This is a genomic window from Rubellimicrobium rubrum, from assembly GCF_006152115.1.
Classification (GTDB): domain Bacteria; phylum Pseudomonadota; class Alphaproteobacteria; order Rhodobacterales; family Rhodobacteraceae; genus Rubellimicrobium; species Rubellimicrobium rubrum.
Genome location: NZ_VDFU01000030.1, coordinates 1 through 42585 on the forward strand (window position 1 = coordinate 1; position 42585 = coordinate 42585).

36 protein-coding genes and 1 pseudogene are annotated in these 42585 nt (G+C 65.7%); 12 read left to right on the forward strand and 25 right to left on the reverse strand.

All coding sequences use genetic code 11. The annotated features are described in order from the left end of the window. Window positions 1-757 precede the first annotated feature (757 nt). Window positions 758-1780 (forward strand): glycosyltransferase family 2 protein, encoded by a 1023-nt coding sequence (locus FHG66_RS17630; protein WP_176556326.1) that lies wholly within the window; start codon window positions 758-760, stop codon window positions 1778-1780. On the opposite strand, the gene FHG66_RS17635 is transcribed toward FHG66_RS17630, so the two are convergent. Beyond that, a complete protein-coding gene (locus tag FHG66_RS17635; RefSeq protein WP_139078368.1) occupies window positions 1777-3090 on the reverse strand; it encodes a glycosyltransferase family 4 protein in 1314 nt (437 codons plus the stop codon). The genes FHG66_RS17630 and FHG66_RS17635 overlap by 4 nt on opposite strands. 147 nt (window positions 3091-3237) lie before the next feature. On the opposite strand from FHG66_RS17635, the gene FHG66_RS17640 reads away from it, so the two are divergent. The 3 genes from FHG66_RS17640 to FHG66_RS17650 are packed head-to-tail and all read left to right on the forward strand — an operon-like array spanning window position 3238 to window position 6469. Beyond that, complete coding sequence (locus FHG66_RS17640) at window positions 3238-4491, forward strand: glycosyltransferase family 2 protein (protein WP_139078369.1); 1254 nt, start codon at window positions 3238-3240, stop codon at window positions 4489-4491. Continuing rightward, the gene (locus FHG66_RS17645) at window positions 4488-5717 is read left to right on the forward strand and encodes a glycosyltransferase family 2 protein (RefSeq protein ID WP_139078370.1); all 1230 of its coding nucleotides are present in this window, start codon (window positions 4488-4490) and stop codon (window positions 5715-5717) included. The genes FHG66_RS17640 and FHG66_RS17645 overlap by 4 nt, the downstream gene beginning before the upstream one ends. Next, a complete protein-coding gene (locus FHG66_RS17650; RefSeq protein ID WP_139078371.1) occupies window positions 5714-6469 on the forward strand; it encodes a class I SAM-dependent methyltransferase in 756 nt (251 codons plus the stop codon). The genes FHG66_RS17645 and FHG66_RS17650 overlap by 4 nt, the downstream gene beginning before the upstream one ends. A 15-nt stretch (window positions 6470-6484) precedes the next feature. On the opposite strand, the gene FHG66_RS17655 is transcribed toward FHG66_RS17650, so the two are convergent. After that, window positions 6485-8308, reverse strand: a complete 1824-nt coding sequence (locus tag FHG66_RS17655; RefSeq protein ID WP_139078372.1) for an ABC transporter ATP-binding protein — start codon at window positions 8306-8308, stop codon at window positions 6485-6487. A 443-nt stretch (window positions 8309-8751) separates the two neighbouring features. Between FHG66_RS17655 and FHG66_RS17660 the strand changes: the two genes are divergently transcribed. Beyond that, complete coding sequence (locus FHG66_RS17660; RefSeq protein ID WP_246082668.1) at window positions 8752-10095, forward strand: alpha/beta hydrolase family protein; 1344 nt, start codon at window positions 8752-8754, stop codon at window positions 10093-10095. Between the two features lie 136 nt (window positions 10096-10231). On the opposite strand, the gene FHG66_RS17665 is transcribed toward FHG66_RS17660, so the two are convergent. The 13 genes from FHG66_RS17665 to FHG66_RS17730 form a co-directional block, all read right to left on the reverse strand. Next, window positions 10232-11317, reverse strand: a complete 1086-nt coding sequence (locus tag FHG66_RS17665; protein ID WP_139078373.1) for an ABC transporter ATP-binding protein — start codon at window positions 11315-11317, stop codon at window positions 10232-10234. A gap of 4 nt (window positions 11318-11321) precedes the next feature. Further along, the gene (locus FHG66_RS17670; protein WP_139078374.1) at window positions 11322-12311 is read right to left on the reverse strand and encodes a glycoside hydrolase family protein; all 990 of its coding nucleotides are present in this window, start codon (window positions 12309-12311) and stop codon (window positions 11322-11324) included. A gap of 11 nt (window positions 12312-12322) precedes the next feature. Then, entirely contained in the window at window positions 12323-13201 is an 879-nt protein-coding gene (locus FHG66_RS17675; RefSeq protein WP_139078375.1) for a carbohydrate ABC transporter permease, read from the reverse strand. After that, complete coding sequence (locus FHG66_RS17680; RefSeq protein WP_139078376.1) at window positions 13201-14271, reverse strand: carbohydrate ABC transporter permease; 1071 nt, start codon at window positions 14269-14271, stop codon at window positions 13201-13203. Before FHG66_RS17680 ends, FHG66_RS17675 begins: the two co-directional genes overlap by 1 nt. Before the next feature lie 78 nt (window positions 14272-14349). Next, a complete protein-coding gene (locus FHG66_RS17685) occupies window positions 14350-15606 on the reverse strand; it encodes an extracellular solute-binding protein (protein WP_139078377.1) in 1257 nt (418 codons plus the stop codon). 13 nt (window positions 15607-15619) lie between these two features. Next, complete coding sequence (locus tag FHG66_RS17690) at window positions 15620-16690, reverse strand: LacI family DNA-binding transcriptional regulator (RefSeq protein ID WP_139078378.1); 1071 nt, start codon at window positions 16688-16690, stop codon at window positions 15620-15622. Window positions 16691-17040: 350 nt separating this feature from the next. Then, window positions 17041-18549, reverse strand: coding sequence for a tripartite tricarboxylate transporter permease (locus tag FHG66_RS17695; protein ID WP_139078379.1), 1509 nt, complete (start codon window positions 18547-18549; stop codon window positions 17041-17043). Between the two features lie 8 nt (window positions 18550-18557). Further along, window positions 18558-19022 (reverse strand): tripartite tricarboxylate transporter TctB family protein, encoded by a 465-nt coding sequence (locus tag FHG66_RS17700; RefSeq protein WP_139078380.1) that lies wholly within the window; start codon window positions 19020-19022, stop codon window positions 18558-18560. A gap of 83 nt (window positions 19023-19105) precedes the next feature. After that, window positions 19106-20083, reverse strand: coding sequence for a tripartite tricarboxylate transporter substrate-binding protein (locus FHG66_RS17705; protein WP_139078381.1), 978 nt, complete (start codon window positions 20081-20083; stop codon window positions 19106-19108). Window positions 20084-20287: 204 nt separating this feature from the next. Then, window positions 20288-21643 carry a sigma-54-dependent transcriptional regulator gene (locus tag FHG66_RS17710; protein ID WP_139078382.1) on the reverse strand — a complete coding sequence of 452 codons (1356 nt, stop codon included), beginning with the start codon at window positions 21641-21643 and terminating at the stop codon, window positions 20288-20290. Further along, window positions 21640-23499, reverse strand: a complete 1860-nt coding sequence (locus FHG66_RS17715; protein WP_176556327.1) for a sensor histidine kinase — start codon at window positions 23497-23499, stop codon at window positions 21640-21642. The genes FHG66_RS17710 and FHG66_RS17715 overlap by 4 nt, the downstream gene beginning before the upstream one ends. 321 nt (window positions 23500-23820) lie before the next feature. Then, window positions 23821-24216 carry a P-type ATPase actuator domain-containing protein gene (locus tag FHG66_RS22690; protein WP_176556328.1) on the reverse strand — a complete coding sequence of 132 codons (396 nt, stop codon included), beginning with the start codon at window positions 24214-24216 and terminating at the stop codon, window positions 23821-23823. Window positions 24217-24415: 199 nt separating this feature from the next. After that, complete coding sequence (locus FHG66_RS17730) at window positions 24416-25111, reverse strand: HAD family hydrolase (RefSeq protein WP_139078385.1); 696 nt, start codon at window positions 25109-25111, stop codon at window positions 24416-24418. Window positions 25112-25511: 400 nt separating this feature from the next. Between FHG66_RS17730 and FHG66_RS17735 the strand changes: the two genes are divergently transcribed. From FHG66_RS17735 to FHG66_RS17760, 6 genes are all read left to right on the forward strand, one after another. Further along, a complete protein-coding gene (locus FHG66_RS17735) occupies window positions 25512-27650 on the forward strand; it encodes a putative bifunctional diguanylate cyclase/phosphodiesterase (protein WP_176556329.1) in 2139 nt (712 codons plus the stop codon). 345 nt (window positions 27651-27995) lie between these two features. Beyond that, window positions 27996-29054: an SIS domain-containing protein gene (locus tag FHG66_RS17740; RefSeq protein WP_246082669.1), complete on the forward strand. Its 1059-nt coding sequence runs from the start codon at window positions 27996-27998 to the stop codon at window positions 29052-29054. Between the two features lie 317 nt (window positions 29055-29371). Next, on the forward strand, window positions 29372-29773 hold the full coding sequence (locus tag FHG66_RS17745; protein WP_139078387.1) for a hypothetical protein: 402 nt from the start codon (window positions 29372-29374) through the stop codon (window positions 29771-29773). Window positions 29774-30382: 609 nt separating this feature from the next. Then, on the forward strand, window positions 30383-31561 hold the full coding sequence (locus FHG66_RS17750) for a pre-peptidase C-terminal domain-containing protein (protein ID WP_139078388.1): 1179 nt from the start codon (window positions 30383-30385) through the stop codon (window positions 31559-31561). 269 nt (window positions 31562-31830) lie between these two features. Further along, window positions 31831-32568: an ABC transporter ATP-binding protein gene (locus FHG66_RS22005; RefSeq protein ID WP_139078389.1), complete on the forward strand. Its 738-nt coding sequence runs from the start codon at window positions 31831-31833 to the stop codon at window positions 32566-32568. After that, window positions 32565-33353 carry an ABC transporter permease gene (locus FHG66_RS17760; protein ID WP_218013901.1) on the forward strand — a complete coding sequence of 263 codons (789 nt, stop codon included), beginning with the start codon at window positions 32565-32567 and terminating at the stop codon, window positions 33351-33353. Before FHG66_RS22005 ends, FHG66_RS17760 begins: the two co-directional genes overlap by 4 nt. Here FHG66_RS17760 and FHG66_RS17765 read toward each other — a convergent pair. The 5 genes from FHG66_RS17765 to FHG66_RS17785 all read right to left on the reverse strand — a co-directional run bounded on the left by FHG66_RS17765 (window position 33350) and on the right by FHG66_RS17785 (window position 37415). After that, window positions 33350-33940 carry an ABC transporter ATP-binding protein gene (locus FHG66_RS17765; protein ID WP_139078391.1) on the reverse strand — a complete coding sequence of 197 codons (591 nt, stop codon included), beginning with the start codon at window positions 33938-33940 and terminating at the stop codon, window positions 33350-33352. The two genes, FHG66_RS17760 and FHG66_RS17765, sit on opposite strands and share 4 nt — an antisense overlap. After that, complete coding sequence (locus FHG66_RS17770) at window positions 33937-34686, reverse strand: ABC transporter permease (protein WP_139078402.1); 750 nt, start codon at window positions 34684-34686, stop codon at window positions 33937-33939. Before FHG66_RS17770 ends, FHG66_RS17765 begins: the two co-directional genes overlap by 4 nt. Window positions 34687-34795: 109 nt before the next feature. Further along, entirely contained in the window at window positions 34796-35248 is a 453-nt protein-coding gene (locus FHG66_RS17775) for a cupredoxin domain-containing protein (protein ID WP_139078392.1), read from the reverse strand. A gap of 14 nt (window positions 35249-35262) precedes the next feature. Beyond that, on the reverse strand, window positions 35263-36225 hold the full coding sequence (locus tag FHG66_RS17780; RefSeq protein ID WP_218013902.1) for a YVTN family beta-propeller repeat protein: 963 nt from the start codon (window positions 36223-36225) through the stop codon (window positions 35263-35265). Beyond that, complete coding sequence (locus FHG66_RS17785; RefSeq protein ID WP_139078394.1) at window positions 36225-37415, reverse strand: ABC transporter substrate-binding protein; 1191 nt, start codon at window positions 37413-37415, stop codon at window positions 36225-36227. The genes FHG66_RS17780 and FHG66_RS17785 overlap by 1 nt, the downstream gene beginning before the upstream one ends. Before the next feature lie 67 nt (window positions 37416-37482). On the opposite strand from FHG66_RS17785, the gene FHG66_RS17790 reads away from it, so the two are divergent. Continuing rightward, window positions 37483-37992, forward strand: a complete 510-nt coding sequence (locus FHG66_RS17790; RefSeq protein ID WP_139078395.1) for a DUF3280 domain-containing protein — start codon at window positions 37483-37485, stop codon at window positions 37990-37992. 14 nt (window positions 37993-38006) lie between these two features. Here the strand turns inward: FHG66_RS17790 and FHG66_RS17795 are convergent, their stop codons facing one another. The 5 genes and pseudogenes from FHG66_RS17795 to FHG66_RS17815 form a co-directional block, all read right to left on the reverse strand. Beyond that, window positions 38007-38546, reverse strand: a complete 540-nt coding sequence (locus FHG66_RS17795) for a PQQ-dependent catabolism-associated CXXCW motif protein (protein WP_139078396.1) — start codon at window positions 38544-38546, stop codon at window positions 38007-38009. A gap of 4 nt (window positions 38547-38550) precedes the next feature. Further along, window positions 38551-39411, reverse strand: coding sequence for a substrate-binding domain-containing protein (locus tag FHG66_RS17800; RefSeq protein ID WP_139078397.1), 861 nt, complete (start codon window positions 39409-39411; stop codon window positions 38551-38553). Further along, entirely contained in the window at window positions 39371-39907 is a 537-nt protein-coding gene (locus FHG66_RS17805) for a c-type cytochrome, methanol metabolism-related (RefSeq protein WP_139078398.1), read from the reverse strand. The genes FHG66_RS17800 and FHG66_RS17805 overlap by 41 nt, the downstream gene beginning before the upstream one ends. A gap of 79 nt (window positions 39908-39986) precedes the next feature. Further along, window positions 39987-41771: a methanol/ethanol family PQQ-dependent dehydrogenase gene (locus FHG66_RS17810; protein WP_139078399.1), complete on the reverse strand. Its 1785-nt coding sequence runs from the start codon at window positions 41769-41771 to the stop codon at window positions 39987-39989. A gap of 610 nt (window positions 41772-42381) precedes the next feature. After that, window positions 42382-42585: pseudogene (locus FHG66_RS17815) on the reverse strand (S-(hydroxymethyl)glutathione dehydrogenase); the annotation flags it as partial.

The window sequence follows — 42585 nt, forward strand, 5'->3', positions numbered from 1 at the left end:
CCCAGTCGTAGCGCCCAAGCCGGTCATGCACTAAGTCTGAACCCGGACCACCCGATTGGGGCAGGCCAGATTGTACGGCACAGGGCGGAGCACATCGCCGGAGTCGCGCGAGAATCCTGCTGAGGTAGCTGCTGTCTGGGTGTCGGTCCGGCCCCTATCGCGCCGGAGACAAAGACAACCAGCGCAACCTGCGCTCTGGAAACTTAACCTGCAGAGGATGTAAGTTCCAGTTCTTGTATACCTCCTGCCGTCACACGCCGTTCTCGGCTCAAGACGACAGTTGAAGGTGTGCTACAGCCGTGCTAACTCCCCTATTGGATAACCCGTAACAGTTTGATTTATAGGGGCCAATGAGCTGTCCACCAAGTCCATCATCGGTGCGACAGACAGGCGTGCGGCGGCCCTGAGGTCGATTTCCCTTGGCCCATCATAGTGTCCCGCTCTTGCGATCGGCCGATCATGTGCAGGTTTTTGGGTCGTTCGGGGCCAATCTTGAGGGGTGCGGCTAAGATCTAGAACTTTCGGAGCCCGATACATGCCCGGGCCGCTGCCCGTATCATGTCAGTGTCGAAGTTCAAATGCCGAAACCTTTACCAAAGGACGGCCTAGCAGGGCGATCGTCCACGTGGGACATGCTGATTCCGCGCTGAGCAGTGGCAATCCTGGCCTGCCTAAAAGACCAGTTGCACCAGAACGACCCAGCGCCCCAAGGTCAGATCGTGATTGCCGCTTGAATGATGTGTGAATGGTCGCCCCCATGAACGGGCATTCAGTGCCCGACCCTCTTCCGCTCGTCGCGGTTGTCATCCCTGCCTACAACGCCGCCAGCACGATCGATGCGACCCTGCGCAGCGCTCGGGGTCAGAACTATGCTCATCTTGAGATCATCGTCATTGATGACGGGTCCACGGACGAGACTGCCGAAATCGTTGATGGACACAGGCGCGAGGACCAGCGGGTCAGGTTGGTCCTGCAGGAGCAGCAGGGTGTCGCCGCGGCGCGAAACCGCGGTACGTCCGAGACCAGGGCCGACTTCATCGCGATGCTTGACGCAGATGACCTGTGGCACCCGGAGAAGATCAAGCGGCAAATGCGAGCCATTGCCGAGGCTGGCGAGGCGTGCGGGCTTGTGTACACCTTTTCGGCCACCATCGACGAGAATGATGAGGTGATCGACTGTGGCGACATGGCCGGCAGGCGCGCCTACCAAGGCTTTGTTCTCGGAGACCTTCTTCTGAACAACTTCATCGCCAACGGAAGCTCTCCGCTCCTACGCAAAAGCGCCATGACAGAGGTCGGCGGCTACGACCCCGACCTCCGGGCTCAGGGAGCCGAAGGTTGCGAGGATTTGAAGCTTTACTTGGCGATCGCGGAAGATCGCACATTCGCGGCCGTACCGTTGCCCCTGACCGGCTACCGTGTGACTAAAACGTCTATGTCGAGCAACGTCGCGCGGATGATCCGTTCCCACCGCATCGTGACGGAGCCTTACCGCGAGAGCTACCCCGACCAGGTCCGACTGGGGAGAGTTTACCTCGCGCTCTATTATGCCGGGCGGGAGTTCGCGGCGGGCAACTACTCGACATGGGTCTGGGCGCTGCGTGAGGCTGCCAGAACGGACTTCGGCGCGACCGTGAGAACCGTTGCTCGAACGCTCCTTCGGCATGTCGCGCCGCCCAAGAGGAACAGGGGTGCGAGGGCAGGCTTGGCGAAGCGGGTGTTGTTCCCGGCTGCTCGCGTTGCAGAGCCTCGGGCGGTGCAAGGACGACTGGCCGATTAAGGGGGCGCCTGGCCGAGCTGCCCCACCGGGCCAGCGCCCATCAACGTCGCGAGGCGCAGCCCCACGACATCAAGCGAGGCAAAGGCCGCGACGCGTGGCCTCGCCTGGGCGGACAAGCGCGCGCGGAGGTCCGAATCGGCGATCAGGCGCCAAAGCCCTTGGCTTAGCCCCCCTGCGTCCCCCTTTGCGACCACCAGACCACCTAGTGCTTCCTGACGCCCAAGGATATCGACCACGCCCGGCGCGTCCGCCGCGACCACCGGAAGACCGCAGGCCATGGCCTCCAAGGGCGCGACGGGCGAGCCCTCGTGGCGGGACGGCAGGACGTAAAGATCAGCCGCCGAGAGTTCCCGCCGCATCTCGGCACGATCGGTCACGTAGCGCCTGACCCAGCGCAGGCCCGGAACCGGTTCGCTCTCGAGGAGCGACGCGAGCCGCGCATCATCCTGCCCCGAGCCGATCAGGTGTAAGCGCAGATCGCGGGGTCCAGCCCGCGCAACGACGTCGCGCCAAGCGGCGATGAGCAGGTCCAAGCCCTTGCGGTGGAGATCGATTCGTCCGTGGCAGATCACGACGGTGGCGTCGGCTGGCAGGCCGAGGGCCCGCCGGCTAGCCTCCCGGGACTCAGGGAACCAGAGGTCGAGGTCGAGGGGGTTCGGTATGGCATGGACCTGGCCGGCCTCGAGTTCGTAGTCCCGGTGCAGCCGCGCGGCTTCCGGCGCCGAGGCGACGATCAACCCGGCGGCGGAGCGCAGGGTGCGCCGTCTCACGGCCCGCTCGATCCGAGAGCCAGGTGGCGGCGCGCCCTGGAAGCTCGCGAAGACCGGCATCCCGAGCCGGCGCCCGATGCGGACGAGCCTGTCGAAGCGGGGGTTCTCGTACTCCTGCGCCAGAATCGCCATGCAGCCCGCCGCTTGAAGGACGCTCGATACGCCAGGCCCGGGCGTCGCCGCGTAGCGGACCAAATCCTGCACGGACCGGCCGCCCCTGAAGCGTGGCCGCCCGGGGTCGTCCGTGTCCCCCGGCCAGCGACGCAGTGCCCTGTACATCGAGGGAGCCGGCAGCAGGATCGTCTCGGTGCCGGTGTGCGGGTTCGTGCGACGCTCGATCCTGTCGATCCGCCGCGACAAGGCCACGATGACAGTGTCGACGCCTTGGCGACGCAGCGCCTCGGCGTAGCCGAACAGCCAACCGCCGGACATCGTCTCGGCGAAATGGACGTGGTCGATGCCGATCGGGGCGAGAAAGTCCTCCAGGACGCCGCCCCAGGGGAACATCGCGATCCGGTTCCGACGCGCGGCTTGTATCACTGCACCTCCGAGCCACAAATACCGGCCCAGATGGCCAATGTCGTCAACGAGGCCGCCAATGCGGAAGCCAGCCTTGACATGGCCTTCCGTATCATGCCGATGCCCGGTGGGGCGAAGCCATCATGTCAGCACCTGGGGTGAAAAGGAATGGCGTTCGGCCTGCGAAACCTGGAGATCGACGACTTGCCAGACCGGCTGCCCTTCGCTGGGGCGGACGGGATGGGTCTTGTCCTGCGAGACCGAGGCCGCCTGGTAGGCTTCGAGCTGGTCGACCGGCCACGGGGGGCCGAGTGGCTCGATCCTTCGGCTTATATTGGAGACGAGGTCCGCGAAGCCGCGGCGGTCGAACGGCGGCGAGCGGCGGCCCCCCTGCCGCCTGGGCCGGCCCCCTCGATCAGCATCGCCATCTGTTCCAAGGACCGGTACGACTGGGTGGACCGGCTCCTGCGCTCGCTAGAGCCATTCTGCGCGATGGAGCCGGGCGCCCCCGAGGTGCTTGTGATCGATAATGCCTCGACGGATCCGAGGCTGCGCGACGTGTGCATGACGCGCGCGTGGGTGCGCTACGTGCAAGAGCCGCTGGTTGGCCTCGACTTCGCCCGCAACCGCGCGCTCCGCGAGGCGACAGGGGAAGTTGTCGCGTTCCTGGACGACGACGTGGTGATCGATCGCGATTGGCTCTGGGCGCTTCGTCGTGCCTGGGCGGAGAACCCCGACGCGGGCTGCGTGACGGGCTTGGTTCTGCCCATGGTCCTGGATACGGAGGCACAGATCCTCTTTGAGCGGCGCGGCGGCTTTCGACGGGGTTTTCGGCCGATCCGTTACGGGCCCGACCGCTTTGGCGACGTGCACTACCCCTTCGGAGCCGGCCGTTTTGGAGCGGGGGCCAACATGAGTCTTCGCCGCGGCCTGGTCCTGGGCCTGGGCGGCTTTGACGAGGCGCTCGACACGGGACGGCCACTGCCGGGTGGCGGCGACCTCGACATCTTTTTCCGGGTGCTCAGGTCAGGGGCCATGCTGGTCTACGATCCGCAGGTGGCCGTGCATCACGAACATCGCCGTGAGCTGGCGGTACTCAAGCGCCAGTACTACACCTGGGGCCTCGGCCACGCCGCCTTTATCGCGAAGTCGATGAACGTCGACCCGACGACGCGGCGCCGCTTCCATGGCCTGCTGTTGTGGTGGTTCAATTATCAACTCCGCCGCATGCGCGGCCGGCTCCGGCGCAAGGATCCCACGCCCATGCCGATGATCTTGGCCGAGGTCTGGGGAGGTCTCGTTGGCCTCTGCGGAGAGTACGGCCGTTCAAGGCTCCGCATCGCTGCGATCAAAGCGGCTGCAGCGAAGGGTTCGGGGAACCTGCGCCCGGGCAGCGATGGTGCCTCAGGTGCGGCTCCATGACGCTCGGGGCAGCTCAGCTTGCGCCTTGCGGAATCCGGCACCTGCTGCTGGACGCTTCGCACCCGACCCTGGAAGCGACGGGGCCGGAGAACGGGCTTTACCTGATCGTCTGGGCGGATGGTCGCCCGGTCGGCCACCGCGTCCTTGTACGCTCCGAACTGCCAGTGCCCGCCCCGGCGCTTGCCGTGATGATCGCGGATATCGCGGGCGCGCATTTGGCCACGCCCGCCCCCCAGGCAAGCCGCCGGGGCAGTCAAGGCCTTTCCGTCTCAGTGGTGGTCTGCACCCGTGAGCGGCCAGAGGATTTGCGCCGCTGCCTCGCCTCCCTTGCCCTTTGCGAGCCACAGCCTGCAGAGATAATCGTAGTCGACAATGCGCCCTCGACGGACTCTACCGCGGCGGTCGTCCGCGAGTTCCCCGGCGTCCGCTATCTGCTCGAGCCCGAGCCCGGCCTGAGCTACGCCCGCAACGCGGGAGCCCGCGTCGCGTCGGGCGACGTGGTCGCCTACACCGATGACGATGTGGAGGTGCGGCCGGACTGGGTCGGATCTCTTGTCCTTCCCTTCGCCGACCCTTCCGTGGCCTGCGTGACCGGCATCGTAGTACCCGCAGACCTCAGCAGCGAGGCGGCTTGCCTCTTCGAGTTCGGGATCGGCGCCTTCGGGCGCGAACTCGCCGTCCGCCGCTTCGGGACGAGCTTCCTGCGTCGGAGGTGGTGGCAGTCGCCGGACGTTTGGCAGATCGGCGCCGGCGCGAACATGGCGATCCGCCGGTCCGCGTTCGCTCTGGTTGGCCTCTTCGATACCCGACTCGGGGCGGGCGCCTCTGGCTGCAGCGAGGACAGCGAGCTCTGGTTCCGCCTTCTCCGCGCAGGCCTCGTGTGCCACTATGATCCCGGCACCGTGGTTTTTCACCACCACAGGAACGACCACGGCTCTCTTTATCGCCAGATAAGGGACTACACGCGCGGCCACGTTGTCGCTCTCTTTGTGCAGTTCGGGCAGGACCGGCAGCTTTGTCATCTTGTGCGCGCCTTTGCGATCATGCCTTGGTACTACTTGAAAGGCGGGCTGAGGGCTTTCCGACACGGCGACCGTGACACGTTCACCGTCATGGTTCAGCAGCTTAAGGGATGCTTGGCCGGGCCCATCTACGCCCTTCGGCTTCTGCGCCCCTACAGCAAGCCCCATCTCGTGTTGGGCAATGACATCGGGAAGGTCCCATGACAGCAACCGTCGCATACAAGCTCCCACTCGGGCAGTTCCTCGCCAGGAACCCGTTTCCCGAGCCGCTGACCGATGGATTGTTCTACCGCGACAAGATGCGTGCGTTGCACCGGATCGCGCCGGACGTGCCAGTGGTCGACCTCCTCGAGGTCGGGGGCGGCCAAAGCGGCGTGTCGGCTATGCTCTACCCCCAGGCCAAGGTGGTCAACATCGACATGGACGCCTCGTTGGCAGAGGCTCCCTGCAACAAGGACCCGCGCGTCACCTTCGTGCATGGGGACGCGACGGCCCTTCCGTTCCCGGACGCGTCCTTCGACCTCCTGACCATGTTCGACCTCCTTGAGCACGTCCCCGATGACGCGGCCGTGGCGCGCGAGGCGTTGAGGGTGGTCCGCCCGGGCGGCTGGATTCTGGTGAGCACCCCCGACCGGGAGCGCTGGCGCTATCCCTACTACCGGATCTTCCGCCCGATCTGCCCTCCGGAGGAGGATCTGTTTGCGGAGTGGGGGCATGTCCGCCGTGGCTACACGCAGACCGAACTCGATGCTCTCTTCGGGCAGCCTGCGGACAAGACCTGCGCCTTCATCAACCCGCTGCTGGCCTTGAGCCACGACGTCAGCTTCAGCCGCCTATCCCGCCGCCGGCGTCGGCTGCTCCATGCGCTCCTCGCGCCAGCATCGGTGGTCGGCTGGTTCACGCATCGGATGAGCACGCCCGGCACCGAAATCGCTGCGGCTTGGCGGCGCCCCTGAGCAGGACCGACTCGGTCAGCTGGGATCCGGCGTCTCAGCCTCGTCGAGGTAAAGGTGCGCGTAGACGCCGCCGCGCGCAGCAAGCGCGGCAGGGCTTCCTTCTTCCACCACGCGCCCCCCATCCAGGACGACCACGTTGTCGGCGACCTCGATGGACTCGCGCCGATGCGCGATGACAACAACGACACGCGCTTTAGGTCCGCTAGTCATGGCATCCCGGAGCGCCCGCTCGGTCGGCCGGTCGAGCGCGTTGGTGGCCTCGTCCAGAATCAGGACGTCGGGCTTGCGCACGATCGCGCGCGCCAGCGCGATCCGCTGCCTTTGACCTTGCGAGAGCCGGACGCCGCTATCGCCGATCATGGTGTCATAGCCCTGCGGCAAAGCGTCGATGAAGCTGTCAGCCTGGGCAATGCGCGCGGCCTCGCGGATCTCGTCAAAGCTCACGTCGATGTCGCCATAGCCAATGTTGTCCCGGATGGTCGCGTTGAACAGGAAGGCGTTCTGCTCGACAAAAGCGATGCGCCGATTCCAACCTATGGGATCGAGGCTTGAGAGCGGCTGGCCATCCACGAGGATGCGCCCCTCCGAGGGTTCGATGAAGCGAAGAAGCAGCGCCGCCAGCGTCGACTTGCCGGCCCCGGAATAGCCTGCAACAGCGGTCACCTCACCCGCGCGGAAGCGGCACGAGATGTCGTGGAGGGCCGGCTGCTCGGTGTTGGGATATCGGGCCGAAACCCCTTCCAGCGTGAGCTCGCCACGCACCCCGGGGAAGGTGCGCCACTGCCCGTGCCGCTTCGCGCCACTTGCCCCAAAGGCCTTTTCCACCGATGAAACCGAGCCCTCCAGGCCTTTCAAGCTTGTCCACGCGTTGAGCAGCCCCATGACGCGCGGCTGCATGCGGAACGCAATGGCGAAGAAGCCAACCAGCGTGGCCAGCGAGTCGCCCCGGAGCATAGCCAGTCCCAGGATCGTGGCCACCATGGCTATGGTGACGACCTGGGTGATCGGCCCGACGATCGCGGACAGGTTTCGGAGCCGGGTAAAGACGTGGCGAACGTCTTGCGAGCGTTGGCCGAACTGCTCGCGCTCGTGGTCCTCCTGCCCGAAACCCCGGATGACCCGAAGTCCTCCGAACGCGTCCCAGATATAGGCCATCAGGCGTTCGTTGGCAGCGACGGCCTTGATGCCCAGCTCCCGCACGGCTTGAGCCGTCGCATAGAGCACGAGCCCCATGGCCCCGGTCATCCCAAGGAGGACAAATGTGTAGAAGGGCGCAAGCAAGAGCAGGAGAACCAGAAAGACCGAGAAAGCGATGAACTGAACCGTACCCCCGATGACGATGAAGAGGGCGTCGCACACCTTCCATGTCTCGGACGCGAGGTTGTTGATGAAACTGCCGGACGGCAAAGCCTCGATCTGGGAGAGCGGGCGGTCGAGCGCCGTCTCGAAGACGCGCCTGCGCAGGCTGTCGGCAAAGCGCATCGCCAGAGCGTTCGAGAGCACTTGGTTCACGTAGCTCACGATGATCCCGACCAGGGAAAAGCCGACCACCAGCAATACGACCAGCGTTCCACTTAGCTCCATGAAGGATCCGAGTGACTTTAGCAGGGGTCCGATCACGGGGATCGTAAAGTCAATGCCTTCGCCCATCGCGATCCGGGCCAGGGGGATCATGAAAGACAGTCCGACGGCCTCGAAGATTGCGGAGGCGAGCCCTAGCAGGCCCACGCTCAGGATCACGGGCCGCTCCTCGCGTGCCAAGCCCATAACTCGCGCGGCGATGCCGAACACGTTGGCCTGCGGGCTCGCGTCTTTACGCGACAAAGTCTCATTAGTCATGCGACGCGATGCTGTTCCTGCTCGGGGTCGGCCATGATCGGACGACGCTCAGGACCGTTATACCAGCGCCATGGCGGGTTGAAGCGCCATGCGATCCCGGCGCCGTCACCGTCACGGATGGTAGCCCGAGATGGTCGTTGTGCCTTGAAACGGTGTCCAGTGCCCTGCTCCAATCGGGTGATCCGATTGAAATCTTGGTCAATGCCTACCGAAGAGATCATCCACGCGGAACATCCTGATTCCCCAGTGGCCAGCAGCTAACCCACTGTCCAGACACTCTGACGCATCAGATGTCGTCCTATTTGGGTCTCTAACCTGCATTAGGTATTTTCAGCCATCGCACTCTCGACACCACCCGAGCTCGGTCTGTCCTTGTTTGGGCTTGCCCTGTTGCGGCCTTGCTGCATCTCACTCCGTGCCGCGCAGGTCAGGGGAGAGGGCCTATGAAGCGTCTTGCGATCATCGCCGCCGCGATGTTGTTCCCTGGGCCACTCGTCGCGCAGACTACAGAGACCGTCTCCGACAGCCTCGGCCAGGAAGACCTCGGGACCCTCAACCGGATCGACCTCATCCGGCCCGATGCTCCGGAACTTGCCAAGTACGGTTCCCATCCGGTCGGCGTCCGGACGTTCAGCTTTACCGATCAGGGCCGGATCGACATCGTCAACACGACCGAGGAAGGCGAACCCCCGACCTACGACCGCGACCTCACCGTCGAGGTCTGGTATCCGGCGGCTCCGGGCACCGAGCCTGGCGGCACCTATCGGGCGTTGCTTCGGGACGGGACGACCGAGGTGACACTCAGCGGCCAGGCCGCGCGGGATGCCGCGCCAGCTGCGGGCGAGTTCCCCCTCGTCATCATCTCGCACGGATATCCAGGCAACCGGTTCCTCATGAGCCACCTGGGGGAGAACCTGGCCCCGAAGGGCTATGTCGTGGCTTCGATTGACCACCCCGACTCCACCTACGACGATCAGACCGCCTTCCCCTCGACCCTGGTGAACCGGCCTGTGGATCAGCGCTTGGTACTGGATGCGATGGCTGCCCTCGAGGGGGACTTGGGCCCGCTCGTCGATGACAGCCGGACCGGCGTGATCGGCTATTCCATGGGTGGCTACGGCGCGCTCATCTTCGCCGGTGGGGGCGTCACCCAAGGCGCGGTCACGCGCACCGACCCAGAGGGCCTTCGGGTGCCGCAGGACCTTCTTGCGCGCAACCAGGCTGGAACCGAAACGCACGAGGCCCTGGTCGATCCGCGCGTGCAGGCTGTGGTGGCGATCGGACCCTGGGGACGCAACCGGGACTTCTGGGATGCCGAGGGGCTCGCCGGGATCGAGAAGCCCCTGCTCCTCATTGCTGGCAGTGCGGACGACGTGTCGGAGTACGACTCGATCCGTCGGATCTTTGATGAGACGACCGGCACGGACCGCCATCTGCTCACCTTCGAACATGCGAACCACAACGCCGCCGCCCCGATCCCCGCGCCCGCCGAGGCTTGGCGCACTCCGCTTGGCCAGGAGGGTGCCGTGTTCGATCACTACGCCGACGCGGTCTGGGACACGGTGCGGATGAACAACATTGCCCAGCACTTTGCCACTGCGTTCCTCGACCTGCATCTCAAGGGCGACACGGCCAGGTCCGGGTATCTCAGTCTGGTAGAGGTTGCTGAGGAGGGCGTGTGGTCTACGGCTGACGACGGTACGCCGAACGCCGACCACAGCTACTGGCGCGGCTTTCCCGAGCGTACCGCTATCGGGCTCAGGCTCGAGACGCGCACCGCTGAGTAAGGCGGTTGGTGACTTCCAGCCTCCTGCCTCCATCGTCCGAAGAAGGCCGGTTCTCCGTCCCACAGTTTGCGACGCCTTGGTCGTTTGACCCTTGTCCTGAGCCAGGGAAATCCAGTGCCGACGGCGTCGCCACTCCCTATACTGGAAACAAGTGGGCTTCCTCGGGCTTGAAGGCCAGCGTGACCTCTGCTCCGATGGGATAGACCTCGTCGCGCGCCAGGGCGGCTATGACCCGGCTGCGATCCGACAGCGTCGTTTCGACCACCGTTTCCGCGCCCAATCGCTCGGTCAGGGCCACCGTGCCATGCAGACGTCCCGCGTTGGGGGGCGTGGCCGAGCCGTCGCCAATCACCGGAGTGAGGTACTGAGGACGCACCCCAAGCCGCGCTCGGCCGCCAGGCGTGTAGGTCCCGACCTTGGGCATGACCTCCACCGGTTCGAGCGCGGAGTTGGCCACCAGAACCCGGCTGCCCTGCACGCCCCGGATCTCCACGTCGAGGAAGTTCATCGACGGCGACCCAAGGAAGCCCGCGACGAAGAGGTTCGCGGGATTATGGTAGAGTTCCATGGGCGAGCCAACCTGCATGACCTCCCCCCCCTTGAGCACCACGATCTTGTCGGCCAGCGTCATCGCCTCGACCTGATCATGGGTGACATAGATCATGGTGGCCTTAAGTTGCTGGTGGAGCTTGCCGATCTCGAGCCGCATATCCATGCGCAAGGCCGCGTCGAGGTTCGAGAGCGGCTCGTCGAAGAGGAACACCTCGGGCTTGCGGACGATCGCCCGCCCGATCGCCACCCGCTGCCGCTGTCCGCCCGAAAGCTGGGCGGGCGTACGATCGAGGAGGTGCTCCATTTGCAGGATGCGCGCGGCCTCGGCGACCTTGGTCTCCTTCTCGGCCTTGGAGGCGCCCGCGATGGTCAGGCCGAAGGCCACGTTCTCGCGCACGGTCATGTGCGGAAAGATGGCGTAGCTTTGGAACACCATGGCGATCCGCCGCTCCTTGGGAGGCAGGTCGTTGACCACCCGCCCGCCGATGCGGAGCTCTCCGCTGGAGATGTCCTCGAGCCCGGCGATCATTCGCAGCAGCGTGGACTTGCCGCACCCCGAGGGCCCGACAAAGACGCAGAACTCGCCGTCTGCGATGTCGATGTCCACGCCCTTGATGACCTCGGACGAGCCGAAGCTCTTGCGGACCTGACGCAGGCTGATCTCGGCCATGGATTTACTCCCTCGCAGGTGAACTGGGAACAACGCGGAGCAAGCCGTCGGGCCCAAGCTCCACGGGATCAGGGTCGGTGATGAATCCACCGAAGTCGGCCTTGCCCCGGTCTGCGAACCCCAGGATCCTGAGCCCTTCCGGTGTTTCCACCACCCGCGCGGCGTAACGCTGGCATGGCTCGTCCATATCAAGGAGCGGTAGGGGAGCGACCTGCCAGGGACCGCGCGGACCAGTCCCGATCAGGTAATGGCTGCCGGTCGCAGGGGTACCCAGCAGCTCGCAAGCCGCCTCGCCCCAGTGCTGGGACGACGTGCAGAAGAGACAGAACCAGCGCCCGTCCCGTTCGAAGACCTGAGGCACCTCGAGCTGGCCAAAGGCGCCAGTGAACACCGGCGGCTGGAGCGTCCAGTTCGCGAGATCCGGAGACGTGGCAAAGCCGATCGCTCCGCCTCCGTTGGCCTCCGCGATGCCCGGCGCACGGGCAGTGAAGTACATGAGCCACCCCTGCCCCTCCGGGTCGCGCATCACCCAGGGATCGCGCATGGCGCGGTCGTGCCAAAAGCCGGCCATGTGCTCCTTTTCGTAGTGGTCCGCAGCCGGTCCCGTGAGGTCGAGCGCGAGACCGTCGCCCACCCGGCTCCAGTTGTGCAGATCCACCGAGGTGGCATGGCCGACGCGCTGGTACAGGCCCGCTTCGGCCTTGGACGTGCCAGTATAGAACAAGTGCCAGAAACCGTCGTCGCCCCGCACCACCGATCCCGTCCAGGTGGTGTAGTCGTCCCAGGCCGGTCCCGTGGCAGGCTGGAACGTCGTCCCGAGATGCCGCCAATCGACGAGGTCGGTCGAGGTCGCGTGACCCTGCGTCACGTTGAAGTGGCGCAGGTCGGGGTCGCCCAAGGACCGGTCGGCCTGGAGGAAGTAGCCGTGCCAGCGCTCGCCGTCGTGGACGTACCACGAATCCCAGAGCCACTTGCCGTCGATTGCGATCACCATGGAAGTCTCCGTCAGCCCTTCACGCCGGTCGATGCGATCGACGCAATGAAGGAACGTTGCATATAGAGGTAGAAGGCCAGCACCGGCACGGTGATCATGGACAGGTAGGCCATGATCTCGCCCCAGGCGCGGTTCAGCTGGAAGAAGTACTGAAGGCCGACCATCACCGGGCGGCGGCCCTCCTCCTGCACCACCATGAGGGGCCACAGGTACTGGTTGTACATGACCAGAAACTTGAGGATCGCCGCTGTGGCGAGCACCGGCCCTGCCAGCGGCATCACGACCTTGCGGTAGATCTGCCAGTTGGACGCACCCTCGACCCGCGCCGCCTCCGCGAGGTCGCCGGGCAGGTCCTTGAAGTACTGCACGAACAAGAAGATCGTCAGCCCGTCAGCGATGAAGGGCACGATCTGGACCCGGTAGGTGTTAAGCCAGCCCAAGCTGAAGCCGTCGAGACCGATCCAAGGAAGCTTGGAGACGACGAGCAGCAGCGGGATCGCGATCGTCTCGAAGGGCACGATCAGTGTAGCTAGAATGACGCCCAGCACCAGATCCCGGCCGCTCCAGCGCAGGAACACGAAGGCGAAGGCCGCCATCGAGCAGACAAAGAGCGAGAGCGCCACCGTCACCCCGGTCACCAGCACCGAGTTCAGGATAAAGGTGCCCACAGGCGCGCGGTCAAACGCGGCGTAGTAGTTCTGCAGGCTGAGGTCGCCCACGGGCAAAAAGGCCCGCAGCGACGCCGTATCCCGCAGGAGTTGGTCATCAGGCTTGAGGCTCGACACCAGCATGAAGACCAGCGGGAAGGCAAAGATGACCGCGATGAGCGTCAGCACCACGTATCGGGTGGCCAGCTGAAGTCCCCGGTTGGATGGATCGATGACGGACATCAGCGGCGCTCCCTCGTGAGCCAGCGTTGCAGGAGGCTGATCGACAGCACGAGCACGAACAGGAACACGGAGATCGTCGAGCCGCTGGAGATGTCCTGCCTGCCGTAGCCCCGCTCGACCGCCTGGAAGACGATGGTCTGCGTGCTGTCGAGCGGGCCGCCGTTGGTCATGACGTCGATCTGGGCAAAGAGCGCAAAGGCCTGCATCGTGATGACGATCAGGATCAGCACCGCTGTGTTCCTGAGACCCGGCCAGGTGATGTAGCGGAACGTCTGCCAGCGCGAGGCGCCCTCGATCGCCCCGGCCTCATACAGCGTGGGCGAGATCGTCTGGAGGCCCGAAAGCCAGATCACCATGTGGAAGCCCACCGCCTGCCAGACCGACATGGCGATGACCGAACCCAGCGCGGTCCTCGGGTTGCCGAGCCAGTCGGGACCGTCGAAGGCCCCGAAGGTGAGACTGGCCAGCAGATTGTTGAGCAGCCCCTCCTCTGCGTAGATGAACCGCCACAGCAGCGAGACCACGACGATCGAGACCACAACCGGCATGAAGTAGATCGCCCGGAACAGGTTGATGCCTCGGAGCCGCTGGTTGATGAGAAGTGCCAGAACCAAGGCAAGCCCCGCCTGCACCGGCGCCACCACGGCCACGAAGATCAGCGTGTTGACGATGGCCCGCATGAACACGACATCGCTGGCCAGCACGTAGGTTCGCCCTTCCCCACGGTCGAAGAAGAACCACTCGCTCATCCCGGCAAGGTGGGGGTAGTCCGGGTTATTCCGGGTGAAGCTGCGCAGGCGCGGGTATTCCGGTGCGCCGTTCTCGTCGGTCACCACGTTGCCCGCATCGTCGCGCTCGGGCTCAAGGTGCAGCACGCCCACTCCCAGGAGCGCCCGGTAGTTGGACAGGCCCACCCATTCGGTGGGGTTGGGCGAGACGAGCCGCTGGTTGGTGAAGCTGAGCGCGAAGGCCAGCACGAAGGGCAGGATCACGAAAAGAACGATGAGGCCGAACCCCGGCAGGGCCATGAGCCAGCCCGCTCGGTTCGAGGTGGACAAGCGAGAGGCCATGGACCGCTCCGATCACGAACAAGGGTCAGGTCGGGCCCTGGGCCGGACCGGAACGGATCCGGCCCAGGGATCGGATGGTCACTGCTGGCCGTAGCCCTGGTTGCTCTGGACGTCGGCCTCGATCTCGTCGACGGCGGTGTCGAGCGAGTCCGCCACGTCCGCGCCGTTCGCGATATCGGTCAGCGCCTTGGCGAACACCTTGGCCGCAACGGGATAGCCGGGGAACACCGGCCGCAGACGCGCCTGATCTTCGGACAGGTCATAGAACACCGCCATGGGCCCGCCCTCGGCGTAGTTCTCGGTCATGGCGGCCGCCGTTGGCGTCGGCGGGATGAGCCCGATGCCGTTCGAAAAGTCGCGGAGGTACTCGTCCTTCAGCGCGAACTCGATGAAGGCTGCGCCCCCCTCGGGATGTTCGGTCGTCCCGGACACCGCGAACTGCCAGGAGGCCGCTCCGATGAAGTTGCCGTTGCCGAAATCAGGCGCGGGCAGAAACACCACGTCGTCGAAGGCTTCGAGGAACGGCAGCGCGAGCCAGTTGCCGTTCCAGGTAAAGGCGTACTGGCCCTCCTGGAAGCCCGACGCGTGGTCGGCCGGGTCTTGGGACGGTCCGGGCGCGTAGCCTTCGGTGAACATGCCCTGCCACCACTCGCCGAAGGCCAGCGCGGCCTCGCCGTTCAGGACGCCCTCGGCAGTCTGGTAGCCGCTCTCCGCGTCGATCAGATCGCCGCCAAAGGACCACAGGAAAGGCAGGAACGCATAGGGGTACCATTCGCTCTGGTCGGACATCCCGAGGTCGATGGCGTACTCGTAATCCCCCGAAGCCTTGGCGGCTTCCATGGCTCCCATGAATTCCTCCTGCGTCCAGGGCTCCTCGAGCGTGGGCGTGCGGAGCCCCAGGGCGTCGAGCGTGGACTGCCGCGTGATGAGCGCGACTGCAGCGTCCCACAGACCGACCGAGTAGAGCTGGTCGTTCCAGACTCCCTTGGTGCCGGGCAGGAACGCCTCGATCCGAGTGGGTTCGATGGGTAGCGGCTGAAGGTAGCCTGCCCAGGCCCAGTTGGGCATGATCGGGCCATCGACGTCGAGGATGTCGGGAAGATCACCGGCCAGGGCCGCCGCGACGACCGCGTCATTGTACGCGTTCTGCGGGAAGCTCTCGATGGAAACCACCCAGTCGGACTGGCTGGCGTTGAAGTCGGCGATGATGCGGTTGACGATCTCGCTTTCGACCTGGTTGCCGGCACCATGGTACCACATGGTGAGCTCGGTCTGGGCCATGGCGCCCGTGGCCCAGAGCATGGCCAGCGCCGAGGCTGCGGTGAGACGTGTCATAGGTCTTCCTCCCTTAAAGGCTGATCGATTGAAGAGTGGCCGCGCGTCGTTCCACGACCGAGTCCCGCCAGAGAACCGGCCCCGTCACCAGGGTCGGGGCAGGCTCCTCGCGGCCTTGGCCGGCGATGAGAGACATGAGCCGGTCTGCGGCCTTCATCCCCATGGCGGCATAGGGCAGCTCGACCGTGGTCAGCGGCGGATAGAGGGTCTCGGCGATGATCCGATGGTTGTCGTAGCCGGCCACCGACATGTCGTCGGGCACGCGAACCCCGCGCGACCGAAGGATGCCGTAGACGCGCATCGCCATCGCGTCGTTGCCGCAGCAGAGCACCGTCGGCGGCTCGGGAAGGCGCAGCAGGTCATCGATGGCGTCCCAGAGGAGCTGCATCTCCCCCTCCTCATCCGACTGGTAGCCGATACGCACGATCGCGGGATCGAAGGGCAGCCCGGCCTCTGCCAACGCATCCTGGTAGCCTGCGGTGCGAAGCGGCGTGGCCTCCATGTCAGCACGAAGGGTGAGGTATGCGATGCGACGGTGCCCGGCGGCCACAAGCCGCCGGACCAGCGCGTGCTGTCCCTGCCGGTCGTCGGGCAGCACGGCCGGACTTTGCGCGTCGTCGAAACAGTTTACGAGCACCAAGGGCGTCGCATCCGGAACCTGCGGCAACCGGATTTGCTGATGATACTCCGCGACATAGATCAGCCCTTCGGCCCGATGCTCCAGAAAGGTCCGAACCAGATGCGGAACGCGGTCGGCCCGCCCGCCCGTGTCGGCGATCATGAGAGTCATGTCCCGGCTCGCCATGACGCGCTGGATGCCTTGGACGATGAGAAGGTCAGGCAGGCCAAAGGGTCTGGCAGACTCCTGCGCGCCGGTGATCGCGCCGGTGATCAGGCCGACCAAGCCGGAGCGGTTGGATCGCATCGTCCGCGCGGCGTTCGATGGCACATAGCCCAGCTTGGCCATGGCGTCCTGTACGGCCTCTCGGGTCCGGGCCCCGACCGGACCATCCCCGTTCAGCACGCGGCTCACCGTCTTGGCCGAGACGTCGGCCAGTCGGGCGACGTCGTAGATGGTTGCCATGGAGCCTCCTCCCAGAGACGCCGGTCGCCGTCCCATTCAGGATGACACCGATGACATGACACCGATGACATGACCAGCCGCTGAAAGCAAGTGTTCCCAGTTCGGCATAGACGGACGGCTTGGACCGGCATGCTGGCTTGGAGGCTGGTTGCCCGGATAGGCCCTAGGGGAGGGGTCTGGATTACGTCCCTGGCAGGCAGACCACAGGGGTAAGTTAGAGCAGGATGGTTGCAGCCACTGCACCGACCGTATCCCGCACCTTCGTGCGGATCGGTGCTTACGACCTCACGGGCGGGTCGGGGCCATCCTGAGTGGCCCCGACCCGCCCTGGCCTGCGGTGATGCGTCGGGTCAGTCTCCTTCGACAAAGACCTCCTCGCGCTTCCGCCGCACGCGGGGCATCAGCATGATCACCACGACCGCAAGGGTCAGGACCAGAAGCCCCGCCGAGATCGGGCGCGTCAGGAACACCATGGGATCGCCGCGTCCGAGGATCATCGCGCGCCTCAGGTTCTCTTCGAGGAGTGGGCCCAGGACGAAGCCCAGCAGCAGCGGCGCCGGCTCGCAGCGGAGCTTGAGAAAGACATAGCCCAGCAGTCCAAACCCTGCGACCGCGAAGAGGTCGAAGGCGTTTCCCTTGACCGAGTAGACCCCGATGGAGCTGAACGCGATGATGATCGGGAACAGCACATGGTACGGCACCTTGAGGAGCTTCACCCAGATCCCGATCAGGGGCAGGTTCAGCACGATCAGCATGAGGTTGCCGATCCACATGGAGGCTATGATGCCCCAGAACAGCGCGGGCTGTTCGGTGGCGACGTTCGGGCCGGGCACGATCCCCTGGATGATCATGGCCCCCACCATCAGCGCCATGACCGGGTTGGCCGGGATGCCCAGCGTCAGAAGTGGGATGAACGACGTCTGGGCACCGGCGTTGTTGGCGGACTCGGGGCCCGCGACGCCGGCGATGGCTCCTTGGCCGAACTCCTCGGGCCGCTTCGACAAACGCTTCTCGATGGTGTAGGAGCCGAAGGCCGCAAGGACCGCGCCGCCGCCCGGCAGTATGCCCAAGGCCGAGCCCAGCGCCGTTCCCCGCAGCATGGGCCCGACCATGGCCTTCAGATCCTCGCGCGAGGGGAACAGGCCCCCCAGCTTCTGGCCCAGAACCTCGCGGTCGCCCTGCCCGCCTTCGAGGTTGCGCAGGATCTCGGCGATGCCGAAGACGCCCACGGCGAGCGCGACGAAGCTCAACCCATCGGCCAACTCGGGCAGTCCCAGGGTGAAGCGGGGTGCGCCTGTGTAGATGTCTGTGCCCACCAGTCCCAGCAGCAGGCCCAGCACGACCATGGCCAGCGCCTTGAGGAAGGAGCCATGCGCCAGCGCCACGGCGCAGACGAGCCCCAAGACCATGAGGGAAAAGTACTCGGCCGCCCCGAACTGCAACGCCACGGCTGTCAGCGGCGGGGCGAAGATCGCCACGAGCAGAGTGGCCACCGTGCCGGCGAAGAACGATCCCAGCGCAGCCACGGCCAGCGCGGTGCCGGCCTTGCCCCGTCGCGCCATCTGGTAGCCGTCGATGGCGGTCACCGCCGACGAGCTTTCGCCCGGCATGTTGATGAGGATGGCAGTGGTCGAGCCGCCATACTGGGCCCCGTAGTAGATCCCGGCCAGCATGATGAGGGACGACACCGGCTCGAGCTGGAAGGTGATGGGCAGGAGCATGGCGATGGTGGCCGTGGCCCCGATGCCGGGCAGGACGCCGATCAGCGTGCCCAGAATGACTCCGATCAGGCAGAATCCCAGGTTGAGCGGCGTGGCGGCCGTCGCAAAGCCAAGCGCCAGGTTCGAGAACAGGTCCATCGTGGCCCTCAGAAGGAAAGCCAGGGGCCGAAGCGCCGGAACGGCAGGCCCAAGGCATAGGAAAACACCAGCGTGGAAAAGAGCGTGATCGCGACGGCAAGCCCAAGGACCTGCCAGGATTTCAGGCGGGGGGACGCCAAACTTGCCAGCAGGGTCGCGAGAAAGATGGCCGGTACGAAGCCCAGGCCCCGGACCGTCAGGCCGAACAGGATGGGCGCGGACAACAGGAAGGCCATGCCGCGCCATGCCAGCGGGCCGATCCCCTCGACGCCTCGGGACCGCAGGCCCGCCACGACGATGAGCACACCCAAAAGCGTCAGGACTGCGGCGAGAACCAGTGGGGCGTATCCCGGCCCCATGCGGAGCGCTGTGCCTCGTTCGAGCCCTAGCGTCGAGACGCCGAAGGCGAGACCGAGGACGGTGAAGACGACCCCCGCGGCAAGGTCGGTCGGATCAAAGGAACGGTCGCGCATCGAACGGCCCCGTCTATCATGAATTGAAGTCAGCAACGGCTGGCCCGGCTTCCGCGAGGGGAGCCGGGCCGCTGCGGTTGGGCTCAGTCGGCGTAGACGCCCGCTTCCTCGATGATCGGCCGCCAGCGCTCGATCTCGGCGCTGAGCTTCGCGCTGAGCGCCTCCGGGGTGCCGTCCTCGACCGGCGAGGGCGCTGTGCCCAGTTCGGCCAGGCGCGTGGACAGTTCAGGATCGGCCAGAACGGTCTGGAGCGAGGTGGACAGGCGGTCGACAGCCTCTTGAGGGGTGCCTGCCGGCGCGTAGATGCCATGCCAGACCGAGACCTCGATCCCCGGCAAGCCTGCCTCGGCCGCGGTGGGCAGGTCGGGGAAGAGATCGAGCCTTTCCGGCGTCGTCACGGCATAGGCCTTGATGGTGCCGCCTTGGATCTGCTCGGTGGTGTTGGTGGTCTGGTCGCACATGATGTCGATCTGTCCACCCACCAACTCCGTCATGGCCGGGCCTGTGCCGCGGTACGGCACCGTCACGATCGGCGCCTCGAGCGCTTGCATGAGGAGCATGCCGCACAGGTGCGAAGCCGCGCCGATGCCTGCGTTCGCCATGGTGATCGTGTCGGCGTTCTCTTTCACGTAGGTCACGAACGACGCCATGTCGGCGGGTTCGAAGTCCGCGCGGGCTACGACGGTCATGGGCACCTCGGTCACGAGGCCCACCGGCGCGAAGGCTTCGAGCGCGTTGTAGGGGAGTTCCCGATAAAGGGACTCGGAGGTGGCCATACCGATATGATGAAGAAGGATGGTGTAGCCATCGGCCTCGGCTTCCGCGACCTGCGCCGCCCCCAAGGTGCCGCCGGCGCCGCCGACGTTTTCGACGATGATCTGCTGGCCCAGATCCGCGGACATCTTTTCGGCCACGAGGCGCGCGACGGTGTCGGTGGGGCCGCCTGCTGCGAAGGGCACGACCATGGTGACCTGGCGGTCGGGATAGCCTTGCGCGACGGCGGCGCTGGCAAGCAGGATGGCGGCAGCCGTCAGGCTCCCGATGCGGGATAGCGATGCCATGGGGTCTCTCCTCCCTGGAGTGTGGATGACCCGCGCTCGACCCTCCTCAAGGCGAGCGCGGTTGCGGGGATGGGGCCTGAAAAACGCTCGCTCGGCAAAGGCTCTGTACGGCATCGGACGGAAAAGTCCGGCCGTTCGCGTCGTCATGGGTGGAAACGGTGACAAGCAGGCCAGGCCGTGGGTGGGAACCCACCCATGGGCGGCTCAGCCTTCGAAGGGCTCCGGGTCGGACAGCAGGTGCCGATCGAGCCCGTGCTTCTGCATCTTTTCGTAGAGGGTCTTCCGGCTGACGCCCAGGCTCTCGTAGACGGGCTTGAGCCGGCCCCCGTTCGCCGCGATCGCCGCCGCGATGACGCTCCGTTCGAAGGTGGCCACGCGATCTGCCAGCCGCCCGGGTGCGGCTCCACCATCGCCTGTCCCCATCCAGTCTAGGCCAAGCGCCCAGCGCTCCGCGGCGTTCCGCAGTTCGCGCACGTTGCCGGGCCATGGCTGCGCGGTGAGGTCGGCGAGCAGTTCAGGGGGAGGCGCCCGGTCGGGACGGCCGTGCCGGGCCGCCGCCTCACGCACGAGTTGCAGGAACAGGAGCGGAATGTCCTCGCGCCGCTCGGACAAGGGTGGGATCATCAGGTGCGCCACCGCGAGCCGCCAGTACAGGTCCTCCCGGAACTGCCCCCTGGCCACGAGGTCCGCGAGATCGACCTTCGATGTCGCTATGAACCGCACGTCCAGCGGCGTCACCTCGTTCGAGCCCAAACGCGTCACGACGCGGTCCTGAAGCACGCGAAGCAGGCGAGGCTGCAGGTCCAGCGGCATGGACCCGATCTCGTCCAAAAGGACCGTGCCGCCGCGAGCATGCTCGAACCGGCCGAAGCGAGGCCGCAGGGCACCTGGAAAGGCCCCTGCCTCATGTCCGAAGAGCTCGCTTTCCACCATCTGCGCTGGCAGGGCGGCGCAGTTGACCGCGACAAAGGGTCGGCTGGCCCGAGGCGACAGATCGTGGAGCGCGCGGGCTACGACCTCCTTGCCGGACCCCGTGGGTCCGATGATCAGTGCATCCGCCTCGCTGGGCCCGAGCGCGCGCAACTGGCGGCGCAGCTCGATGACCACGCTGCTACGGCCGGGAAGCCGCACCTCCACGTCGTCCTGCTGCCCCGCCACCGCGCGCAGCCGCCGGTTCTCCATCACCAGGGCGCGGTGCTCCATGGCCCGCCTCAGCGTGACCACGAGATCCTGCATGGCGAAGGGTTTCTCGATGAAGTCGTAGGCCCCGCGCCGCATGGCGTCGACGGCCAGCTGCACCTCGGCATGCCCCGTCACGAGGATCACCGGCAGCTCGGGGTCGATCTCGCGAAGCCGGGCCAGGAGTGTCATCCCGTCCATGCCGGGCATTCGGATGTCGGTCATGACCACGCCGTTCAGACCGGGGCGGGCATGGGCCAGCACATCTTCAGCTGCGGCAAAGGTCCGGCAGGACAACCCGGCCAAGTCCAGCGCCTGCGCTGTCGAGAGCCGAATGCTTTCATCATCGTCGACGAACAGCACCAGGGGAGCAGCGCTCATTCGGCCGCCATCCCGGCCGGAACGGCGGCCGGATAAAGACTGAGCGTGAACGCCGCCCCGCCGAGGGATCCGGCAGCCACCGAAAGATCGCCTCCGAAGTCCTTCGCAATATTGTATGATATCGACAAGCCCAATCCCAGGCCGGCTCCGACGCCCTTGGTCGTGAAGAACGGATCGAAGATTTGCTCCGCCAGCGCCGGCTGCACACCGGGGCCGCTGTCGCTGACCGTCAGGCAGAGGCGCGCGCCCTCCTCAAAGGCTGAGATACGGACCCGGCGGTCGGCTTGCCCTTCGACCGCGTCCGCGGCGTTGGCCAGAAGATTGACGATCACCTGCTGGAGCCGGACCGGTCCTGCCCGGGCAGGGGAAACGCCGGCCAGAAGATCGACCGTGACCTCGACCCCCGCCGCCGTCAGACGGGGCCCGACGATGACCAGCGCCTCGGCCACCGCATCGTTCAGGTCCACAGCGCGAAGCGGGCTCTGTGGCTTGCGGGCCACCTCGCGCAGGTGCCGGGCGATCGCGGCCATCCGGTCTACGAGCGACAGGATCTGCACGACGTTCCCCTTGGCGCGCTCGGGCTCGCCACGCTCGATCAAGATGGCTGCGCTGTCGGCGTAGTTGCGCACGGCTGCAAGGGGCTGGTTGATCTCGTGACTGAGGGCAGCCGAGATCCGGCCCAGGGCGGCAAGCTTCCCGGCCTGCACCAGATCGGCCTGCGTGCGCCGCAGTTCGGCTTCCGCGAGGCGGCGTTCGGCGACTTCGGCAGCGATCAGGCGGTTGGCCTGCTCCAACTCGGCCGTACGCTCCTCGACGCGCCGTTCCAATTCGATCTTGGCAGCTTCCCGTAGAGCAAGCCGCTCGCCCTCGCGCTGGCGGCGCTGTGAGAGGATCAGCGCTCCAAGGCCCAGCGCGCCGAGCAGGGCGATAAGAAGACCCGTCGCCATCCGGGCCTGAGCACGCAGTGGTGCAGTGTCGAGGAGCACGTGCAGCGTCCATTCGGCGGCTGGCATGGAACGCCGCACCTCCACATGCTCGCTTCCCCGGTCATTTTCGTCCCGAATCGTCAGGATGCCGACGCCGCCCACCGTCGAGCGTCCTGCCTCGATCTCGTGGGGCCGCACCTCGGCATAGCGGCGCGATGCCTGGCTCCGAGCTGTCTGCTGGGGTGTCAGCGGCTCGAAGGCTGAATAGAGCCAGTCCCGCTCGCTGGACAGGAAGACAATGCCCTCCGGATCGATCACGAGCACCTCTTCGACGCCCTTGGCCCATTCGGCTTCGAGCTCGTCGAGGCCGACCTTGACGGCCAGGACCCCGGCGATCCGCCCTGCATGGTCGCGGATCGGGCCGGCGAAGTAGTAGCCCCGCACACCGGAGGTGGTGCCGATGCCGAAGAACCGCCCCGTCCGACCCTGCATAGCCTCCACGAAGTAGGGTCGGTAGGCGAAGTTCCGGCCCACGAAGCTGTCAGGCTTGTCGAAGTTGCTGGCGGCCAGCGTGGTGCCGTCAGGCGCGATCACATAGATCTCGGACGACCCCAGGATGGCGTTCCTGTCCGCGAGCCAACGGTTCGCCATCTGCGTCCTTTGCTCGATGTCGCCGCCTTCGCTGTAAGAGACCAGTTGGCGGAGCCGGTCGTCATCGCCCAACAGGCGCGGGACGATCTCGTAGCGGCGCAGCCACCCACCCAGCGCGCTTGCGGTGAGTTCGAGCGTTGCCTCGGCGCGCACGCGGCCTTCGCCCAGATAGTAGCGGAGCGTGACATGACCAACGGCCACGGCAACCGATACCAGCAACGCCACGGCGGCCACGGCGGCTGCAGCGCGCCGGGCACGGCCAGATGCAGTTCTTTGCAAGATCCGGTGTCTCCTCCACCGTCCCGTAAAATAGGCCGCACGGAGCCGCCCGCCAGCGCGCTTTCGATCCAGTCTTCGCGCAGCAGGCCGTAGGTTACCACAACGATCAGACAGAATCCGACGGCCAGAAGGCCGAGCCATCCAATCAGCCGCGCCGTGGTCCGCTGCAGGAGCGTCGCTTCGGGCGCAATGGCCGCAAAGGACGTACCGATGCGCCCCAGACGCGTGCCCGCCCCTGTCCGCAGCACGCCTGCGACGCCCTGCCCCCTCGTGATCAGGCTGCCGGAGAACAGCCAGGGAGTTCCCTCGCCGCCCGGCTCCTCATCGGCGATGGCCTCCTCGGGGCCGCTTCGTCACAGCCACAGCCTCGCCCGTGAGCGCGGACTCGTCGACGGTCAGGGCATCCCCGGACAGCAGGACGCTGTCGGCGGGCAGACGTTCCCCTTCCCCAACGAGGATCACCTCTCCCGGTACCAGGTCGCGCGAGGGAACCTTCCTCTCGGCGCCGTCGCGGATGACCCGAGCCATGGGCTCGGCCAGGTGGCGCAACCGCACGAGGTCTCGTTCGGTTCTGGCCTCCTGGGCCACGACGAGCGTGACCGAGACCGCCGCGCCCAAGCACAAGAACAGCGCCGCGCCTAGGTCGCCAGGCACGAGGTAAAGTGCCGCCGCGCTGATCAAGAGCAGGACCATCGGCTCGCGCAACGTGGCGGTCACGAGTCTCGCCAAGCCGCGGCGCGGAGCAGCAGGCATCACGTCGGCGCCGATCCACCTCCGCGGCGCTCAGGCCCTTTGCCGGATCGCAATGCTCCATGATCGCGCCCTTGGAGGTGTGCGGGCCGGAATGCCTGCCCAAGTTCGCCAGCTTTCACCTGCCGGAACGGGAAGTCTAATCGAACAAGGCCGCAGGACCCTGTCAGCCCTGGGCAGCGATCCAGTCCGGCAGATCGGCGATCGTTTCCAGAACCGCGTCCGCCATAGGCGCAAGGGTCGCGCGATCAGCGAGCCCGGTCAGGACCGCGACCCCGGACATCCCGGCCGCGCGGGCTGCCATCAGGTCATGAAGGCTGTCACCGACCATCACGCACTCCGCAGGATCGAGCCGGGTCGCATGGGCAAAGGCGAGCAGTTGCCCCGCGTCGGGCTTCGCCCCCCAGCCGCTGTCATGGCAGGCGATGAAATCGAACGCGCCTTCGACTCCGGCCGCGCGCAGATGGGCCCGTGCGGAGACTTCAGCGTCGTTGGTCGCGATCCCGAGCGCCAGCCCCATCTTGGCCAGTCGGTCCAGAAGGTCCGCAAGAGGAGCGGCCTCGACCTGCGGAGCCTGGGCCGCTCGGGCGTCCATTCGCTGGATCAGCTCGGCCTTGCCAGTGCCCGGCAGGTGAGGAAGCAGCGCGTCGGCCAGGACGTCGGTGGTCGCCGCGATGACGGTGTCGGATCGGAAACGCTTCGTGCGCAAATCATAGCCCAGAACCTGGGCCAGGCGCTCGACAAGCAGCGGGTCGCCATTGGCTTCGACGTGGAGCATGCCAAGGCTCCAGGCTCCCCAAGTCGCCTGGAAATCGAACAACGTCCCATCCTTGTCGAACACGATGCCTTTGATCCGAGGCATGCCGCCCACTCCCGGTCGCCGCACGACCTGTTTGCCCCATCCAGCGTTCGTTTGTTACTCGTTTGAGCGACAGGCAGGCCATTCCTCTTCCACTTGTCACCCCCGATCTCAATCACAACCATGGCGGACCTGCATCAGGGCGAGGTTCAGGGCTTGGCAACGGCCACCTCGGGCGTGCGAACTTGGTCCGCTTGGACCTAAGTACGCCTGAGGCAGGTCCGCCGACCGCTCCGATCAAGGATTCCAGCCCTCAGCGGACCGCTTGGTTTACGCTTCGTTAATCATTTTGTCATGTCATGGTGGCCGGCCGTTCCCCGTGTCCCGAGGAAGCGTCCTTGTTATGGGCCGGGTCGGTTGCGACCCAAGTCGAGGAGTGGGTGCTCTGAACGGCAGGAAGAGCATGCATCGACTGCCCACTCGGATCGTCGCCCTGATGATCGGGACGCTTCTGGTCGTCCTGATAGCCGTGAGCGGGTCGATGATCTGGATGAGCCGGACGCTCGATGCCCAGGCCCGTGACCAGTCACTGGCGCAAGTCCGCACAGCGCGCGCCAACCTGCTGACCCAGGTGCGTCTGACGACGCTCGACTACACGAAGTGGGAAACCGCCGTCGATGCCGTCCGGGCCAAGGACAGCGACTGGCTTTACCTGAACATCGGAGCCGCCGCGACGGTAGGCCAGGTGGTCCAGCTCGTCCTGATCTGGGGCGGACCGTTCGCCAGTGACATCGGCTGGACCGACGACGGGGTGGAGGCGGGACGAACCTCTCTCCTCGACCCCGCCACACTGGGTCTCATCGAGCACCGTGTCGGGGCAACCCCCATCCGCAGCTTCGAGAGCGCGGACTTCTTCGTCTGGCACAGCGGAGGCGTTTTCGCCCTTGGCGCCGCGCGCTTCGAGGTGGTGAAAGGCGAGAACGGAGTCAGGATCCCCGACCGGCAAGCCGCAAGGCTGGCCATGGGGCGACGCATCACTCCTCAGTCCCTTGCGACCATCGAGGACAACTACCTCCTGACCGGCCTCGAGATCGTCCATGCGGCGCCCGAGGGTCGGCCGAACCTGCCCCTCCTGGGCGGCGACGGTCGGCCGGTGGCCTACCTGACCTGGGACGCGCCGACGCCCGGGACGGCCCTGCTGGGCCGGATGCTTCCATGGCTTGGACTGCTCGCAATGACGGTGCTGGCCATGGCGGGTGTCGGCATCGTGCTCGTCCGGCGGACGGCTCAGCACCTCGTGACGGCCGAGCGGAGCGCCTCGACGGCCGCGCGGACGGACGCGATGACCGGGCTACCCAACCGCGCGGCCTTCAACGAGGCCCTGGCCCGGCCGGCCCGCGCGGGCGAGCGGGCGATCCTCTTTCTCGACGTCAATGACTTCAAGCGCATCAACGACAGCATCGGCCATGCTGCCGGCGACCACATCGTGGTCCATGTCGCCAGGCGCCTGGCCAAGCTTTCCAGCCCCGAACGGTTCCTTGCCCGGATCGCCGGGGACGAGTACGTCTTCGTAGTCACGGGGCCGAGCGCAGAGTTTAGGGTCCGGTGGCTGGCCCATGCGGCCGAACAGGTGCTGGCCAATCCGTTCAAGGTGCAAGGGCATCAAGTCCAGGTCACGATGGCCATGGGCTATGCGGTTCAGGCCGTGGACGACATGACCGGGGCCGACCTCGTCCGGCAGGCAGACCTCGCCATGTACGAAGCCAAAAGCCATAAGGGGTCCGGGCCCGTTGCCTTCGGTGCGGTCATCGAGCAGGCCTCCCGGGATGCAGCTGTCATCGAGCAGAACCTCCGGCGCGCCCTCGAGCATGGAACCGAGATCACCGTCGCCTACCAGCCGATCGTCGGCCCGGACGGCCGCCTGGTCAGGGCCGAGGCCCTGGCACGCTGGACATCGGCCCAGTTGGGCCCGATCACGCCCGACAGATTCGTGGCGGTGGCCGAGCAGGCGGGCCTGATGGTGCAGCTTGGGCGCCGGCTGTTCCAGATCATCTGCGACGACCTCGTGGCCTACCCCGACCTTCATGTCAGCATCAACATTTCTCCGCTTCAACTGATGGCCCCCGACTTCATTCCGATGATCACGGAAGAGTTGCGGGACCGTGGCATCGCCGCCTCGCGGATCGAGATCGAGCTGACCGAGTCCGTCGTGGTGGACGACCCCCGCCTTGCGGCCGACCGGCTGGCGGAGCTTCATGCCACAGGCTTCTCGACCGCGCTGGACGATTTCGGGACGGGATATTCTTCAATAGGCTATCTGGGGCAGCTCCGGTTCGACACCCTCAAGATCGACCGATCCTTCGTGTCCAAGATCCGCAGCTCCCAGGAAGGCGTCGAGATCGTGCGCGGCATGATCATCATGGCCCGCGGCCTGCGCATGAAGGTGGTCTGCGAAGGAATCGAAGCCGCGGAGGAGCTGGAGCTGCTGAGGGCGATGGGCTGCGACTTCGCCCAGGGCTTCCATCTGGGGCGGCCTGCCCCGGTCCAGGTCTTGGTCAATACTTGGCTCTGCTCCACCAGCCCTCAGGCTGCCGTTGCATAGAGCGTCCCGAGGTTGTCCCGCAGCGCTGTCGGGGAACCTTTTCCGGGAAGTACCGGCCGCATCCCGAAAGATGCTCAGTATGGCCCGTTTGTGTCCGAAGAGATCGGCGGGTTTTGAAAGTCAGGGCGAGGGTTAACCAACCCTTAACCTTCTCGGTCGTAACCAGTTGTTAATCATGCGCAGGGAGTTGCAGCCCTGCCCATGAGCCGACGGCGTGCCTTGGGCCAGCGGCACCAGACAGGACATCGAGGCCGAGGGCGCTGGCCCCCCGATCCGTCCCGAAGGGTTTGAAGCCTTGGACCGCCCCGGCCCTGAGCCGGACCAAACCATCGATAGGACAGTGACATGCGGCCCCTCCACGAATCCGACTTCACGGCTGACGCCGAACCCCTGCTGAACTTCGACGAGGCGGGTTTCCTGTCGATCCAAGCCGGGGCCCTGGCCTTGGCGCCCCAGATCGACGCCGCTATCGGCGCGGCCTTGGCAGCCGGAGCGTCCAACATCCATTTCCTGGGAACTGGCGGCGCAGCCATCGTGATGCGCCCGGCCGTGCAGTTGCTTCGGCTCCGGTCTTCCTTTCCCGTGTTCGACGATCCCACCGCTGAACTTCTGGTCTCGGGATCACGGAACCTGACACCCGGATCCATCGTGGTCATCCCATCACAGTCCGGAACCACGAGGGAGAGCGTGGAGATCCTCGAACTGGCCCACAGCAGGGGCGCCACTGTCGTCACGCTTGTCGGTAACCGCGACACGCCGCTGGGCCAAGGTGGCGATCATGTCCTGGTGAACGCCACGACAGACGCGACCTCGTCCGAGAACTACTACCTTCAGGGCCTGCTGGTGGCGCTTTCGGTGCTGCGCCATCGACAGGAGATCGATGACTATGAGGCGCTTCTGTCTGGCCTGCGGACCCTTCCTCAGGAACTCGTGAACATGAAGCGCATCATGGAGCCTCGGGCCGTCGACTACGCCCGAGCCCTGGCCTCGCGGGACTACCACATCCTCACCGCCGCGGGGTCGGCCTGGCCCGAAGCCTGCTCCTACGGCATGTGCGTGTTGGAGGAGATGCAATGGATCCGGGTGCGGCCTGTGCATGCCTCGGACTTCTTCCACGGCACCTTCGAGCTTCTCGAACCGGGGGTGAGCGTCGTCCTCCTGAAGGGTGAAGATGCCACGCGGCCACTGGCCGAGCGGGTCGAACGCTTTGTCGCCAGCATCGGCGGCGGCCTTTCGGTCATCGACACACGCGACTTCCCATCGATCGGCCTGTCCGACGACCTACGCGCCCTGCTCACGCCGGTGATCCTGACCACTGTCCTCGAACGGGTCAGCGCGCAACTGGAAGTGATCCGCAACCACCCGCTGTCGACCAGGCGCTACTTCCGCCGGGTCTCCTACTGAGCGGATCATCGATCGGGGTTAGGGGCTGAATGGTCGCCGCAGTCGGAACGGTACGGCCGGATCTGCACAGATCATGGACCGGCCTATCGTCGAAGCATGACCAGGGTGTCAGTCCTTGCAGGCGAATGAGGCCGGAAGGTCGGGCGCAACCTTTGGGCCGGTTGTCGCAATCCTCGATGAAACGGCGGCAAACACGGAAAGACTCTGTTAAAGCTGAGTCAATGACTTCCTATCGCGAGCTTGCCGCGGGCCCGGGGCAGCGACTACCCCTGAGGGGGCGGCCGGACAGATCGGCCGCCCATCGGTGGAGGCCCAAGATGCTCGGAGCAACTGTCCTGGCGACTGAGAGGAAGCTGTCGATCCGCTGGCCCGGCGCCGTCATCTGTGGCTTTCTCATGGTGGTATCCTCCGCAGCCTGGCTCGCTGGCGGAGCCCCGAATCCCCTGGCGCGGTCCACCCCGCCCGAACCCTTGATCCAGGACATCCTTGAGGCGGCCGCGCTCGAGGGAACCTATGCCTACGACCCGGTCAGCGAGGCCGCCAACATGCCGCCGCGCGAGATGCTCGAAGGGCCTTACGTCATGGTGACCACCGCGCGCCACCGGCAGGCAAAGCCCCAGACGCTGCTTCTGGCGCCGACAAGCGGCGAATGCGTCCGGTTCGCGCGGGTCATCGCGGAACTTCACGGTCATTTGGCCTTCTGCGAACAGGCCTTCTGAATACTGACATGCCGGCTGACGATTCTGTGCAAGGCATGAGCTTGGCTGATTGATCCAGCCGGACATGCCGGTCGCCACAGAGAAAACCAAAGCCAGTCAGGACGGCCCATGACACCCCAGCCCGGGGTTCCAGGGCCGGGAACGATCCGCTTCAGAAACAGTAGTCGTCAATCCGGTTTCATCAAGCTGCGCTGTGACGCTGCAAGTCTCATGCTGAGGGTCAACAAAAACTGGCAAGCTACTCATTATATGAAGTTTCATTCTGAACCAAGTTGGCGGGCTCAGGTTCAAGGTCGGCTTTGACTGGTGCTATCGCTTGACCCGTTGGCGCCATGGTCGTCGGTTCACCTTATCAGGCATGGCCCCGCTCCTTGGTCGGTTTGGCGAGGGCTTCGATGCCCCAAACGCATGGCGGGTCGGGCACGAAACTGCATCGACCTTGCATCCTGTCGCGGCCCAGAGAGATCTCGGCCAGCAACTGGGCCCAGCCATTCACAAAGCCCTGTTATCGGGTAGCGGACCGCCGACTTTGGGAGACTTGATCCCGCTTTTTCATCTCGCGACGGACGTCCCCACCTCTCGTGCGGACATCCGTCACGGAGATCGACCATGCCGACCACCTTCAGCTTCGACGCAAGCAGCCTGCTGTCAGCAGGCACCCTGGAGCGTGCCGATTTCAGCACGGGCTCCTATCCCGGCCTTGACTACCCGACCTACTTCTCGGCCGTCGCGCCCGCGCAGTCCATCGCCACCTCGGGCGGGGTGGACGTCTTCGCCATGACGCTGATCTCTGGCCACACCTACAAGTTCGACATCGACGGCGGCGCCACGGATCTGGAGTTCGACATCATCGATCAGTCGGGCCAGCGTGTCGGCGGCGCAGACGACTACAACGGCGGCACCGATCCGTTCCTGAGCTTCACCGCAACGCAGACAGGCACCTATTTCATCGCCATCCATCACGCCGCGAACGATTACGTGGACGGCTCTTTTCAGTTCGAGGGCTCGGCAAGCCCGACAGGTCGCTACCAGTTCTCGGTGTCCACCCAGAGCCTCCCTAGCTACAGCTACACTCTCACGAGTTTTACCGATTCCAAAAGCTTCTCTGCCAATTCGCAGACCGTCCGAGCAGTGAGCGGGAACGACTCCATTTGGCTCAATGGCGGGGACGACATCGGCTTGGGCGGGGACGGCGCAGACACGCTCTATGGTGGCGACGGCATGGATGAGCTGTCTGGGGGCACCGGAGCCGACCGGCTGGATGGCGGATTGGGCGACGATGTCCTGCGCGGAGGAGCCGATACCGACCGGCTTTATGGCGGCACCGAAAGGGACGGCCTGTCCGGGGGCGCGGCCAACGACGTCCTGTTCGGGGGCACGGGGGACGACACGCTCTGGGGTGAGGCCGGAGCCGATACCCTGTTCGGCGATCAAGGCCATGACTTCCTGCGCGGCGGCGACGGCCTTGACGTGCTCTATGGCGGTGCAGGAGCGGACACCTTCCACTTTCTTCGCGGCGAAGCGCCGGCCAGTGTGTACGCGGCCGAGGATCGCATCGAGGATTTCCAGATCGGGGACCGGGTTGACCTGAGCGATCTGGCTTGGGGCGTGCTGACCTGGCGCGGCTCGTCGGCCTTCAGCGCCGCGAACCAGGTTCGAATCGTCGAGTTGAAGAGCGGTTACACCGACATCAGGGTGAACCTCGACTCCGACCCGGCCGCCGAGTTCGAGGTGCTGCTGAAGACCGCCGGCACCTTCGATCTTCTCAGTCAGGATTTCATTCTCTGAGGGGAAGGCGTGCTTCGGTCCTTTGCCGCGATCTGATCCTACGGGGTGACGGGCACCCGGCAGGGGCCGCCCGTCAGGCTTGGCGCGTTAGCGCCTGCGACGCTCGACGACGCTCGGCGATCCGGGGCTGCGCAGCGATCCGGTCCTGCGGCTGTCTGGCCAGCCGCGCGGACGAGGCCCCACACTAAGACGTCATCGCCCCGAACCCTGCGCCCCCGCTTGCCACCTGCGTCTGGCCGGGCAATCGTGCACGCGACAGGAGGACGAGCATGGCAACCAACAGCGCGGCGGCTGGCCTTTCATTGCAAGGCGTAACCTACCGCTATGGACCGCGCGTCGCCTTGGACGAGGTTTCGTTCGAGGTGGGCGGCGGCCGGTTCTGCGCGCTCCTGGGCCCGAACGGGGCAGGCAAGTCGACCCTGTTCGCGCTTCTCACCGGGCTCCTCGCCCCGCCGCCGGGATCGGTCCGCGTGGCCGGTCACGACATCCGTACGCATCCTACGCGGGCTCTGGCGTGCCTGGGCGTCGTGTTCCAGTCGGCCACGCTGGACCTTGACCTGACCGTGGAGCAGAACCTGCGCTACTTCGCGGCCCTGCATGGCTTGGCGGGACGGGAAGCGGGGCTCCGCATCTCGGCTGCACTGGAGCGGCTCGGTATGGCCGAGCGCGCCCGCGAACCGGCTCGGGCGCTCAACGGGGGCCACAGGCGCCGGACCGAGATCGCGCGCGCCCTCCTCCATGGGCCGCAGGTGCTGCTGCTCGACGAGCCCACGGTGGGACTCGATGCGGCGGCCCGCGCCGGGATTACCGCGCATGTGCACGCCTTGGCCCGCGAAGACGGGCTGACCGTGCTATGGGCCACCCATCTCGTGGACGAGGTGGCGCCCGAGGACGACCTGATCATCCTCCACCAGGGACGTGTGCTGCGGCAGGCCACGGCCGCCGAGGTGGCGCAGGGCGCGTCCCTGTCCGAGGTCTTCCTGGGGCTGACAGGAGCCGAAGCGTGAAGGGTCCCCTGCTGGCGCTGCGCGCCATCGTGGCCCGGGAGGCCCTGCGGTTCGTCCATCAGCGCGAGCGCTTCTTGGCGGCCCTAGTTCGTCCTCTTGTGTGGCTGCTGGTCTTTGCGGCAGGATTTCGCGCCGCGCTTGGGCTTTCCATCACGCCCCCCTACAGCACCTACATCGAGTACGAGACCTATATCGTGCCAGGGTTGTGTGGGATGATCCTGCTCTTCAACGGCATGCAGTCGTCGCTGAGCCTCGTCTACGACCGCGAGATGGGGTCCATGCGGTTGCTGCTCACGGCGCCGCTGCCACGCTGGTGGCTACTTCTCTGCAAGCTGCTGGCCGGCACCCTTGTCGGCGTGCTGCAGGCTTACGCTTTTCTCGCTCTGGCCTGGGTCTGGGGCGTGCGCCTGCCGCCCTTGGGCTATCTGGCCGCCCTGCCCGCCCTTGTGGCAGCCGGGCTCATGCTCGGGGCGCTGGGGCTGGCGCTGTCGTCCCGCATCCGCCAGCTGGAGAACTTCGCGGGTGTGATGAACTTCGTGATATTCCCGATGTTCTTCCTCAGCTCCGCCCTTTACCCGCTGTGGCGCATGCAGGAGGCAGGGCGAGTCCTGCACACCTTGTGCGCCCTCAACCCCTTCACCCATGCCGTCGAGCTCGTACGTTTCGCGCTCTACCTCCAGTCCAATCCGGCTGCGCTGCTGTGGACCACGCTGGCGACCTTAGTGCTCCTCGCTCTCGCGCTGCGGGGCTATGATCCAGCGCGCGGCGTGGTGCGGAAAGGCTAGGCCAGTGTCGCCGGAGAGCCTTGCAGGCGGCAGATCCGGTCGCCCAGCCGCTGCGCCTCGGCCAAGACATGGGTGACGAGCAGGACCGAGGGCCGTGTTTCCGCGATCAGGCTTTCGGTCAGGGCAATCATTTCCTCGGACAGGGCCGGATCCAGCGAAACGAAGGGTTCGTCGAGGATCAGAAGTTCGGGCCGGCCGACGAAGGCCCGCGCCAGCGCCACGCGCCGCTGCTGGCCCAAGGACAGCTGACCCGGATACAGGTCAGCTTTGCCGCCAAGCCCAACCCGACCCAGCATCGCGCCAGCGGCTTCGTCGGAAAGGCCAGGATGGGTGAGGGTGAGATTGGCCAGGACGCTGCGCCAACGGAGCAGCGTCGGCTCCTGAAAGACAATGGCGATGTTGTCGGGACGCTCGACCTCCCCATTGAAGACCCGATCGACGCCCGCGACGATGCGCAGCAACGTGCTCTTGCCGACGCCGGACGGACCCAGGACGGCCACCCGCTCTCCGGGGGCGAGCTCAAGATGGACATCCCGGAGGATCTCGGTCCCGCCGAGCGCCTTACGGCGGACATGGATGCGGATCATGCCGTGCGCCAGCGGCGGACCCGCGCTTCCCAGGGCTGAAGAACAGCCGCCTCGACCAGCAGCATCACCGTGACGAAGGACAGCGCATAGATCAGCACCATGCCCACGTCGAACAGCTGGAAATACAGATGAATCTTGAAGCCGATCCCGTTCGACCGCCCCAAGAACTCGACCACGAGGACGATCTTCCAGATCACCGCCACTCCACCACGGGCGGCGGCGGCGATGTACGGGGCCAATTGCGGCAGGACGACATGGCGAAGCTGCGACAGGCGCGACATCCGATACACCCGCGCCATCGCCGACAGTTCGGGGTCGAGGGCGCGCGCGCCTTCACGGATGACGATGACCACGTTGGGTATCTTGTTGAGCGTCACCGCGACGATGGCGGCCGTCTCGTTGAGGCCGATCCAGAGATAGCACAGCACGATCAGCACGAGCGCCGGAAGGTTCAGGAACACGACCAGCCATGGATCGAGCCACAGGTCGAGCTTGCGGCTGGTTCCCATAAGATAGCCGAGGGCGACGCCGATCGACATCGCCAGGACAAAGGCCCAGGCCACGCGGATCAGCGTCCATGACAGGTGCCGGAAAAGCTCGCCCGACCCGATCTCTTGCGCCAGTGGGCCGAGAAGGGACCACGGGGTGGGCAAGACGTTCGGATCGGCGGTCAAGGCCGCCGCTACAGTCCAGAGCCCGATGATGGACGCGAGCGACACGAATCGTGCCGCGGCTTTTCCCTGCAGGTCAGCCAAGGCCGCCTGCCTTGGCCACCACGCCCGCGAACGCTCTCTCCCTCGGTCCCTGCACAGTCGTCAAACGCGCCCTCCCCGTGACGGCATGCCGTTCGCCCTGTCAGCGGATGGCGAACTCGACCCTCTGGGTTTCGCCGCTGCTGCCCGGGATCTCAAGATGATAGCTGCCCGGCCTGATCGCGACAAAGGACAGCCGTGCGCTTCCGGCGTCATCGAACTCCAGGCTGTCCACCGCCATCGGACGGACTTCGATGTCATTGATGACGATCTCGTTGATCCAGATCGAGCGGAAGAAGTCGGCGCCGGCGATCGCCAGTTCGGCCGACCCGTCCGACGTGATCTCCAGTTCGTAGTAGGCCCCCGACTGGAGTTCCACCGGCTGCGTGCCGTCGTACAGCGGCTGCCCTGACGACAGGGTGATCGCGACAGGCTCCCCCCGATTGCAGTTCGCAAGCAGGCCCGCGAAGCCGAAGTCCTCGCACAGCGGTGCGGCCTGCACGGGCGCCGTCGCAAGAAGTCCGATCACAGGCGCCAACAATCCCATGGAGCGCATCAACTGTCCTTTCGTCATTGCGGCGTCACCACCACGCCCCAGGGCTGCTGCCCGACCGGGACGGACTGGACCACCTCGCCTGCGGCCACGTCGATGATGGACACGTCGTTCGAGTTGCCGTTCGTGGTGATCAGGAACTTCTCGTCCGGCGTGAAGGCCAGTTGCCAGACCCGCTGGCCCACGAGCAGGTAGTCCAGCACCTCCCAGGTCTTGCCATCGACCACGGCCACCCGGTTCGAAGGACCAAGGGCCACGAAGACGCGGCTGCCGTCCTGTGTCACCCGCACGCCAACGGGCTGGAGGAGCTCGGGCAGGATTCCCGTGACCTCGAAGGTGATCTTGTGGAGAACCTCGCCGCTTGCCGGATCGACCACGCTGACCGTGCCGCCGATCTCGGCGCTCACATACAAAAGCGAGCCGTCGGCCGTGAACTGGGCAAAGCGCGGGCGCTGATCGACCAGCGTGTTCTGCACGATCTCGAAGGTCGTCGTGTCGATGAAATGCGCCATGTTCGTGGTTTCGGAGGTGTTTACCACCCGCGTGCCGTCGGGCGAGATGCCCATGCCTTCCGGCTCCACGCCCACCGGGATCTCGGCCAGGATCTGACGGGTCTTCACATCCGTCACGGTGACGAGGTTGTCATCCTCATTGGCAATGTAAAGCGGGTTACCGGACGGGTGCAGGACAAACAGCTCGGGGTCCGGCCCCGAAGGAAGTTGGTGGAGTTCCTCATAGGTCTCCGTGTCGAAGACCCGGACCGTGTCATCGTCCGAAGCGCAGACATAAAGCTCCTTGCCGTCCGGCGACACGGTGATGCCGCGCGGCCGGTTCCCGGCGGGAAACTCGGCAAGCACCTCCCAGGTCTCGCCATCGAGGACGGTCACGGTGTTGCCACGCTCGTTGCTGACGAACACCTTGTAAGCCTGCGCCGGCAGGGCCACGCCGCTCAGCAGCAGCGCCGCCAGGGCTTGTCGCATCATCCGCTTTCCTCTCCAAAGGCAGTGCATTTCGATTCCGGCCGGTCGAGCCCCAGCGTATCGAGTGGGGAGACCTGGTGGAGGAACCCTTCCTGCGGCGACACGCTGACCGTGATCCTCCCGTCGGTGAGCAGGATCGGCTGCCGAAGCTCCCCGTTCCAGTCGCGGAAGGTCAGGGGTTGCCCCTTGAAGGCCGCCACCTCGAAGTCGGGCCCGAGCATGTAGTCGCGGAGCGCATCGGGATCCGCCGACTGCGTCCGGGTCACGGCCTCGCCCACGACGCGCAAGGCGAGCCAGGCCTGATAATCCTCCTCGCGCATCGGGCGACCAGCCAGTTCCTCGAAACGGTTCTGCATCTGCGTGGCGCCCCAGGCCTCGTGAGCCGGGTGCCACGTGACCGGGCGCAGCCCGGCAGAGCCCGTGACCGGCGCGGCGTCCCAGGTCTGGAACGGCAGGTAGGGCGCGAAGATATCGTTCGCATCCGCCGCCACGACCACGCTGTGCCGCGACGCACCCTGCGTAAAGACCGGGATCTGCCGCTGCACCAGCACGTGGCCCGAGTCGGTCGCACGCGCTCCGCCAGTGTCCGTGAACTCGCGCGTCTCGACGATCCTGGCGCCGAACTTGGCAGCCGAGGCCTCGTAGGCTGCGGCCAGCGACAGGTCTTCGGGGTGAGAGCCATGGATGACGAGCCAGCGGTCCCAGCGCTTCCAGACAAGGAACTGGGCGAGCGCATCGGTCAGCATCTGCTCGCTTGGCGCGACATGGAGGACGTTGGCCCTGCAGTCCTCGCTCCGGAGGCTTTCGTCGGTGGCGCGGGCGTTCAGGATCAGCGTCCCTCCCGGGGCGGCATCCGCGAAGCCCAGGAGGTCGTCGTGCCGCGCCATGACGATGATGATGCGATAACCATCAGCGATGAGTTGGTCGAAGGTCGACCGGGCCTCCTCGGGCGTGGCAGAGACGGTGCGGGTCTCATACTCCTGGCCAAGGAACTGGCCGGTGGTCTGGTTGTCCTCGGTCGCCAGCACCGCTCCGGCAAAGCCCAGATCCTCGGTTGGAAGGTCCAGGCGCGAGATCGGTAGCAGCGACGGGTAATCGACGCGCAGGACCGCAGCCGCCACGTTCTGCGCGTTGGCAGGAAGCCCGGCCAGGATCCCGAACAAGCACAGCGCAGCCACGGGTCTCAGCATGGAAGGCACCCCCTGGTGGCGCGACCGTGCCGCGTTATCTGTTTTGGGTCAGTCACAGGATGCCGCAATGAGACGTCCCCTTTCGATCCTCGCCGCCCTTGTGTTGGCAGCGCCCGGAGCGGCCCAAGACCTGGAGCCGCTGCAACCAGGAGCGTCGGTCGCTTACTTCGGGCTTCATTTCATCGATACCTCGACCGAGGGCGCCTACAACGGCATCCGCGAGGACGAGACCGAGAGGCTTGCCCTCCTTGAGGAGTCGGTCCGCCAGAGGTTCCTCGAAGAGGGCTTTGAACTCGTGGACCTTGGTCCCGTGACCGAGGAACTCGCGCGGACCAAAAGTCCAGCCGACTGCAACGGCTGCGACGTCCGAATGGCCGAGCGGCTTGGTGCGGACTATTCCCTGGTCGGGGAAGTGCAGAAGGTTTCCAACCTCATCCTGTCCATGAACCTCGCCTTGCGCGAGGTCGAGACGGATCGCCTCGTCCGGATGCTGGCCGTCGATATCCGCGGAAACACCGACGACTCGTGGCTTCGTGGCGGTCGATACATCCTCAACAACCACTTCTTCCGTGAATAGGACCTGGGTGGAAGTCATGTAGGATCCAGCGGTTCGACTGGCTCCGTCGCGTGACCGGCGCCGGCCCAGCCGTCCGTGCCACCCGGATACCAGTAGACCGAGCGATAGCCCATCTCCGTCGCACGCTTGGCGGCGTTCCACGACATCCAGCAGTCTTCCATGCAGAAGAACAGGATCGGACGCGAAGGGTCGGACTCCGTGACGGTTGCGAGCCCCGCACGGAAATAGGCCTCATCTTCGGGAGGCAGCTTGGAGTAGCCTACGTTAGGTAGCCAGACCGCGCCAGGGATGCTGTCGCGGGGACGGTCCCGCCAGATTGTGCCCTCCGGCAGGTCCGGGGGCCGCACGTCCCGAGGCATGGCGTCGATGAAGATCACTTGCCCTTCTTCCCAGAGCCGATGCGCCTCGTCGGTGTCCACGGTGGTGGCGCCGGTCAGCCCGGCCGGAACCTCGCCCTTGTAGGGCGCGTCGCGGTAGCCCTCGGGCTCGGGGGCCGACTGGGCAAGCACCTGAGTTGGGACTAGACCGACGACTAGGATCAAAACCCGCCACACGGTCCTACCCTTCCGACTTCAGCGCGGTGCCCATGTCGTTGACAAGCGGCACCCCAGCTTCTCGCAGGATGGTGTCGATCCGGTCCTGGTTCCGCCGAAGAAGCGAGTTCAGCTCCCGCTTCCAGGCGTCCTCGCCTTGACGCACGCCCATGGTGATGCGGTAGAACAAATGCGGCATCGCTGTCTCGTGGATGAGAGGCGTGACCGTCAGCGGCAGGCCACGATCCTTCACCATCGGCCCGGCGATGGGGCCCCACATGACCGCCGCGTCGATCGCGCCGGATTCCAGGTCCGCAAGCATGAGGTCTGGAGGTGACTTGTAGCGCCGGTCGGCAAACAGGTCATAGGACCGGATGTCATCGAGAAGACCCTGTTGCGCCATGTGCGTCGCAGGGGGGCTACCCGCGATCACCCCGATCGTGGCCTCCTGAAGTTTGGGATCCGACAGTTCCGTCACCTCTGCCAGTGGCCCATCGCTCGGCACGACGAGGACATAGGCCGAGGTCAGGTAGTGATTGGTGTTGAGAACCATCTCGTCGCCCTGGGCGTAGCCGATGACGACGTCGCATCGGGCGGCGGCTAGGGTGTTGCGGATGAACCCGGTGGACATGGGATACCAGGCGTATTCGACCGGGCGGCCCAGCTCTCCGGCCAGCAGCTCGGCGATCTTGTTCTCGTAGCCCGTCCCATCCTCGGTCGAGGCCGGGTAGGCTGCCGGGTCCGAGCAGACCCGGAACGCCGTCCGCGACACGAGGTCCGAGGTTTGGGCACCCGCAGCTCCGACCCAGAAGGTCAGGAGAGCGAGCGCCGTCCCAAGGATGCGGTCATGCCCCAAGGCAGGATTCCTCGGCTTCACGGATGGCATCGGACTTGTCCTCCCGCTCTGCGGGACGGCCGCGCTCCAGAGCTCCGGTGCCACGCGCCTTGAGATAGACATAGATGTCATCGAGATAGCACATGACGTTCACGTTGGTACCAAAGGCGGGCATGACGTTGTTGTGGCCTGCGTCCACGTTCTGGATGCCGCCGGCGACGATGCCGTAGAAGTCGTAGTAGTCCAGCCGGTTCACCGAATTCTTCAGCGCGGGAGCATAGCTCGATCCTTCGCCGTCAGGCCCGTGGCAGACATGGCATTCCGCATGGTATCGCCGGAATCCGGAGTAGGTCAGCCAATCGACCGTGCCGTCTTCGGCGATGTTGAAGGTGGGGATGTCATCCGCGGTGTAGTAGCGACCGTTCTCTTCGCGAGCGACCGCCGTGGCGGGATCGCTCGAAGGGGCCGTTTCCTGCGACCAGCCCGCCGAGGCCGCCAGTACCAGAACCGTAAGCAGTGCGCCCGGCGCGTGCGGGTAACGCATCATTGGTGGGACTCCTGTTGTCCTGTAGGATGCCGGCGGGAGCAGATGGCCCCCGCCGGCGACTGTCGCTCCGACGATATGATCAGTCGGGCAGCGCGAAGACCGTGAGTTGTCCGCCGAGCGCCGTGTACTCGCTGAGGGCGGCGTAGCCGCCCACGGCGCCAAGGCCTTCGTTCGGATTGGTCAGGCCGGCCGCAAGGCCGATCCCGGCCCAGCCGCCGATGCCCGACAGCACGGCGATGTACTGCTTGCCTTCATGCTCGTAGGTCGTGACGTTCCCGATGATCCCCGAGGGGGTCTTGAAGCGGTAAAGCTCCTCGCCCGTCTCGGCGTCCACCGCCTTGAGGTAGCCTTCGAGCGTGCCGTAGAAGACCACATCGCCGGCCGTGGCCAAAGCGCCCGACCAGACCGAGAACTGCTCGGGCAGCGACCACTTGATCTCCCCGGTCCGGGCGTCCCAGGCGATGAAGTTGCCCATGCCGCCATGGCTGTCCGGAGCCGGATACATCGAGAGCGTCGCCCCGACATAGGGCTGGCCTGCGGTGTAGCTCACGCGGAACGGCTCGTAGTCCATGCAGACGTGGTTCGTCGGCACGTAGAACAGCCCCGTCTCGGGCGAGAAGGACGCCGGCTGCTGGTCCTTGGACCCGAGCGCCGCCGGGCAGATGCCCTCCACGTTCGTGTCCTCGCCAGCCTCGCGGGTCGAGTAGTCAGCGACGACCTGCGGCCGACCGTAGGTTTCGGACTCGGGGTTCAGGTCCACCTCAGTGGCCCAGTTGACCGCCGGGTCGTACTTCTTGGCGTCGATCAGCTCGCCCGTGGCCCGGTCCATGGTATAGACGAAACCGTTCCGGTCGAAGTTGACGAGAAGCTGGCGCATCTCCCCGTCGATCTCCTGATCGACAAGGATGTTCTCATTCACGCCGTCGTAGTCCCACTCGTCATGCGGGGTCTTCTGGTAGAACCACTTGGCCATCCCGTCGTCCGGGTCGCGGGCCATGATGGTCATGGACCACTTGTTGTCTCCAGGACGCTGAGACGGGTTCCAGGTCGAAGGGTTCCCGGTGCCATAATAGACGAGGTCAAGCTCGGGGTCATAGCTGTACCAGCCCCAGGTCGTGCCACCGCCCAGCTGCCACTGGTCGCCTTCCCAGCTTTCGAGGGACGAGTTCTCGCCGATCGGCTCGCCCAGAACCGTCGTCTGCTGTGGGTCGACGAGCATCTCCTCGTCCGGGCCGGTCGAATAGGCGCGCCAGCGCTGCTCTCCGGTCGCCATGTCGTACGCGGTCAGGTGGCCGCGAACGCCGTACTCACCACCCGATACACCCACAAGGATCATGTCCTTGACCGGCAGCACCGTGGCGGTGTTGGTCTGGCCAGCCGACGGGTCTCCGTTCTGCTTGGTCCACTTGACCTCACCGGTCATCGCATCGAGAGCGACGACAGTGGTGTCGGCCTGGTGCAGGAAGATCGTGTTGTTGGCGTAAGCGGCGCCACGGTTCACCGTGTCGCAGCACATGACCGCGATCACGTTCGGGTCCTGCTGGGGTTCGTACTTCCAGACGATCCGGCCCTCTTGGTTCAGATCGAGGGCGTAGACGACGTTCGGGAACGGCGTCGTCACGTACATCATGTTGCCGACGACGAGCGGCCCGCCTTCATGCCCGCGGAGCACACCCGTGGAGAACGTCCATGCGACCTGCAGGTCGCCCACGTTCTCCTTGTTGATCTGCTCTAGCTCTGAAAAGCGGGTATTTGCGTAATCGCCAGTCTGGATGACCCACTGCTTCGGGTCGTCCATCATTCCCATAAGCTCGTCATTGGCAAGCGCAGGGACAGCCCCGCCCACGAAAATCGCGGCGGACATCAGCAGTGAACTTCTCACTTCATACCTCCCAAGGTGCGGAACGGCCTTTTGTCGGCCGGTTTGGACGAGCAGCGCCTCCTCGCTGCCTTTGCTACCCCTGCGCGGGCTCAGGACAGGTCCCGCGGGTGCCATCCGAATGATGTTCCTGGATCAGGTCTCCTCAAGGCCCGGTGAGGCCAGCGCCATGCAGGCCGTCACGTCGTTACGCCAGTCCTCACGTCGCAGGCCCTCGGCCGGCCTGATGGCGCCGGGCCTGTGCCCGAGCGGACGCTTCTGTGATGTCTGGCCGGCCGCCACCCAAGCTGCGCCCGACTCGCTCGCCCCCTGAGTCGACAGGGAACGCCTAAGATTATCAACCACGCCAACGAGGCGTACCACCTCAAGATGCGGCACGAAGCCCACGTTGTCGTGTGCGCTGCCCAAGCTTTCCCCGCTGGTCGCGCGACGTCCGTCTAACCTTGCACCCGCAACCACGCCTGCGATCGCGGCAAGCGATCGGACACACACCGATGCTGCCCTCCGGGGGGCCAGCGAAGCGATCATGACCGCTTCGGATGGGCTTGTCACCGGGGATTTCCGTTCGCCGATGCGCATTCCCAGCCGCAACCCCTCAGTACACCACGACGCCGCGGATGCTTTCGCCGCGTTTCATGAGATCGAAGCCGTCGTTGATGCGGTCGAGGGGCATGGTGTGGGTGATCATGGGGTCGATGGCGATCTTGCCCTCCATGTACCAGTCCACGATCTTCGGGACATCCGTGCGGCCGCGCGCGCCGCCGAAGGCCGTGCCTTTCCAGGTGCGCCCGGTGACGAG

Excerpts from the sequence above, each read along its gene's own strand:
- FHG66_RS17640 (WP_139078369.1), top strand. The coding sequence starts at position 3,238 with ATGGCGTTCGGCCTGCGAAACCTGGAGATCGACGACTTGCCAGACCGG.
- FHG66_RS17740 (WP_246082669.1), top strand. The coding sequence starts at position 27,996 with ATGCGGCCCCTCCACGAATCCGACTTCACGGCTGACGCCGAACCCCTG.
- FHG66_RS17775 (WP_139078392.1), bottom strand. The coding sequence starts at position 35,248 with ATGCGCTCCATGGGATTGTTGGCGCCTGTGATCGGACTTCTTGCGACG.
- FHG66_RS17800 (WP_139078397.1), bottom strand. The coding sequence starts at position 39,411 with ATGCCATCCGTGAAGCCGAGGAATCCTGCCTTGGGGCATGACCGCATC.
- FHG66_RS17810 (WP_139078399.1), bottom strand. The coding sequence starts at position 41,771 with ATGTCCGCCGCGATTTTCGTGGGCGGGGCTGTCCCTGCGCTTGCCAAT.
- FHG66_RS17650 (WP_139078371.1), top strand. The coding sequence starts at position 5,714 with ATGACAGCAACCGTCGCATACAAGCTCCCACTCGGGCAGTTCCTCGCC.
- FHG66_RS17785 (WP_139078394.1), bottom strand. The coding sequence starts at position 37,415 with ATGCTGAGACCCGTGGCTGCGCTGTGCTTGTTCGGGATCCTGGCCGGG.
- FHG66_RS17655 (WP_139078372.1), bottom strand. The coding sequence starts at position 8,308 with ATGACTAATGAGACTTTGTCGCGTAAAGACGCGAGCCCGCAGGCCAAC.
- FHG66_RS17690 (WP_139078378.1), bottom strand. The coding sequence starts at position 16,690 with ATGGCAACCATCTACGACGTCGCCCGACTGGCCGACGTCTCGGCCAAG.
- FHG66_RS17805 (WP_139078398.1), bottom strand. The coding sequence starts at position 39,907 with ATGATGCGTTACCCGCACGCGCCGGGCGCACTGCTTACGGTTCTGGTA.
- FHG66_RS17750 (WP_139078388.1), top strand. The coding sequence starts at position 30,383 with ATGCCGACCACCTTCAGCTTCGACGCAAGCAGCCTGCTGTCAGCAGGC.
- FHG66_RS17765 (WP_139078391.1), bottom strand. The coding sequence starts at position 33,940 with ATGATCCGCATCCATGTCCGCCGTAAGGCGCTCGGCGGGACCGAGATC.
- FHG66_RS17660 (WP_246082668.1), top strand. The coding sequence starts at position 8,752 with ATGAAGCGTCTTGCGATCATCGCCGCCGCGATGTTGTTCCCTGGGCCA.
- FHG66_RS17680 (WP_139078376.1), bottom strand. The coding sequence starts at position 14,271 with ATGGCCTCTCGCTTGTCCACCTCGAACCGAGCGGGCTGGCTCATGGCC.
- FHG66_RS17700 (WP_139078380.1), bottom strand. The coding sequence starts at position 19,022 with ATGCGCGACCGTTCCTTTGATCCGACCGACCTTGCCGCGGGGGTCGTC.
- FHG66_RS17675 (WP_139078375.1), bottom strand. The coding sequence starts at position 13,201 with ATGTCCGTCATCGATCCATCCAACCGGGGACTTCAGCTGGCCACCCGA.
- FHG66_RS17630 (WP_176556326.1), top strand. The coding sequence starts at position 758 with ATGAACGGGCATTCAGTGCCCGACCCTCTTCCGCTCGTCGCGGTTGTC.
- FHG66_RS17645 (WP_139078370.1), top strand. The coding sequence starts at position 4,488 with ATGACGCTCGGGGCAGCTCAGCTTGCGCCTTGCGGAATCCGGCACCTG.
- FHG66_RS17695 (WP_139078379.1), bottom strand. The coding sequence starts at position 18,549 with ATGGACCTGTTCTCGAACCTGGCGCTTGGCTTTGCGACGGCCGCCACG.
- FHG66_RS17665 (WP_139078373.1), bottom strand. The coding sequence starts at position 11,317 with ATGGCCGAGATCAGCCTGCGTCAGGTCCGCAAGAGCTTCGGCTCGTCC.
- FHG66_RS17705 (WP_139078381.1), bottom strand. The coding sequence starts at position 20,083 with ATGGCATCGCTATCCCGCATCGGGAGCCTGACGGCTGCCGCCATCCTG.
- FHG66_RS17685 (WP_139078377.1), bottom strand. The coding sequence starts at position 15,606 with ATGACACGTCTCACCGCAGCCTCGGCGCTGGCCATGCTCTGGGCCACG.
- FHG66_RS22005 (WP_139078389.1), top strand. The coding sequence starts at position 31,831 with ATGGCAACCAACAGCGCGGCGGCTGGCCTTTCATTGCAAGGCGTAACC.
- FHG66_RS17670 (WP_139078374.1), bottom strand. The coding sequence starts at position 12,311 with ATGGTGATCGCAATCGACGGCAAGTGGCTCTGGGATTCGTGGTACGTC.
- FHG66_RS17745 (WP_139078387.1), top strand. The coding sequence starts at position 29,372 with ATGCTCGGAGCAACTGTCCTGGCGACTGAGAGGAAGCTGTCGATCCGC.
- FHG66_RS17780 (WP_218013902.1), bottom strand. The coding sequence starts at position 36,225 with ATGCGACAAGCCCTGGCGGCGCTGCTGCTGAGCGGCGTGGCCCTGCCG.
- FHG66_RS17710 (WP_139078382.1), bottom strand. The coding sequence starts at position 21,643 with ATGAGCGCTGCTCCCCTGGTGCTGTTCGTCGACGATGATGAAAGCATT.
- FHG66_RS17790 (WP_139078395.1), top strand. The coding sequence starts at position 37,483 with ATGAGACGTCCCCTTTCGATCCTCGCCGCCCTTGTGTTGGCAGCGCCC.
- FHG66_RS17735 (WP_176556329.1), top strand. The coding sequence starts at position 25,512 with ATGCATCGACTGCCCACTCGGATCGTCGCCCTGATGATCGGGACGCTT.
- FHG66_RS17730 (WP_139078385.1), bottom strand. The coding sequence starts at position 25,111 with ATGCCTCGGATCAAAGGCATCGTGTTCGACAAGGATGGGACGTTGTTC.